Raw genomic sequence first — 56209 nt, forward strand, 5'->3', positions numbered from 1 at the left:
GGGCAGCATCTGCCGCGGAATCCCGAAGAACGACAACAACTCGTCGTCCCAGTCCAGGGTCTCCAGGTCCATCAGCATTGTCCGGCTGGCGTTGCTCACGTCGGTGACGTGCACACCGCCGCGCGGGCCGCCGGTCAGATTCCACACCACCCAGCTGTCGCTGGTGCCGAAGATCGCATCGCCGCGCTCAGCGGCCTCGCGCACACCGTCAACGTTCTCCAGAATCCATTGCACCTTGGCCGCGGAGAAGTAGGTCGCCGGCGGCAGGCCGGCCTTGCGCCTGATCACGTCGCCGCGACCGTCGCGGTCCAGCGCCGAGGCGATGCGGTCGGTACGGGTGTCCTGCCAAACGATCGCGTTGTAGTACGGCCTGCCGGTCTTTCTGTTCCAGACCAGTGCGGTCTCACGTTGATTGGTGATGCCGAGCGCAGCCAGGTCACTCGCCTGCAGCTTCGTGTTGTTGAGCACCGACATCAGGACCGCTGCGGTGCGCTCCCAGATCTCGACGGGGTTGTGCTCGACCCAGCCCGCCTTCGGCAGGATCTGCTCGTGTTCGAGCTGGTGTCTGCCCACCTCGGCACCGTCGTGATCGAAGATCATCGCCCGGGTACTCGTGGTGCCCTGGTCGATTGCAGCGACGAACTCAGTCAACGGTGCTCCTCTATCTATCGTTGTTCGCTCACCGAATCCGCAACGCGGGAGGCGAGCAGTCGCGCGGTGTCCTCGTCTGCGGCCTCGACCATCACCCGGACGACCTGTTCGGTTCCGGAGGGGCGCAACAGGATTCGGCCGGTATCGCCGAGCTCCGCCTCGGCCTCTGCCACCGCGGACTGAACACACGGCGCCTCGGCGACGGTGGCCTTGTCCGCCACCTCGACGTTGATGAGCACCTGCGGGAGCGTGTGCATCGGCGCCGCGAGCGCCGCCAGCGTCGAGCGGGTCTGAGCCATTCGCGCCATCAGGCGCAGTCCGGTGGCGATCCCGTCGCCGGTGGTGCCGAGGGAGGGCATCACGATGTGGCCCGACTGTTCCCCGCCGAGCGAGTACGCCCCGGCGCGCAGTTCCTCGAGCACGTACCTGTCGCCGACGGCGGTGGTCCGCACCTCGATGCCCTCTTCCCGCATGGCGATGTGCAGGCCCAGATTGCTCATCACCGTGGCGACCAGCGTGTTCGACGCCAACTCGTCGGCGTCGCGCATGGCCAGCGCGAGGATCACCATGATGGCGTCGCCATCGACGACCTTGCCCGCCGCGTCGACGGCGAGACAGCGGTCGGCGTCGCCGTCGTGGGCGAGGCCCAGATCCGCACCGTGGGTCAGCACCGCTTGCTGCAGCACGCCCATGTGCGTCGATCCGCAGCCGTCGTTGATGTTGAGCCCGTTGGGTTCTGCGTTGATCGCCACGACGGTGGCGCCGGCAGCGCGGTACGCCAGCGGGGCGGCGGTCGATGCCGCACCGTGCGCGCAATCCACCACGACGGTCATGCCGTCGAGCGGTACGGGGGCGGCCGTGGCCACGTGCCGGAGGTAGCGCTCGAGCGCGTCGCCGGCGTCGAGCACGCGGCCGATGCCCGCCCCGACCGGACGGTGGCCGGGTCCTGCGCTGAGGAGTTCTTCGATGCGGTCCTCGGCGGCGTCGTCGAGCTTGTGGCCGCCGGGGCCGAAGATCTTGATGCCGTTGTCCGGCATCGGGTTGTGCGACGCGGAAATCATCACGCCGAACTCCGCGCGGTAGACGCCCGTCAGATGGGCGACGGCAGGGGTCGGCAGCACACCGACGCGCAGCGCGTCGACGCCCTCACTGGTGATCCCTGCGATGACGGCCGCTTCGAGCATCTCGCCGCTGGCCCGTGGATCGCGGCCGACGACGGCCAATCGGCGTTGACCGCCGGAGGTTCCAAGTCGACGAGCCGCTGCCGACCCCAGGGCCAGTGCCAACTCCGCGGTTAGATCGGTGTTGGCGACACCACGGACGCCGTCGGTGCCAAACAGTCGACCCATGCCCCTCCTTGTGTGCCCCTCGCGCCGCCAGCGTGCGACGGGGCACGCTCGCGGCGTCGAGATGACGTTGTGAGGATCAGCGCTTGCTGTACTGAGGCGCCTTGCGGGCCTTCTTGAGGCCGTACTTCTTGCGCTCGATGGCACGCGGGTCACGCGTGAGGTAGCCGGCCTTCTTCAGCGGCGGCCGGTCCTCGGGCTGCACGATGATGAGCGCCCGGGCGATGGCCAGACGCAGGGCGCCGGCCTGTCCGGACGGGCCGCCACCGTCGAGGTGAGCGAAGATGTCGACGGTGTCGAGCCGGTCGACGAGCACCAACGGCGCCTTGATGAGCTGCTGGTGCACCTTGTTCGGGAAGTACTCCTCCAGGCTGCGGCCGTCGAGGGTGAACTTGCCGGTGCCCGACGTCAGGCGCACCCGCACGACGGCCTCCTTGCGGCGGCCGACGGTCTGGATGGGACGGTCCAGCAGGAGCGGCTCGCGGGCCGGGGCCTCGTCCGCCGCGGCGGTCTCGACGACCTCGACCGTCTCGGGGGCCTCGGCCGCCTCGGGGGCCTCGGGCGCCTCGGGGGCTTCGGGCGCCTCGGTCACGTCGTCGACCTCGGTCGGTTCGGTCACGTCAGTCGTCTCGGTCACTGAGCCACCTGCTTGATCTCGAACGGAACTGGCTGCTGGGCGACGTGCGGATGCTCGGGCCCCGCGTAAACCTTCAGCTTCTTCTGGACCTGCCGGCTCAGCTTGTTGTGGGGGAGCATGCCGACGATCGCGTTCTCCACGACCCGTTCCGGATGCTTCTCCATCATTTCGCCGATGGTGCGCTTGCGAAGGCCGCCCGGGTAACCCGAGTGGCGGTAGGCGAACTTGTTGGCCAGCTTGTCGCCACCGATGGCGACCTTGTCGGCGTTGATGATGATGACGAAGTCGCCACCATCGACATTCGGCGTGAACGTCGGCTTGTGCTTGCCGCGCAGCAGGGTTGCTGCTGCAACGGCGAGCCGGCCGAGGACCACGTCGGTGGCGTCGATGACGTGCCACGTGCGTGTGGTGTCACCCGCCTTCGGCGTGTACGTAGGCACAGCGCTACCTTCTCTTCTCTCGGGTTGTCCCGGTTGAACCGGGTTGTCGGTCCGGCGCTTGCAGCTGGGGTTCTCGGCGACCGACGTAGACCCGAGGACCCGCAGAGTCGACAGACTCACCGCGCACCAACCGAACAGCCTACCGGCCACCGTCATCGCAGGTCAAAACGCCATCTTTCGGCCCGCTGGAGACGGTCTACCGGGCTCCCCCGGGGCATGACTGTGCGGTCCCTTCGGGCTCTCCTCCCGTTCGGGACCGCACAGGGTCTGGTGGGGCCGCCGCCTAGAAACCCCAAGCGCCTGCCGCGCGCCGGTCGGTGTCCGCGACCTCGTCCGATCCGTCGCGCACCGCGTTGCCGAGGGAGATCAGAATCTCGTTCAGCGCGGCTGCGGACTGGTCCCATCTGGCCTGCTCGACGCGGTAGGCCTCCGCAGCGTCGCGGGTCCATACCGCCTGCAGGGGTGCTATCTGTGCGCGCAGGTCGTCCAACGCCGCATTGAACCGCGCGGACGTGTGGTGAATCTCCTGACGGACGGTGTACTCGATCTCGTTGAAGTCGTATGACAGAACCGGATCCATCGGTGCTCCATTCGCGTGGGTGGACGGTGAGTTATCGGGTGTGCTTACGGAACGTCGGTCGAAGCGATCCGGTGCGAATGCTGATCGGCCGCCTCGCGGAGCGTCCGCTCGTTGAAGCGGATGGTCTCCGCGATCCGTTGCAGCGACTGGTGCAGTGCGAGGGACTCGGTGTTCCACCGGTCGACGACACCGCGAAATCGGGCTGCCGCAACGCCTCCCCACACCGTGGGCGGAACGCTGCTCATCTGACCGATGAAGGTCCGCAGCATCGCCCTGGTCTCCTCGTTTCGGCTGTCGATCTTGCCCGCGACGGCCGACATCAACCCCAGGTCGGTGTTCAACGCTCTACTCGTCATCGCTTTCCCTCCGTTTGCGGTCGTATGAATGATTGGACGCGCCTTCGCCGTATTCGGTTCCCTTGTGCATGAATCACTTTCGCCCGACGGCGTGTGCCGAACGGATCGCCCTATCACACAGAACCACGGGACCGGGGTGATCGGCAGCGCCCTGACAACCGATCGCGATCCGAACGTCCCCATCGAGCAGCACCGTCCAGTCGACGCGCCGGTCCGTACGGATCTCCCGGTAGGTGACGGCGGCACGTTGCGCCCGCTCACCAACTGCGGTGAAGTCGACGAACACCCCGTCGGGCTGCTCGGCGAGGGCATTTCTCAGTGCCTCGGCGGCGGCTTCCAACGTCTGGGCGTCGGGCACCCAGGACTGCGTCACGTGGATCGCATCGAGCGTATTCACCGGCGAAACCACCTGCACGCGAGCCGATCCCGACCCAGCCGTGATCCTCTCGACGGTCCAGTGCGAAGGCACCTCGACGGCAACACGCCCTTCGACGAGCCAGGCCCCGTCGGGGAGCTCCGCCGCGCCGGCGTCGAGACCCAGGGCCGCCGCCGTCAATGCGCCCGCCGACAGGATCGCCACCGCCACCGCGGCTGCACGCGGAGTCAGGCGCCGCCGGATCGAGGGTGCATCGCAGCCGGCTTCGCCGTGCTGTCGACGGACGGCCCCGACGAGCGTCTGGTCGTCTGCCACCGTCACGTCGACGCCTCGGCGGCGCAGCGCCCGAACGAGTTCGGTACCGAACGGTGTGACACTGGGAGGGACGTCGATGGTCACGGCGGCCAGTCCTTCGACGCAGGCGACCACGGCGTCGAGGACACCCGAACCTGCATTCACCCGTGTGATGACGTGCCGTTGCGCATCCGCATGGACGACGACCAGTTCGGGCGACAGCTCCAACACCGTGGCGGCCGTGGCCAGCACCTCTGCCCGGCTGAGCACGACGACGTTCGCGGACCACTCTCCAGCCGACGCGCGGATGCGCTCGACGCGAGATCTCGGCCACCACGACGGGCATATCAGCGACAGCCGGGCGCACGAGCCGTGCACCGCCGACCCCAGCACGTCTCGCCACAGGTCGTCGACGGAAACCACCCGGTCATCGACCAGCGCAAGATCGTCGTCGATCGATTCCATTGCCAAGGCGGCCATTTCGCGATCGACGACGCCGGGTCCGCTGACCAGAGTGGGTCCGACCACGACGACGGCCTCGCTCACGATGGCTCCGTCCACGACACCTGGACCAGGTGATCGGCGTGCCCGCGCCGTATCAGCGTGCCGCGACCCGCAGGCAGCGACGACGGCCGCACCGAGCCCAGGAGGACCCCCTCGTCCGGGCCGGCGCTCATCATCAACCCCGCGCATCCCAGATCCCGCAGCCGCGCAAGGATCGGGTCGAACATCGCGCGGGCCGCACCGCCGGAGCGACGTGCGATGACGAGGTGCAGGCCGAGATCCCTCGAGTGCGGGAGCAAGTCCAGCAGTGGCAGAAGCGGATTGCCGGACGTGCCGGCCACCAGGTCGTAGTCGTCGACGACCACGTAGACGTCCGGCCCCGACCACCACGACCGGTCCCGCAACTGCCGCTGGGTGACGTGTTCGCCCGGCAGTCTGCCGTTCAGGAGGCTCACCGTGGCGGCCACGTAGGATTCGGCCGACGCAGCGGACATCGCATACCCGAGGAGGTGGTCGGATTCGACCACGCCGAGCAGTGTCCTGCGGAAGTCGACGACGAGGATTCGGGCCGCGTCGGACCCATGGTTGCGCACGATTTCCCGGCACAGGACACGCAGCGTGGCGGTCTTCCCGCATTCGGTGTCACCGAGGATCAGCAGATGAGGCGACGCCGTGAAATCGACGGCCGCGGGCCGCAGTGCGTCCTCGCCCAGGCCGATGGCGACACGATCGGGAGACTGCGCGGCTACCTCGTCGTGCGGAACTCGCGACGGGAGGAGTCGTACGGGCGGCGCCACCTGATCGGGGTAGCGCGCTGCGAGGGCAGTCGCATCGATGCCATCGGGGATGGCGATCACGAATTCGAGCCCCTCGCGGGTGATTCCGTGGCCAGGAGGGCGGGCGCCGAGCAGGCGGGCGCGCTTCCTGTCCATCTCCGAATCGGCCGGGTCGCCGAGACACAGTTCGATGCGGGTGCTCAGTTGATCCTTCACGGCCGGCCGGATGTCGGCCCACCGGGATGCGGTGAGGACGACGTGCACTCCGACTGAGAGTCCCTGTGCGGCGATCGCGGTGACGGCCTCCTCCATGCCCTCGAACTCTTGGCGCGCCACCGCCCAGCCGTCGATCACCAGGAACGTGTCACCGCCGACCCACGCATCGCCAGCGCGTCGTCGAGCCTCGCGGTCGCGCAGAACACCCTGCACGTGCGCGACGATCCTGCGGGCGAGATCGCGGTCCGATCTGCCTGCAATTGCCCCGACGTGGGGCAGCTGCCTCAGCGATGACGACGACCCGCCACCGAAGTCCATGCCGTAGATCTGCACCGTGTCGGGATCATGGGTCGCTGCCAACCCCACGACCAGGCTGAGGAGCGCGGTCGTCTTCCCCGACCGCGGGCCGCCGACGATGGCCACGTTCCCGCCGGCGGCCCGCAGATCGACCAGCAAGGTGTCGCGTCGCTGCGCAAAGGGGTTGTCCACCAACCCGATTGGCACGACGAACCGCGGTTGCGGGTGCCCGGCGTCGGTCAGCAGCGTGCCGAGCGAGGGCGACACGTCCAGCGGCGGGAGCCATATCTGGTGTGCCGGCTGACCCTGATCGGCCAAACCGTCGACGACGACGTCGAGCAGCGTTCGGGATCCACCGGCGCCGATGTTCCCGCCGGTCGAGGGCTCCTCAGTACGCGCCGTGAAGAGACACGGCACCGTGCTGTGGGGCGCTGCGCCGGCGGTGACCGGGCCCGACACGAACGCGGTCTGGAACCGGACGAGCTCACCGGACGCCGTCTTGAGAAGAGCTGCTCCCGGCATGCCGGGGAGCTCGTAGGCATCCGTGGTCCCGAGTACCGCGCGTGACTCACTCGCGGAGAACGTCTTCAAGCAGATGCGGTACGACAGATGGGTCTCCAGACCGCGTAGCCGTCCCTCGTCCAGACGCTGACTGGCCAGCAGCAGGTGGATACCGAGCGATCGTCCGACGCGGCCGATGGCCACGAACAGCTCGGCGAAGTCGGGATGCTGGCTGAGCATTTCGGAGAACTCGTCGACGATGATGAACAGGGCGGGCAGCGGCGCGAGATCGGCGCCTCCGGCACGCGCAGAGTCGTACTCACCGATGTTCGGGAAGTGCCCCGCAGCCCGGAGCACCCGTTGTCGGCGCGTCATCTCCCCGGCGAGTGCGTCCCGCATGCGCGCGACCAGGTGTGCCTCTTCCGCCAGGTTGGTCACCACCGCCGCGACGTGTTTGAGTCGCTCGAGGCCGAGAAACGTTGCCCCACCCTTGAAGTCGATGAGGACGAGGTTCAGTGCGTCGGGTCCGTGGGTGCTGACCAGACCGAGTGCCAGCGTCCGCAAGAACTCCGACTTGCCGGATCCGGTGGCGCCGACGCACAATCCGTGCGGCCCCATGCCACCCCGTGCCGCCTCCTTGAGATCCAGTTCGACCGGTTCACCGCCGTCGGCTGCGCCGATGGCCACGCGAAGCCGGTGCGGACCCAGCCTTGGCCGCCATGCCTTCCCGACATCGAGGTGTCCGGGGTTACCGACACCGACCAGTTCAGGCCAGTTGGAGGTGCCCACCGTCCCGCTGGACAGCGCCGGGAACGGCGCGAGCCTTCTGGCGCACGCCACCGCCTGCGCGGTCGGCAACGAGTCTGGACACTCGAAGGCTCCCACGGCATCGACGTCCAGACGCAGACAGTCACCGGTTGACTGGCCGATCGCTATCACCGTTGCGCCGTCACCCAGCAATTCGACACGTTGGGCGCCGGGGCCTCCCACGTCACCATCGACGACGACGATTCGATGCACCTGTGGGCGGGGCTCCCTGGAATACCCATGATGGGGAAGCCATTTCAGCCACTCCCAGTCTCGGTCGGCGCGACTGCCGACCGCGCTGACCGCGACGACATCCGGGCCGTGCAACACCGTCAGCTGGCACACCATCGCCCGCACCAGACCGCGCGCCGCGTCGAGGGCGCCCTCGACGGCGATGCGGGGATGCATCCGCAGGTCGACCGTGATCGGTAGGCCCGGCACCATCGATCGCTCCGCAACCAGGCGGTCGATCGCGTCCACGGCGACCGGATCCCGCGATTCGACCTCGCCGAGTTCGGGAACGACCAGGGCGGTGGCCAGCGGACGCGTACCGATCCCGACCCGCACCTGGCAGAAGTCCCCGTCACCGGGGCGGCGCTCCCACATTCGCGGTCCGCCTACCAGAGTCCACGATGACGCCGGATCGGGATGGCTCCAGTGAAGTGACGCATGTTGGGCGGCAGCGGTTCTTGCGAGTTCCTCGTCCAGGCCGTCGAGGTAGCGGAGGTAGGCGCGTCGGTCCCCGTCGAGCTCCCCACCGCGCCGCGCTCCCCTGGACTGGTAGGCCACGGAACCGAGCACCGACACCAGCATCATGACGGGAAGGAACAGGAACATCGGACTGCGCGACGACGCCGCTCCCGAGGTGAAGTACAGCACCGTCATACCACCCATCGCCAGGAGCATCACCACCGGCAGCAGCTTGCCGACGACGTTCGACGGTGGGTCCTTCGGCACGTCGGGTGGCCGCTTCACGACGATCGCGCCGTCGCCGTAGACCGGTGGTGGCAGACGCGGTGAGCGCAAGAGTTCCATCGGTCTAATGGACGCTGCAGGAACCGTTTCCGTTCCATGCCGCACAAAGAGAATTGGTGACCGAACCCTCCCTCGGATGGGGCTACGGTGATGGCGGTGGCACTAGCTCGGGGGTGATCCGGTGTCCGTTTCCAGGGTGTGCATTCAGGCCGACCGCGACGGTGATCCGGTGGCGGTCGACGTCGCGCTGCCGTCGGGTGCACCGGTCGCAGATCTCCTACCCGCAATCGTCGGGTTGGTCGACGACCGCGCCACACCCGGTGACGCGGCTCGCCGCTGGCGACTCGATCGCCTCGTCGGCGGAAGCTTGGAGGAGTCTTTGTCGTTGATCGACAACGGCGTTCGCGACGGCGAGCTACTCATCCTCAACGCCGACCACGCGCCGACGCTAGGACCGATGCGTCGGGCAGCGTGCCAGGTGGCAGTCGGGGCTCGGGCACCCGAGAGCCAAGGCGTCGACTTGCTTCCCGGTGTCGGGTGCGTGCTCGCCACGGTGCTGGCGGCGGCGGCACTGGCGTGGACCGCCGGTTCGGAGGCCGCGACGGTGAACGCGATCATCGCCGCCGTGGGTGCGGCCGCCGCAGCGGCGGTGACGATGGCCACCGGTTACGCGACTGCACCTAGCCTGGCGGTGGTGTCCCTGACCTGCGCGACCGGTTTCCTCGCCGTGCCGTCGGGCCCTGCGGCGCCGAACGTCTTCCTGGCCGCGACCGCCGCAGCCTGCGCATCGCTTTTCGTGCAGAGACTCTCCGGGCGGGCGTCACCGGCATTGACTGCGGCCGCGGCGTTCTCACTGTTGACGGCGATCGTGACGCTGGTGGCGATGCCGGTGGCCGCGGCCGGTGCGGCCCTCTCGACCACGGCACTCGCCCTGCTGGCGCTCGCGCCACGGTTGTCCGTGCTGATGGCAGGACTCGGCCCCGATCACTGGCATGACGACCTGACCGATCGAGCTGGGACAGGTCATGCCCTACTGAGCGGCCTCGTCATCGGCTCCGCTGCGGGCACAACTTTGGGCGTCGTGGTCGTCGCCGTCGCCGCCCACGCCGACGCGACCGCCACTGACGGCGCCGTCGCCTTCGCTGCCCTGATCGGCGCGGTGCTGCTCCTGCGGTCCAGGACCTATGTCGACCTGCCACGTCGAATCGCCATGATCGCAGGGGGATTGGTGAGCGTGATCACCTGTCTCCACCTAGCCACGAGCACGCACCGGGAGGGAGTCGGCGCGGTGGCCGGTGTTCTCCTGGTCGTCGGTCTGTACGCCGTTCGACGACCGAGGTGCGGCGCCACCGTGTCACGGATGCTCGACCGCCTCGAGTACGCCGCATTGGCGGCCGTCGTCCCCGCCGCCTGCTGGGTCGCAGGCGTGTACGCCGTCGTCGGCGGATTTTCGCTGCGATGAACGGCCTCCCGGTGCGAGGTGCACGGACCGTCGCGGTCGCGTGGGTCGTCGTCGCCACGTGGGCTGCCCCGACGGCCTCTGCCGTGACACCGCCGGCGGTCGACGACGCACTGCTGCCACCGGCGCGCCCGCCCGCTCCGCGGACGCCGACGGAGCAGACCGACGCCTGCCCTGTCGGAACCGCCGTCACCCACGCGTCGGTGACGCAACTGAACCTCGCGGATCTCGAATCGGTGTGGCGGCTGACGAAGGGAGCGGGCCAGACCGTCGCCGTCATCGACACGGGGGTCACCCGGCATCGGCTCCTGCCTCATCTGCTGCCCGGCGGTGACTACGTGTCGATGGGCGACGGTATGCAGGACTGCGACGGACACGGCACGATCGTCGCCGGAATCATCGGCGCGGCGCGCAGTGAATCGGCGGGCGCGACGTTCGGCGGCATGGCGCCCGACGCGAGCATCCTCGCGATCCGTCAGTCCAGCAACGTGTTTCGGCCCTCCGACGGTGCCGGCGGATCCGGAGTGGGAGACGTCGACACGCTCGCTGCCGCCGTCCGGACCGCCGCGGACGCCGGGGCGACGGTCATCAACATCTCCTCCGTCGCCTGCGTCCCGACCGACGAGGGACTCGACGACCGGTCTCTCGGCGCCGCCCTGGCCTATGCCGTCGACGTCAAGAACGTCGTCGTCGTCACTGCGGCAGGCAATGTCGGTGGTGCGGGGCAGTGCCCCCGACAGAACCCGCCACCCGATCCGGCCCATCCGGGTCAGCCGAGTTGGGACACCGTGGACGTCGTGGTGAGCCCGGCGTGGTACGACGACTACGTGCTGACGGTCGGCTCGGTCGACCGTGCGGGACGGGCGTCGGCCTTCACTCTGGCCGGCCCGTGGGTCGACGTGGCTGCGCCGGGCGAGGCGGTCGTGTCCCTCGGCCCGGACGGAGACGGATTGATCGACTCGGTGCCGGGAGCCTCTGAACCAGAGCCGATTTCGGGAACGAGTTACTCGGCGCCGGTGGTGACGGGCATCGCCGCGCTGGTGCGGTCGCTGTCGCCTGGTCTGACGGCGCGACAGGTGATGCGCAGGATCGAGGACACCGCACACCATCCGGCCGCCGGCTGGGATCCCTGGGTGGGTCACGGTGTCGTCGACACGCTGGCGGCGGTCAGCGCCGACGGAGTTCGACCTCAAGCGCCATCGTCACCCAGACCCGTCGTGCAGGGAGGTGCCGACGTTCCTGCCGACACCACGTCCCGTCGCGTCTCGCTGGTGGGTGCGGCGGTCTGCATCGCAGCGGCACTCGTCGCGACGACGTCGTCGGCCGGGTGGCTACGACGGCGCCGGGAGCCCATCGCGAAGGACTGACGCAGCCTCGACGCTGAGTTCGGGCCCACGGGGCAGGTGCGCGAGAATCGGCCACGGCGCAGCCTCGGGAGATTGCCCCAGTCCAACGAACTTCGCCGCGTCGTCGTCGTGGATGCCGAATGCCACGCCCGCATCGGTGACCAGAAACCTTGCTCCCGTCGTAGCGTCGTCCCCCACGATCCGGGAGGACCGGACGTAGGCACTGACGCCACCGGGCATGACCACGGCGTCGACGTTGGGTCCCTCGCCGTCGGCCTGCGCGAGGGCCGTGGCCTCCGCCGAATCTCGGTAGGGCGACTCCCCCACGACGACAACGGTGTTCGACGAGGCTCGGCTTGGTCCACCCGTTCGCCATCGCGCACAGACGGTCTGGCCGTCGGTGGCGCCGACGGGCGCACGTACGCGCTGTGGAAATGTGCCTACCGGCAGGGCGTCGGCGACCGGCAGCGTCGCGACCACGGCAGGTGCGAGGGCCGGATCAGGTCGTGCACGACGGTCGTAGGTGAACCTGATGAGATCGGCGGCCACCTCGCCGACCGACTGAAGGCCTTCGCGCAGAACGACGTAACGCTCGGTGACCTCGGCGCGCTGAATCTGGACGATCCTGCCGATGGCGACTCCCCCGAGTGCGGGCGGACCCGGCCCGCCGACTCCGGCGATGGGCGGCGGCGCGATGGCGGGCACCTCCGGCACGATGTCGAGCAGTGTTCGTGAAACGGCAACGGGCTCAATGCCTTCGAGCCGAAGGGCACGTGTCACGGCGATGTTCCGGAGGTCGACCGCGGCGCGCTGACCGTCGTACAGCAGGTAGGTCGTAGCGGCGCTCTCACCGCGCGCAGTCACCAGCACGGGACGATCCGAGTCCAAGCGATCGAGCTCCGAGTCACCGAGGGCGACAACCGTGCGCTCGCCGTCGCACACGGCCCACTCCTGGCCGCGCGCGGGTCGACCGATGGTCGCCGGGGCGCCGGGGATGCCCATCAGCGGTCCTCGCTTCGCCGCGGCGATCGATGCCTCGCCCGCAGGGACCGGGTTGGACGCGGACCGCGCGATGAGGCGTGCCGAGGCGAGGTTGAGGACGGGATGCAGGGTGTCGTCGACGCGCACGTAGAGCGCGCCCGTGTCGCGGGCGATCACGATCGGCGCGGAGTCGGGCACACCCTGCGGCCGCACCAGCCCGAGCACGGCGCCCGCCGCCACGGCGAGGATCGCCAGAACGCCACCCACGGCGAACGAAATCGACTGAGCGCGCAGCGGATCGTCGTGCATGGCGACGTCCCCGCGTACCAGTGCGTGCATCATGCGACGTACGAGAAAGTGTTGCGCACTGAGTTGCAGGCGCGTTGCCGATTGCCGAGCCATGATTCCCCCGGCCGCCAGCCTAACCGCATCGGAAGGCGCACCGTCGCACCGTTTTCCGCTACGACTCCTCGGCTGCCGACCGCCGCTCCCGGTACGCCGCCACGTGTTGTCGGTTTCCGCAGTTGCCCGTGTCGCAGAACATGCGTGACCGGTTGCGGGACAGGTCGACCAGCACGGCCTCGCAGTCCGGCGCCGCGCACGTCTTCAGCCGGCGAAGCTCACCGGCCCGAATGAGGTCGGCCAGCGACATCGCCATCTCCGCACCCATGCGCTGCCACAGCGGGTCGTGAATCGACGCGAGGTGCAGATGCCACTCCGGCATCTCGGCGTGGCGGGTCAACCACGGCGCAGCGCGGGTGTCACTCAGCAACGCGTTCACCTGACCGACCACGCGCTCCTCGTCGTCCGCGTTCGACCAGATCTTGCCGAGCCGTGCGCGTAGCTGCTGCACGGACTGGAGTTCGGCGTCGTCCCTGTCGCGGCGTCCCGTCCAGCCGAAGCCGTCCAGGTACTCGTCGAGGGACGCCATGTCACCGAGGTGCTCACCGTCGACACGGTTGGTGTTGGTCAGCACACATGCCGCACGAAGTGTGAGTTCTGTGTCATGACTGAAAATCATTTGACTCCTGACTCGGTCCGTCGGTAGCGTCACGACCAACATTGATTTTACTCATTACATGCCGGGAGGTGCCAGGTGACTGCGACGACGGACGTGCGGCCCGCCGCCGATCACTTTCGGCTCGGCATGCTGTTCGCCATCGGTTCGGCGTTCGCCTTCGGGATGTCCGGACCGCTCGCCAAGGCGCTCATGGAAGCCGGGTGGAGCCCCACCGCCGCCGTCACCGCGCGGCTGGCGGGTGGCGCCGTCGCGATGGCGATCTTCGCCACGATGATGAAGCCCAACTGGGTGCGCGAGGCGATGCAGCACTGGAAGACCGTGATCGCCTACGGCCTCGTTCCCATCGCCGGTGCCCAGCTCTGCTACTACAACGCCGTCTCGCATCTGTCCGTCGGCGTCGCGCTCCTTCTCGAGTACACCGCCCCCGTCCTCGTCGTCGGCTGGCTGTGGGCCACCACCCGCAGCAGGCCGAGCAAGCTGACGTTGGCAGGCGTGGCACTGGCCGTCGCCGGAATCATCTTGGTGCTGGACGTTTTCGCGGGCGCGCACGTCAACCTCACCGGCGTCGGCTGGGGCCTGGCCGCGGCCGTCTGCGCCGCGTGCTACTTCATGATGTCCGACGAGGTGAGTGCGGACGGCACCGAAGAAGGACGCCTGAACTCCCTCACCCTCGCCGCCGGTGGACTGGTCATCGGAGCCATCGCCGTCGGACTGCTGGGCGTCTCCGGACTGATGCCGCTGACCTTCACCGCGAACGACACCGTCGTCGCGGGTGTGACGACGTCCTGGCTGGTTCCGGTCATCGCGCTGGCATTGATTCCCACCGCGATCGCCTACACGCTCGGGATCATGGGCATCGCCCGGCTGCGCCCGCGGTTCGCTTCGCTGGTGGGCCTCGCCGAGGTGATGTTCGCCGTACTGGCCGCATGGGTTCTGCTCGGTGAGGCGCTCACCCCGACCCGGGCCCTCGGCGCGGCGGTGGTTCTCGCCGGGCTCGTGCTGGCACGCCAGGGCGATCGCACCGAGAAGGTCGCCGAGGCATCCTGGCCCGAGATGCCGGTCGACGGAGCGACCTCCGAGCAAACGGTTCGCCGCAGCTGACGCCGATATGTGAAGATGGGCTACGTGACCATGCTCAGGATGTCCGCTCGCCTGGCCGCGATCCTGTCGGCCGTCGTCTGTGCCGCCGCAACGCTGGTGGCAGCCCCTTCGGCGTCCGCGGCCCCATGCCCCGACGTCCAGGTGGTCTTCGCCCGCGGCACCAGCGAACCAGCGGGCATCGGTCGGGTCGGCCAAGCCTTGGTCGACGCCCTGACCCCGCAACTCGGCGGGCGCACCATTGCCGCATACGGGGTCAACTATCCGGCCACCTACGACTTCCTGGCGGCCGCCGACGGTGCCGCCGACGCCACCAACTTCATCAGTTCGTTGGCCACCCAGTGCCCAGGGACGCGAGTCGTGCTCGGCGGATACTCCCAGGGTGCCGCGGTCATCGACATGCTGGCGGGCATCCCACCGCTGGGCAACAAGATCGGCGAGATCGGGTCGGCCCCGCCACTGCCGCTTGACCTCGACAACAACGTCGCCGCGGTCGCCGTGTTCGGGAACCCTTCGACGAAGTTCTCGATCCCCATCACCAACTCGGTCTTCGGCGCTCGCGCCATCGACCTGTGCAAGGACGGCGACCCGATCTGCTCGGACGGCCGCAACCCGTTCGCGCACAGCGACTACGAGTCGTCCGACTTCGTCCCCCAGGCGGCGAATTTCATCGCGAGACTTGTTTAGCTCGTTTAGGCGTTACCATTTGGCGTGGCCTTCGATCTTGTTAGACGCACGACCCTCGCCGCTGCGGCGGCCTGCGTCGTCGTCATCGCTCCCGTCGTGTCGACCATCCCCACCGCGGGCCTCGGCGTGGCATCCGCCGACGACTGTCCCGACATCGAGGTCGTCTTCGCCCGCGGCACCAACGAGGCGCCGGGTCTCGGGCTGGTCGGCGGCGCATTCGTCGATTCGCTGCGCAGCAAGGTAGGCGGCCGCTCGGTCGGTGCCTACGCGGTCAACTATCCGGCCAGCTACGACTTCCTCGCGGCAGCCAACGGTGCCAACGATGCCAGCGGGCACATCCAGTACATGATGGGTGCCTGCCCCAACACCCGGTTGGTTCTGGGCGGCTACTCCCAAGGCGCGGCGGTGGTGGACGTCATCGCCGCCGTGCCCATCCCGGCCATCGGATTCACCAACCCCCTGCCCCCCAACACGCCTGACTTCGTCGCCGCCCTCGTCGCCTTCGGCAATCCCTCCGCCAAGCTGGGACTGCCCTTGACGACCAGCCCGGTCTGGGGCGCCCGATCCATCGACCTTTGCAATGGCGGTGACCCGGTCTGCCAGACCAACGGCGACTACGTCGCCGCGCACCGCTCCTACGCGGGCGGATCGACGGATGCCGCCGCGAACTTCGTGGCGGGTCTGCTGTAACCCAGCCGCTATTCGTCGTAGACGTGCGCGTCGAATCATTCGGCTAGCATCGATTCCGTGATCACTCAGCAGATTCGCAGGTTCGTCGTCGCCGCGGTCGTGTCCGCACTCACCGCGGGTGCGCTGCTGACGGTGCCCGTCGTCACGGCGGTGGGCGTGCCGACCGCGTCCGCGGCTTGCCCCGCCGTCGAGGTGATCTTCGCGCGTGGTCGCCTCGAACCCGCAGGCGCCGGCCAGATCGGCAACACCTTCGTCAGCGCACTGCGCCAAAAGACCGGCAAGAACGTCAACCTGTACGCGGTGCGCTACCCGGCGGACAACCAGATCGACGTCGGCGCCAACGACATGAGCGCGCGGGTGGCGAGCACGATGGCGAGCTGCCCCGACACCCGAATCGTGCTCGGAGGGTACTCACTTGGAGCCGCCGTCACCGACGTGGCGCTGGCCGTGCCGTTCGCCTTCTTCGGTTTCGACAACCCGCTGCCGCCGGGCGCCGACCAGCGCATCGCGGCAGTCGCTCTGTTCGGCAACGGCAGCGCGTGGGCCGGACCCATCGGGGCACTGAGTCCGATGTACCGCGAACGCACCATCGAGATGTGTCATGGGGCGGATCCGGTGTGCAACCCGGCCGACCCGAATACGTGGGAAGAGAACTGGTCCGATCACGCGGCGCGGAAATACATCGATGCCGGCATGGTGAACGAGGCCGCAGACTTCGCCGCGGGACGGGTCTAGCCGCGCTTCACCTCGTCGACCGAACGCATGTCGCGAGTCACCTTGATGCGGGCCTCGAGCTCGTCTTCCGGCGGGTAGTCGACGCCGACCAGGGTCAGACCGCGGGCCGGCGCCGTGGCGAAGTCACTCGAACGCCGGCTCGACGTCAACAGCTCGGCGCACCAACGAGGTTCGCGACGCCCCTCCCCCACGGCGAGTAGCGCGCCGACCAGCGACCGCACCATCGACCAGCAGAAGGCATCCGCGGCGACGTGGGCGGTGATCGAGTCACCATCACGCACCCAGTCCAGGCGCTGCAGGTCGCGGATCGTCGTCGCTCCCTCTCGCGGGCGGCAGAACGCCGCGAAGTCGTTGAGGCCCTGCAGCTCTCGCGAGGCCGCCCTCATCGCCTCCACATCGAGCGGCCGCGGCCACGGCGTGACGAACCTGGCCTCCTGCGGCTCCACCCCGAACGGCGCCGTCGACAGCCGGTATCGATAGTGCCGCCGCAATGCGGAGAACCGCGCATCGAATCCGGCTGGCGCCCTGGTGATGTCATGCACCCGCACATCCTCGGGAAGAAGTCTGGACAGTCGCCGCACCAGCGGGCGGAACTCCGGCTCGTCTCGAGGGGTGCGCGGGTAGGCCTGCGGAATCGCATCGGCCGGAACGTCCACGTGAGCCACCTGCCCGGTCGCGTGCACACCGGTGTCGGTGCGGCCCGCGGCCCTGGTGATCACCGGCGTCCGGAACACCGTCGACAGCGCGTCGTCGATGGTGCCCGCCACCGTCCGCTGATTGGACTGCGTCGCCCAGCCGGCGAAAGCGGTGCCGTCGTAGGCGATGTCGAGCCGAAGACGAACATGCCCGCCATCGGAGTCGATGGCGGGCATGTTCAACGTTTCGTCCACTAGGACTTGGCGTCTGCCTCGGGAGCCTCGTCCACGTCGGCGTCGACCTCGTCGGTGGCTTCGGGCGCGTCGGTGGTCTCATCGACCTCGTCGGTGGTCTCATCGACGGCGTCGACCTCGTCGGTCTCAGGACCGACGGCCGCCTCGGGCTCGACGACGGCCTGCGGGGCAGCAGCTGCCGCCACCGCTGCCGACTGCGACGACTTCACGCTCGCCGCACTGTCGCCGCCGGAGCGGCTCCGGCGGGCCCGATCGGCCTCCGAGGTGACGGTCTTCTCCCGAACCAGCTCGATGACGGCCATCGGGGCGTTGTCGCCCTTGCGTGCCTCCACCTTGATGATGCGGGTGTAGCCACCGGCGCGGTCCGAGAAGAACGGTCCGATCTCGGCGAACAGCGTGTGCACCACGTCCTTGTCCCGGATCTTCTTCATCACCTCACGCCGGTTGTGCAGCGTGCCCTTCTTGGCATGGGTGATGAGCTTCTCCGCGTAGGGCCGCAGCGCCCGCGCCTTGGGCTCGGTCGTCTTGATCCGGCCGTGCTCGAAGAGCGACGTGGCCAGGTTGGCCAGAAGCGCCTTCTGGTGCGAGGACGACCCGCCGAGGCGAGGGCCCTTGGTGGGCTTGGGCATTGCAGACTCCTAGGTAAAGACGAGACGTGTTAGAGCTGTTCGGTTTCGGCGTAGTCCTGGTCGGTGTCCAGTTCGTAGCTGGCATCGCTGTTCCAGGTGCCGGTCGCGACGTCGTAACCGGCGACCTCGGACGGGTCGAACGTGGCCGGGCTGTCCTTCAGCGAGAGACCCAGCTGGTGCAGCTTGATCTTCACCTCGTCGATGGACTTCTGGCCGAAGTTGCGGATGTCCAGCAGATCGGACTCGGTGCGCGAGACGAGCTCACCGACGGTGTGCACACCCTCGCGCTTGAGGCAGTTGTACGACCGGACGGTGAGTTCCAGATCGTCGATCGGCAGCGCGAACGAGGCGATGTGATCGGCCTCGGCCGGCGACGGACCGATCTCGATGCCCTCGGCCTCGACGTTGAGTTCCCGTGCCAGACCGAACAATTCGACCAGCGTCTTGCCAGCCGAGGCAAGCGCGTCACGCGGGGTGATCGAGTTCTTGGTCTCGACGTCGAGGATCAACTTGTCGAAGTCGGTGCGCTGCTCGACGCGGGTGGCCTCCACCTTGTAGGTGACCTTCAGCACCGGCGAGTAGATCGAGTCGACCGGGATGCGGCCGATCTCGGCGCCGGAGGCCTTGTTCTGCACGGCGGGAACGTAGCCACGGCCACGCTCCACGACGAGCTCGACCTCGAGCTTGCCCTTGTCGTTCAGGGTCGCGATGTGCATGTCGGGGTTCTGCACCGTCACGCCCGCGGGCGGAACGATGTCACCGGCGGTGACGGCACCCGGGCCCTGCTTGCGCAGGTACATGGTGACCGGCTCGTCCTCCTCGGACGACACGACCAGGCTCTTGAGGTTCAGGATGATGTCGGTGACGTCTTCCTTCACCCCGGGAACGGTGGTGAACTCGTGCAGCACGCCGTCGATGCGGATGCTGGTGACCGCCGCGCCCGGGATGGACGACAGCAGCGTGCGCCGAAGCGAGTTGCCAAGGGTGTAACCGAATCCGGGCTCCAAGGGCTCGATGACGAACTTGGACCGGTTCTCGGCAAGGCTCTCTTCGGACAGGGTTGGGCGCTGAGAGATCAGCATCTTCTTTTTCTATCTCCTTCTCGACATCCGCTATTTGATGCCGGTGGGTGGCTGCGACCGGTCGGCCGCAGCACGCATTTACTTCGAGTAGAACTCGACGATCAGCTGCTCGGTGAGCGGCACCTGGATCTGTGCACGCTCGGGCAGCTGGTGGACGAGGATGCGCTGGCGTTCGCCGGCGACCTGCAGCCAGCCCGGGATCGGGCGGTCGCCTGCCGTCTGCCGCGACAGCTCGAACGGCAGCGTGTTCAGCGACTTCTCGCGAATATCGATGATGTCGTACTGCGAGACGCGGTAGCTGGGGATGTCGACCTTCACGCCGTTCACGGTGAAGTGTCCGTGGCTGACCAGCTGACGGGCCATCCGACGCGTGCGGGCGAGCCCGGCGCGGTAGACGACGTTGTCGAGCCGGCTCTCCAGGATCTGCAGCAGGTTCTCGCCGGTCTTACCCGAATGGCGGTTGGCCTCTTCGTAGTAACGACGGAACTGCTTCTCCATGACGCCGTAGGTGAAGCGAGCCTTCTGCTTCTCCTGCAGCTGCGTGCGGTATTCGCTCTCCTTGATCCGCGCACGGCCGTGCTGGCCGGGCGGGTAGGGGCGCTTCTCGAAGGACTGATCCCCACCGACGAGGTCGACGCCGAGGCGGCGCGACTTGCGGGTGACGGGTCCGGTATAACGAGCCATGTCTCTCTATCTCCTCTAGACTCGGCGCCGCTTGGGCGGGCGGCAGCCGTTGTGCGGCTGCGGCGTGACGTCGGAAATGGCGCCGACCTCGAGGCCGGCGGCCTGCAGGGAACGGATCGCGGTCTCGCGGCCCGAACCGGGGCCCTTGACGAACACGTCGACCTTCTTCACACCGTGCTCCTGCGCCTTGCGGGCCGCATTCTCTGCAGCCAGCTGCGCGGCGAACGGGGTCGACTTGCGTGAACCCTTGAAGCCGACGTGACCCGACGACGCCCAAGCGATGACGTTGCCCTGCTGGTCGGTGATCGACACGATCGTGTTGTTGAACGTGCTCTTGATGTGGGCGGCGCCGTGCGGAACGTTCTTCTTTTCCTTGCGGCGCGTCTTCTGGCCCTTCTTGGGGCCGGCGGTGCCGCTCTTCTTGGTGGGTGCCATTTTCTTACCTGGCCTTCTTCTTGCCGGCGATGGTGCGCTTCGGGCCCTTGCGGGTGCGCGCGTTGGTCTTGGTTCGCTGGCCGCGCACCGGCAGGCCGCGACGGTGCCGCAGACCCTGGTAGCAGCCGATCTCGATCTTGCGACGGATGTCGGCCTGCACCTCGCGGCGCAGATCGCCCTCCACCTTCAGCGAGGCTTCGATGTATTCGCGCAACTGCGAGACCTGCTCATCGCTGAGGTCCTTGGTGCGCAGATCCCTGTCGATGCCGGTGGCCGACAGGATTTCCTGGGAGCGGGTACGGCCGATGCCGTAGATATAGGTCAGCGCGATCTCCATGCGCTTGTCGCGCGGGAGGTCTACGCCCATGAGACGTGCCATCAGGCAGTAATTTCCTTCTGCTGTTCGGAGGTCTGTTCCCAGTCCGTTCCCGCCAGCCCGAGGGCTCTTTAGACGGGGCCCGGCCTCCGTGCCGGGCGTGCTGAGCGGCCTATCCGCTCAGTGGTACTGGGAGGTCGTCATTCAGTTGTGGTGTTCGGTAGAGCTTGCGCGACTAGCCCTGACGCTGCTTGTGGCGTGGGTCAGAGCAGATCACCATGACCCGCCGATGGCGACGGATCACCCTGCACTTGTCGCAAATTGGCTTGACGCTCGGGTTCACCTTCACGGCGGTCGATCCTGTTCTGGTCTGGTTACTTGTAGCGGTAAACGATGCGGCCCCGGGAGAGGTCGTATGGAGACAACTCGACGACGACGCGGTCCTCGGGCAGGATGCGGATGTAGTGCTGCCGCATCTTGCCGCTGATGTGCGCGAGCACCTTGTGTCCGTTCTCCAGCTCAATGCGAAACATCGCATTGGGCAGGGGCTCGACCACGCGGCCCTCGACCTCGATGGCACCCTCTTTTTTACCCATGTCCTCCGTAATTCCCTATCTGGCGCCGCAAGCACCGCCTCCGACTACAACACGTGAGCCAGATTGGTAAATTCCAGGACAGGGCACGCAAGAGTCGGCGCGGAAGCCGCACCGTCGGTCAATGGTACCCGCTCCCGCGCCCTCCCCAAAATCGCCGAATCCCCGGCTCGGCGTTCGCTTAGAGCCTTGCCCTTGGTCCGATATGCGCTGGACGACCAGCGCATAATTGGTCGTGATGACTGGACCTGCTTCCCAGCCCCGCAAACCCGCAATTCTGACCGTGGACGACGATCCCGCCGTGTCCCGGGCAGTCGCCCGTGATCTGCGCCGCCACTACGGCGAACGGTATCGCATCGTCCGCGCCGAGAGCGGCCCCGACGCCCTGGCCGCCCTCAAGGAACTCAAGCTGCGTGGCGACACCGTCGCGGTGCTCGTCGCCGACTACCGGATGCCGCAGATGAGCGGCATCGAGTTCCTCGAGAAGGCGATGGACCTGTTTCCGCTGGCGCGGCGGGTGCTCTTGACGGCCTACGCCGACACCCACGCGGCGATCGACGCCATCAACGTCGTCGACCTCGACCACTACCTACTGAAGCCGTGGGACCCACCCGAGGAGAAGCTCTACCCCGTCATCGACGGGTTGCTCGAGGAGTGGCGAGCCGTCGGCGACCGGGCGATGCCGTACACGAAGGTCATCGGCCATCGGTGGAACCAGAGGTCGTGGGAGGTGCGTCAGTTCCTGGCGCGCAATCAGTTCCCCTTCCGCGCCTTCATGGCGGACGAACCCATGGGCAAGCAGCTTCTCGAAGCCGCCGGGCTCGACGGCCTGCAGCTGCCGGTGGTGATCTCCGAGAAGGGTGACGCGCTGGTCGAACCGACCGACGGTCAGCTGGCCGAGTTGCTCGGGCTGTCCACCGAACCCTCGCTGCAGATGTACGACCTCGCCGTCATCGGCGGCGGACCCGCGGGCCTCGCCTCGGCGGTGTATGGCGCGTCCGAGGGGCTCGAGACGGTACTCATCGAACGCACCACCACGGGCGGCCAGGCCGGCCGGAGCTCGCGGATCGAGAATTACCTGGGATTTCCCATCGGTGTCTCGGGTGCCGAGCTGACCAACTCCGCCCGCAGGCAGGCGGAGCGGTTCGGTGCCGAGGTGATCACCACCCGCGACGTCGTCAAGCTGCACGTCGGTGAGGCCGCGCCCACCATCGAGTTCGAGGATGGCAGCACCATCGGCGCGCGGTCGGTGATCCTCGCGACCGGCGTCGAGTACCAGGAACTGAAGGTCGTCGGGTGCTGGAATGACCCCGAGGATCCCGATGGCTGTAACTACGTCGGCCGCGGCGTCTACTACGGCGCGTCTGTGTCGGACGCCGAGGAATGTCGCGACGAGGACGTCTACATCGTCGGCGGCGCCAACTCGGCGGGCCAGGCCGCGATGTTCATGTCCAAGACCGCCAGGTCGGTGACGCTGCTGGTGCGCGGCCCCTCCTTGGAGGCGTCGATGTCGCACTACCTGATCGAGCAGATCGAGAAGAACGACAAGATTCACGTCCGGACCTGCACCGAGGTGGTCGACACGGTGGGGGAAGACGACCACCTCTCGGGACTGGTGCTAGTCGACAGGCAGTCGGGTGAGCAGTCGACGGTGACCTGCGGGCGGATGTGCTGCTACATCGGCGCCACCCCGCGGACCGCCTGGCTCGACGGGGTCCTTGCCCTCGATGACCGCGGGTTCGTGCTGGCCGGGCCGGATCTCAAGGACGTGTGCGGCTGGAGCCGGGACCGTCCACCGCATCATCTGGAAACAAGCGTGCCCGGTGTGTTCGTTGCAGGTGACGTGCGCTCGGAATCCGCGAAGCGGGTGGCGGCTGCCGTCGGCGAAGGGTCGATGGCGGTAATGCTGGTGCACCGCTACCTGGCCGAGGCCTAGAAAGGACGACCCCGATGGGCGAAACATGTCTGCCCGACGAACTCCGGACGCTGTTCCTCTTCGAGAAACTGACGGACCGACAGCTGGAGTCCCTGTGCACGCACGGGCATCTTGCCCGCTTCGAGCCGGGGCCCATCTGCGTCGAGGGTGAGGCGGCGACGTGCTTCTACGTCCTCATCGAGGGCGAGTTGGTGATGTCGAAGCGTTCCGGCGGTGCGGACATCGAGACCAACCGGACGTCTCAGCGAGGGGTCTACTGCGGTGCGTGGAGCGCCTACGTCGACGGCGTACCCCAGGTCTACGAATCGTCGGTTCGCGTCTCGAAGCCGTCGAAGTTCTTCGTGCTCGACGCAGCGGCATTCGGAAACTTCGTCAAGACCGAGCTGCCGATGGCCGTGCATCTGCTCGAAGGCCTCAAGGTGGGTGGGCTACGGCAACGGCAGATCATCGACCAGCGGGAGAAGCTGCTGGCTCTCGGCCAGCTGTCGGCCGGTCTGACCCACCAACTCAACAACCCCGCGGCAGCTGCGGCGCGCGCGGTCTCCGATCTGCGCGAGAAGATCGCGGGGATGCGCCACAAGCTCGCCATGCTCGCCGACGGCAAGTTCAGCCCCGAGGGGTTGCGGGTTCTGGTCACCATCCAGGAGGAGGTGGCCGAGCAGGTCGCCAAGTCGAAGGCGCAGGAGCTCACCGCGCTGGAGGCGTCCGACCGCGAGGACGCGATTGGCGACTGGCTGGAGGACCACGGCATCGCCGGGGCGTGGGACTACGCGCCGACCTTCGTCGAGGCCGGCTTGGATACCGACTGGCTGGAACGGATCTCCGCATCGGTGGACGAGGTCGACGCGACGGCATCGCTGCAGGGTGCGATCGGCTGGCTGAGGTACACCATCGACACCGAGCTGATGATGAATCAGATCGCAGAGGCCAGCAGCCGCATCTCGGCACTGCTGGCGGGTGCCAAGCAGTACTCGCAGATGGACCGCGCGCCCTATCAGAGCGCGAACGTGCACGAACTCCTGCGCAGCACCATCATGATGTTCGGCGAGAAGCTGGGCAAGGACAAGCCGGTCAAGCTGATCAAGGAGCTTGACAAGTCGTTACCCGAAATCCAGTGCTACCCAGGCGATCTCAATCAGGTGTGGACCAACGTCGTCGACAACGCGATTCAGGCGATGGGCGGTCAGGGCACGTTGACCATCCGGACCTGCGCGGTCGGCGAGGACGCCATCAAGGTGGAGATCTGCGATGACGGCCCCGGTATCCCCGCCGACATCGTCGACCGCATCTTTACGCCGTTCTTCACCACGAAGGCCTTCGGCGAGGGCACCGGTCTCGGTCTCGACCTGGCGTGGCGCATCGTCGCGCAGAAGCATCACGGCAACATCCGCGTCGAGTCGAAGCCGGGCGACACCCGCTTCGTCATCGTCCTGCCGTTGGTCGCGCCGAAGCCCGAGGAAGCACCCGCCGACGCCGCGGAGTAGCGACGGAAGTCACGCGGCTCACACTGGTTGACCCGACCATGACGAAACCCAATCTCGGCAATTTCGGCGTGTTCGGTCGCGGGGCCACCCCGGCCCAGGCCAAGGACATCGAGGCGCTGGGTTACGGCGCCATCTGGGTCGGCGGATCTCCCCCGGCCCAGCTCGAATGGGTCGAGCCCCTGCTCGACGCGACGAGCACTCTTCAGGTGGCCACGGGCATCGTCAACATCTGGACTGCGGCGGCCGGCGCGGTGGCCGAGTCGTTCCACCGCATCGACGAGGCTTACCCGAAGAGGTTCCTGCTCGGTATCGGCGTCGGGCACCCCGAGGCCCACGCCGAGTACGAGAAGCCCTACGACGCGCTCACCGAGTACCTGGACAAGCTCGACGAGTACGGCGTCCCCAAGGATCGTCGCGTCGTCGCCGCACTCGGGCCACACGTGCTCGAATTGTCGGCTCGCCGTAGCGCGGGCGCCCACCCGTACCTGACCACGCCCGAGCACACCAGGCAGGCGCGCGAACTCGTCGGACCCGATGCATTCCTCGCTCCCGAGCACAAGGCGATCCTCACGACCGACCCCGAACCAGCTCGCGCCGTAGGCCGCAAGGCGCTGGAGATCTACCTGAGCCTGGCAAACTACACGAACAACTGGAAGCGGCTCGGATTCACCGACGAGGACATCGCCAAGCCTGGCTCGGACGAGCTGGTGGACGCCTTCGTCGCCTACGGCACCGTGGACGCCATCGCCGCCCGACTCTCCGAACACCTCGCCGCGGGCGCCGACCATGTTCCGGTTCAGGTGTTGACGGGTACTGACAAGCTGGTGCCCGCGCTCGCCGAACTGGCCGGGCCGCTCGGCCTACAGTGACCCGACCTCGACCCGAAGGGATCGCGCATGACTGACGTATCCGAGCTCAAGCCCAAGCTGGGGCGCTTCGGCGTCTGGACCCCGGGGCCAGTGACACCCGAGCAGGCCGTCGAGATCGAGAAGCTGGGTTACGGCGCCGTGTGGGTGGGCGGATCACCCGCCGCGGAGCTCGCGTTCGTCGAACCCCTGCTCGAGGCGACGACGACGCTCCAGGTGGCGACCGGCATCGTCAACGTGTGGTCGGCCCCGGCGGCCGAGGTCGCCAAGTCCTATCACCGCATCGAGAAGGCCTACCCCGGTCGGTTCCTGCTCGGCATCGGCATCGGGCATCCCGAACACTCCGACGAGTACCGCAAGCCGTACGACGTCCTGGTGGAGTACCTGGACGCCCTCGATGCGGCCAGCGTTCCGACCAGCCGTCGCGTCCTCGCGGCGCTGGGTCCGAAGATGCTCGAGCTCTCGGCGAAGCGCAGCGCCGGAGCGCACCCCTATCTCACGACGCCCGAGCACACCGCTCAAGCCCACGACCTGATCGGCAACGCGGTGTTCCTGGCGCCGGAGCACAAGGTGGTGCTGGCCAGAGATGCGGCGCAGGCTCGCGAGATCGGCCGCCAGACCGTCGAGTTCTACCTCGGCCTGAGCAACTACGTGAACAACTGGAAGCGACTGGGATTCACCGACGTCGACGTCGAGAAGCCGGGCAGCGACAAGCTCATCGACGCCGTGGTGGCCCATGGGACGCCGGACGACATCGCCAAGCGCTTGCAGGAGCACGTCGACGCGGGAGCCGACCACGTCTGCATCCAGGTGCTCGGCGGCCAGGACGCACTGATTCCGACGCTGGCCGAACTCGCGGGTCCATTGGGGCTCTCGGCCGACGGCTAGATCGGCCAACCGCTAGAGTTTGTCATCATGCGTTTGCTGGTCACAGGGGGAGCCGGCTTCATTGGCGCAAACTTCGTTCACGCCGCGGTGCACGAGCATCCCGAGGTTCGGGTGACGGTGCTCGACGCGCTGACCTATGCGGGCAGCCGCGAGTCGTTGGCGCCGGTCGCCGACGACGTGCGTCTGGTACACGGGGACATCAGCGACGTCGCACTGGTGGAGAAACTGGTCGCCGAGTCCGACGCCGTCGCGCACTTCGCCGCCGAAACACACGTCGACAATTCACTGGCCGACCCGGAGGCGTTCCTGCGCACCAACGTCGTCGGTACGTTCACCGTGCTAGAAGCGGTGCGCAGGAACGGCATTCGACTGCACCACGTGTCGACCGACGAGGTCTACGGCGACCTGCCGCTCGACGATCCCGCGCGCTTCACCGAATCGACGCCGTACAACCCGTCGAGCCCGTACTCGGCGACCAAGGCCGCGTCGGACATGCTGGTGCGCTCGTGGGTGCGGTCCTATGGCGTGCGCGCGACGATCTCGAACTGCTCCAACAACTACGGGCCGTACCAGCACGTGGAGAAGTTCATTCCGCGCCAGATCACCAACGTGCTGACGGGCCGACGCCCCAAGCTGTACGGCGCGGGAGCCAATGTCCGCGACTGGATTCACGTCATCGACCACAACCGTGCCGTGTGGCGCATCCTCTCCGACGGGGAGTTGGGGCGGACGTATCTGATCGGGGCAGACGGAGAGCGCGACAATCTGACGGTCATGCGCACCCTGTTGCGGTTGATGGACCGCGATCCGAACGACTTCGATCACGTGACCGACCGGGCGGGCCACGACCTGCGGTACGCGATCGACCCGTCGGCGCTTCGCGACGAACTGGGGTGGATGCCTCAACACGGCGACTTCGAGTCCGGCCTCGCCGCGACCATCGAGTGGTACCGCGACAACGAATCCTGGTGGCGCCCGCTGAAAGACGCGTCCGAGGCGATGTACGAGGAGCGCAACCAGTGACCTTTCGCGAGCTCTCGGTCACCGGCGCATGGGAGATCACCCCGACCGTTCGCCCTGACCCCCGCGGATTGTTCTTCGAATGGTTCACCGACGGCGAGTTCGCCGCGATGACCGGGCACCACCTCGACCTTCGGCAGGCCAACGTGTCGGTGTCGTCGGCGGGCGTCATGCGCGGGTTGCACTTCGCCCAGCTGCCGCCGAGCCAGGCCAAGTACGTGACGTGCCTACGCGGTGCAGTCTTCGACGTGGTGGTCGACGTCCGGGTGGGCTCGCCAACGTACGGTCAATGGGACTCGGTGCTGCTCGACGACCGCGACCACCGGACGATCTACCTGTCCGAGGGTCTCGCTCACGGTTTCCTTGCGCTGCAAGATGATTCGACGGTCGCCTACCTGTGTTCGGCGGGCTACTCCCCTACCCGCGAGCACACCATCTGCCCTACCGACCCCACCATCGGAATCGACTGGCCTCTGGTCGACGGCGCCGAGCCGAACCTGTCCGAGCGCGACGCCGCAGGACCGACTCTTGACGACGTGCGGGCCGCCGGGCTGCTGCCGACGTGGGACGAGGCGCAGGCGTTCGTCGAAGGATTGCGCAACTCGCACTGACCCGAGGGGCGAGAGGCCACCCTGCGATGTGAAACGTCATATCGCCGGCGATATCACGTTTCACAAGGTGACTAAATAGCACGCGTCTTCAGAACCGCGAGCGTGCGCGGAGTCGGATTACTTGGCGGCGTGTCGGCCGCAAACACGCACGCTCGCGCACGGATGGGGCCTTGCGCACGCGGCCGCGGAGTTACTAGGATGTCCTAGTAATCGCGATTACTGCCGAAGGACGGGCGCCATGACCACACAGATTCCGCACTTCATCGATGGCCAGCGGGTAGCCGGCCAGTCCGGCCGCACCGCCGACGTTCTGAACCCCAGTACGGGCGACGTCCAGGCCCAGGTCCCGATGGCCTCCACGGACGAGGTCGACGCCGCCGTGGCGATCGCCGTGGAAGCCCAGAAGGAGTGGGCGGCCTGGAACCCGCAGCGCCGGGCCCGCGTGATGATGAAGTTCGTCGAGCTGGTCAACGAGAACGCCGACGAGCTCGCCGAACTGCTGTCGCTGGAGCACGGCAAGACGGTCGCCGATTCGCTCGGCGACATCCAGCGCGGCGTCGAGGTCATCGAGTTCGCGATCGGCATCCCGCATCTGCTGAAGGGCGAGTACACCGAGGGCGCAGGCGGCGGCATCGACGTCTACTCGCTGCGCCAACCGCTCGGCGTCGTCGCCGGCATCACCCCGTTCAACTTCCCCGCGATGATCCCGCTGTGGAAGGCAGGCCCCGCGCTGGCGTGCGGCAACGCGTTCGTGCTCAAGCCAAGCGAGCGCGACCCGTCGGTCCCGGTCCGGCTCGCCGAGCTGTTCCTCGAGGCCGGCCTTCCCAAGGGTGTCTTCCAGGTCGTACACGGTGACAAGGAGGCCGTCGACGCCATCCTGAACCACCCCGACATCCAGGCCGTAGGATTCGTCGGCAGCTCCGACATCGCTCAGTACATCTACTCGACAGCGGCGGCCAACGGCAAGCGCGCCCAGTGTTTCGGCGGCGCCAAGAACCACATGATCGTGATGCCCGACGCCGATCTCGACCAAGCCGTCGACGCACTCATCGGCGCCGGCTACGGCAGCGCAGGTGAGCGCTGCATGGCGATCAGCGTCGCGGTCCCGGTCGGCGAGGAGACGGCGAATCGGTTGCGCGCCAGACTCGTCGAGCGGGTGAACAACCTACGGGTGGGCCACAGCCTCGACCCCAAGGCCGACTACGGCCCACTCGTGACCTCGGCCGCGTTGGCTCGGGTGAAGGAATACATCGGCCAGGGCGTCGAAGCCGGTGCCGAGGCGGTCGTCGACGGCCGCGAGCGCGCCAGCGACGACCTCACCTTCGGCGACGCCAGCCTGGAGGGCGGGTACTTCATCGGACCTACGCTCTTCGATCACGTCACCACCGAAATGTCGATCTACAAGGACGAGATCTTCGGCCCCGTGCTGTGCATCGTCAGGGCAGAGACTTACGAAGAAGCACTCGCGCTGCCCTCCGAGCACGAGTACGGCAACGGCGTGGCGATCTTCACGCGCGACGGCGACACCGCTCGCGACTTCGTGTCCCGAGTTCAGGTGGGCATGGTCGGGGTCAACGTTCCGATCCCGGTTCCCGTGGCGTATCACACCTTCGGCGGCTGGAAGCGGTCCGGCTTCGGCGACCTCAATCAGCACGGACCCTCGTCGATCATCTTCTACACCAAGGTCAAGACGGTCACGCAGCGGTGGCCGTCGGGCATCAAGGATGGCGCCGAGTTCGTCATCCCGACCATGAAGTAGAGCGGCATCGTGGACTACTTCGGCCTCGACGAGGACGAGCGCGTAATCGCCGAGACGGCGGCCGCGTTCGCCACCAAACGCCTTGCCCCGCATGCGCTCGAGTGGGACGAGACCAAGCACTTCCCGATCGACGCGATGCGCGAGGCGGCCGCGCTGGGCATGGCGGCGATCTACTGCTCGGAGGACGTCGGCGGCAGCGGGCTGCGACGCCTCGACGCCGTAAGAATCTTCGAGCAACTCTCGACGGCGGATCCGACGATCGCGGCGTTCATGTCGATCCACAACATGTGCACGTGGATGATCGACACCTACGGCACCCCCGAGCAACGCAAGAGCTTGGTTCCGCGGCTGGCGTCGATGGAGCTGGTGGCCAGTTACTGCCTGACCGAGCCGGGCGCGGGCTCCGATGCAAGTGCGTTGCGCACCAAGGCTGTTCGCTCGGTCGATTCCCAAGGCGAGCACTACGTCATCGACGGGGTCAAGCAGTTCATCTCCGGGGCGGGCGCGTCCGACTTGTACGTCGTGATGGCGCGCACGGGGGGCGACGGCCCCCGTGGCATCTCGGCGTTGGTGGTCAACAAGGACACGCCCGGCGTCAGCTTCGGCGCCGACGAGTACAAGATGGGCTGGAACGCACAGCCCACCGCGCAGGTGGTGTTCGAGGGCGCCCGGGTGCCCGTCGACGCGATGCTGGGCGGCGCCGACGGTGAGGGCACCGGCTTCGCCATCGCGATGAACGGACTCAACGGCGGCCGGATCAACATCGCCGCCTGCTCACTCGGCGGTGCGCAGGCCGCCTACGACAAGGCGGTGTCGTACCTCGCCGACCGCGAGGCGTTCGGCATCACCCTGCTCGACGAACCGACCATCCGGTTCACGCTCGCCGACATGGCCACGAAGCTAGAGACGTCTCGAAACCTGTTGTGGCGGGCCGCCTCCGCGCTCGAGGCGAACCATCCCGACAAGGTCGAGTTGTGCGCGATGGCCAAGCGCTACGTCACCGACGCCTGTTTCGACGTGGCCGATCAGGCCCTGCAGTTGCACGGCGGCTACGGCTATCTGCGCGAGTACGGGATTGAGAAGATCGTCCGCGATCTGCGGGTGCACCGCATTCTCGAGGGAACCAACGAGATCATGCGCGTGGTGATCGGGCGAGCAGAAGCCGCCCGGGCGCGCGCGTCTTAGTTCAGGAGGAGCCACCGATGGCGACGATCGCGTTCTTGGGACTCGGCAACATGGGCGGTCCGATGGCCGCCAACCTCGTGACGGCAGGGCACGCGGTGCGCGGCTTCGATCCGGTGCCGGCTGCCAAGGCGACCGCGGAAGGCAACGGCGTCAACGTCTTCGACGCCGGCGTCGAGGCGGTCGACGGCGCCGACGTCGTCATCACCATGCTGCCCAACGGTGAGCTGGTACGGAGCTGCTACGACGAGGTGCTGCCCGCCGCGAACGACGGTGCGCTCTTCATCGACAGTTCCACGATCTCCGTCGACGATGCCCGCAGTGTCAATGCGCAGGCCGCCGAGCGTGGCTTCGCGCAACTCGACGCACCGGTGTCGGGGGGCGTCAAGGGCGCCGTCGCGGGCACGCTCGCGTTCATGGTCGGCGGTGAGGACGAGGCGGTCGAGCGCGGCCGTACCGTTCTGGAGCCGATGGCGGGCAAGATCATTCACTGCGGAGCGTCCGGTTCCGGCCAGGCGGCCAAGGTGTGCAACAACATGGTGCTCGCCGTGCAGCAGATTGCCATCGGCGAGGCGTTCGTCCTCGCCGAGAGACTCGGCCTCTCGGCACAGTCGTTGTTCGACGTGATCACCGGAGCAACGGGCAACTGCTGGGCCGTACACACGAATTGCCCAGTGCCAGGACCAGTTCCGACGTCGCCGGCCAACAACGACTTCAAGCCGGGCTTCGCGACGGCGCTGATGAACAAGGACCTTGGGCTGGCGATGGCGGCCGTGAACTCGACGGGCTCGACGGCGCCGCTGGCCACTCACGCCGCGGAGATCTACGCGAAGTTCGCCGCCGACAACGCCGCCAAGGACTTCAGCGCCGTCATCGAGCTGCTACGCGGCAGCTGAACGGTTTCCACTCGCCCACAGTCGACCCTGCAGCCGTCGACAGTCCGCGATGCGCAGGCCGTCGTAGTCTGCGCGGGCCCCGACTACATCGGGGTCGACGAGCACGCCGGCCAGCCCCACGGTCATCGCGGTTCGCAATCCTGCCTGCGACCCCGTGAAGGCCAGTGAGTCGTGCGCGGGGGCGCCCAGTTCGGCCAGCGCCAGGCGGTAGGCGTCGCCGCTCGGCATGGGCTTGCCGACGTCGTCGGCGGTGACGATCGTCTGCACCAGTCCATCGCCGACCAGTTGGCGCACGAGGGGTTCGACCCACTGGCGGCGACCGGCGCTCACGACGCCGACCGAGACGCCGGCAGTGAACCCATCGGTGATCAGTTCGACCAGACCGGCCCGCGGATCCAGATCGGCGTCCAGCATCACCTCGTCGACCATCATCGACTTGGTCAGGCAGATCTCGTCGACGAGCACCTTGAACGGGACGTCGCACTCGGTGCAGACTCCCCGCGCCCTTAGCTCGGCTGCGACGCGCTGCCGCTCGTCTGGCAACGCCAGCAGCTTGCGGTACCGCGACACGGACCAATTCAGCTTCAACCCGTGCGCGGCGAAGGCCGCGTTGAACGCGAGCCGATGGCCACCGCATTCGACGTCGGCGAGGGCATCGAGATCGAACACCACCGCGCGCAGCGGATGAGGGCCGACCTCGCTGGGGCGGGGCGAGTCCCACCAGAACCGACCTGCCCGCCGCGCTCTGTGCGGTATCGACGACATGCTTCAGAGTGGCTGACGTCACACCCACGGCGCCTCCCCCATCCGGGGGATTGAACAGGCCAACTTGGCGACCAGCTCGAATGCCGGTCCTATGCTCGTGCCATGTCCGCCGCCGCCCATCGCCCGGTCCGGCTCGTGCTGGTGGACGACCACGAGATGGTCATCGAAGGACTCAAGGCGATGCTGACGACCTTCGGCGACCAGGTCGAGGTCGTCGGCCAGGCCGTGGGGGCCGAGCGGGCGCTGAGCGTGGTCGCCGACCTCGACCCCGACATCGTCCTGTGCGACGTGCGCATGCAGGGCTCCAGCGGGCTGGACCTGTGCGCCGCACTTCGCGACCGCGATCCCCACCGGAAGGTGGTCATGCTGTCGGTGTACGACGACGAGCAGTACCTGTTCCAGGCGCTGCGCGTGGGCGCGGCCGGGTACCTGCTGAAGAGCATCAGCAGCGACGAGCTGGTGCGCCAGCTGGAGTTCGCCCATGCCGGCGAGACCGCGATCGACCCCGGAATGGCGGCGCGGGCCGTCAACACCGCCGCCCGGCTGCAACGCGACGAGTTCTGGCCCGGCGCCCGACAAGGCTTGACCCAGCGTGAGAGCGAGATCCTGTCCTACGTCGTCAGCGGGCTGTCCAATCGTGGCATCGCCACCAAGCTGGTGATCGGCGACGAGACGGTGAAGACGCACCTTCGGTCGATCTACCGCAAGCTCGGCGTCGGCGACCGCACCGGCGCCGTGGCCACGGCCCTGCGGGAGGGGATCTACCAGTGACTCCTCAGAAATCAAGTGACGTCCGTGACCTCGTCGACGCCGACCGCGAGCTCGCACTCCTGCGCGAGCTGATCCAGGCGGCGTCCAGCGGGCCAGGTGTCGAGCCGCTGGCCGAGGCCGCCGCACGCATGATCACCGCGGCCACGGGAACGGACGTCTGCTTCGTGCACGTCCTCGACGACGCCGAACGCTCGCTCACGCTGACGGGCGCGACCCCGCCGTTCGACGCGGAGGTCGGCAAGATCCGGCTGCCGTTGGGACGGGGCGTGTCGGGCTGGGTGGCCAGCCACCGAGAGCCCGTGGTGATCGTCGAGGACAAGGAGTCCGACCCGCGGTACCTGCCGTTCGAATCGCTGCGCGGCTCGGACTTCACGTCGATGGTGTCGGTGCCGATGGAAACCGACCCCGGGGGCCTGGTCGGCGTGCTGAACGTGCACACCGTCGCCCGTCGCGAGTTCACCGGCCGCGACGTCGAACTGCTGCTGGTGATCGGTCGCCTGATCGCGGGAGCCATGCACCAGGCCAGGCTCCACCGGCAGCTGGTGGCCCGCGAGCGTGCCCACGAGAACTTCGTCGAGCAGGTCATCGAAGCGCAGGAGATCGAGCGCCGTCGGCTCGCCGGCGACATCCACGACGGCATCTCGCAACGACTGGTGACGTTGTCCTACCGCCTGGATGCGGCCGCCAGGGCGGTGGGCGAGGATGCCGCCGCGGTCGCCGAGCAGTTGGGCATGGCTCGCGAGTTGGTGGACCTCACCCTGCAGGAGGCCCGCGCGGCGATCGGCGGATTACGCCCGCCGGTCCTCGACGACCTGGGTCTCGCGGGTGGGCTGGCCAGCCTGGCCAGGTCCATTCCGCAGGTGGACATCGACGTCGATCTGGCCGACGCGCGGCTTCCCGACCACATCGAGATCGCCTTGTACCGCATTGCCCAGGAGTGTCTGCAGAACGTGGTCAAGCACGCCCGCGCCACCAACGCGAGCCTGACGTTCTCCGTGGGCGACGACTCGGCGCGGCTCGAGATCGTCGACAACGGCGTTGGTTTCGACACGTTCGAGCACCCGCTCGGCGCCGACGAGATGGGTGGCTACGGGCTGTTGTCGATGGCCGAACGCGCGGAGATCGTCGGCGGCAGGCTCAACATCCGATCGCGGCCGGGTTCCGGCACGGCGGTCACCGCGACTATCCCGTTGCCCTCACCGCCCTAGAAGTCGCCGGCCTGGCGGCGCAGCGTCTCGATCGCCGCCGCCAGTGCCGCACACTCGGGGGCCGAGATGCCGATGTCCGCGAATACCTCGTCGTTGAGCGTCATCGTCGCGTCCTCCACGGTCGAGCGGCCGAGATCGGTCAACCGCACCAAGGTGGTGCGACCGTCGGTGGGGTGCGGGATCCGTTCGACGAGCCCGTCGCCCTCCAGTCTGCGGATCGCGTGGGTGACGCTGGTGACGTGGACCTGCAACCGGTCCGAGGCCTTGGTGATGGGCAGCGCGCCACTGCTGCTGAACGCCAGGAGTCGCAGCAGTTCGTAGCGCGAGAAGCTCAGGCCGTAGGGGCGCAGCGCCGTCTCGACGCGAGCGAGAAGGATCTGATGGGCCCGCATCACCGACGTGACGGCGACCATGCCGTCGGCCACCCCGCCCCAGCCGGCGCGCTCCCAGTTGTGGCGCGCCAGCGCGATTGGGTCGCGCTTAGCGGGCTGCGAGGACACGGCCCCTTCATACCGCACGCGACGCCGACATCGAGGCAACTCCGCCCGGGCGTCTTCTCCGCGGCTCGCTCACGCCACGGCGACTGCGGACAACACCGCCCTCGACGACGCCCGGTCCCCGACGGAGATGCGCACCCCGCCATCGGCGTAGTCACGTACTCGCAGGTCCGTTCCGCCGAAGACCTCGCGCCATGGCCGGCGCTGCGCGGGCAGGTACACGAAGTTGGCGTGCCCGTCGGTGCTGTAAACGCCCATCGTCCGTAGCCTGGCCCGCAGGTAGCGCCCCTCCGCGCCGATCATCCGGATTCTCTGTCGCAGTTCGGCTTCCGCATCGTAGGAGGCAGCCACCGCGACGAGGCTGCTGACGGCCATCCCGAACGGTAGTTGCATGGTCCACAACTGGCGTGCCAGGTCGGGCGCGCAGAATCCATAGCCAATCCGTAGCCCGGCCAGCCCGTACGCCTTCGAGAACGTTCTGAGCACCACGACATTGGGGAATCGCGCGATGAGCGACGGAGCATCGATGTGCAACTCCGGGGCCAGGAATTCGACGTAGGCCTCGTCGAGCAGCACCACGGTGTCCGCAGGCACCCGGCCCAGGAATCTCTCGACGTCGGCGGGAGACTCGACGGTGCCGGTCGGATTGTGCGGACGGCAGAGGACGACCACTCGCGCCCGGCTGGCGGCGTCGGCCATGGCGTCCAGATCGTGGTGCCCGTGCCGGTCGAGTGGCACGGTGACCGACCACAGCCGGGCCATCTGCGCGAAGATCGGATACCCGTCGAACGTCGGCGAGGTCATCACCATGGCATCACCGGGGCTGGTGACGGCGTGCAGGACCTGCAGCGCCACCCCGGTGGCGCCTGCGCCGATCACCACCTGCCCGTCGCGCACGCCGATCCGCCCGGCGACGAGGCTCCGCAGACGTTCGGGGAGAAACTCCGGATACCGATTGGCGACGTCGATCGACGCGACGAGTGCAGAGCGTACCGACGGTAGCGGCGGGTAGGGATTCTCGTTGAGCGACAAGGCCAGTGGATTGACGGCATTCGGCAGCGCACTCACGGCATCGGACAGGGCGCAGGAGGATGCCGTCATGCCGTCCGACCGCCCCACTGTACGGCCGCAGCGCCGGCGAAGTCGCCGGCATGGGCGAACGCCGCCATCAGCACGACGTCGCCGTGGTCGACGCGCCCGCCGCTGATGGCACGGTCCAGGTTCACCGGGATGCCCGCCGCGAACAGATTGCCACACTCGTCGAACGTGTCCACGTGCCTGTCCTCGGAAAGCTCGAGCGCCTCACGCCAGTTCCGCAGGAACACGCGGTTCGGCTGGTTGGTGACGAGCAGATCGATCTCCCTGGGCGGCAAACCGATTCGATCACACACCGCGTAGGCCACCTCGGGCACCTGGCGATTGCCCCTGGCCAGCACCTTGGTGATCTTTGACTCGGTGAAGCCGATGCAACCCTCGCCTGGGCCCGCCTGCCACCACTTGCGTGGTGGGTCGATGGCGATCGTCATGTCGCCGGCGAACTCACCGTAGGTGCGGCATTCGACGTCGAGGATTGGGGACTCGTCGGATGCGATGACCAGCCCGACCGCGGCACCGTCGCCCGGAACCGACGACTGGGCCTTGCGCCGCACGGTCTCCTGATCGAAGATCTGCCCTGCCGCATTCTGGGCGACGGCGATGATCGCGGTGCGGCCCTCGCCCGAAGACAGCAGCGTGCGGGCCAGCTTGAGCCCGAGCACGAAGGCCGCGCACCCGCCGTTGTGTAGGTCGATCACCCAATTCGGTTTCATCCCAAGGCGGTACGCCATTCCACCCCCGCCACCGTAGAACGGCATGTCGGGCATCTGGGTGTGGGTGATCAGCACGTCGACCGACGCAAGTACGTCGTTCCCGTGCCGGTCGAGCAGCCCCGCCGCGGCCCGTTCGACCATGTCGATCGCGGTCTCGTCGGGAGCGACGTGATGCCGGAAGCGCGGCGCCCGGAACATCAGGTTGTATCGCAGGCCGTCTGAGTCGGCGAATTGCGCATAGTAGTCGGCGCCCACGGGTTCGCCGGGCAGGTAGGTCGACACGTCGATCAGGCTTGCGCTCACGGCAGTGTTCATCTCATCCAGGCCGGACGCACCGGCAAGCCGTTCCGGTGGCGGTACTCGGCGATCGCCTTGAGGTTCTTCAGCTCCAGAAGGTGACCGGCACCGAACATGTCCCAGAAGTCGCCGACCCACACGGGGCGCGTCGGTGGCGACGTCTCGGGATATGGGTTGTGTTCGTAGAACGGGTGATGGCAGTTGGTCCACAGCACCACCGACCCCGGCTTGTCCAGCACGACGAGGGCGTCGACTACGCGCATCAGATACACCATCCACAGATGACTGCCCTGGTCCCAGGCGCAGTGGTAGTCCACCGTCATCGCGTCACGGTTGGCGATCGTGCGCGTGTAGATCTCGGTTTCCGAACCCAGCCGGTCGTAGGCCCGCCACAGCCCCGGCTCCTCGGTCGTGGTGAAGCCCCGCAGACTGTAGGTCCACTCCTCGAGACTTCGCGTGTCGGAGAGGTATTCGAAGAGTTCACGGGGAGGGCAGTCGACGTAGTCGTTGACCGTGCAGTACTCGCCGAAGACCTGATCGTGCGGGTAGACCGACCGCATCATCTCCATGATGAGCGGCATCGCCTTCTCTCGTGGCGCCGTTTCGATGCGGATGACGCCGTCGATGGGCTTGGACGAGCCGGCGTGGGTCGCGATATCGTCAAGTGCGGGCAGCGACATCGTGCTTCCTCTCCTGGTGATGTGAATGGTGTTCTACTGCAGCGAGAAAGGGTGCGAATGGCGGGATCTCGTCAGCAGAGCACTCGATGCTCACCACCGCAGGTCCGTCGTGGCCCATGGCGTAATCGAGGACGTCGGGTAGCGCCGTCGGGTCGATGACGTCGACCGACGGCAGCCCGGGGAACATGGCCGCCAGCCCTGCGCCCAGCCGGCTCCTGGTGAACCGGTTGTAGCTGTACCGGTCGTCGTAGAACAGCTGCTCCCTGGTGACGCACATGGCGTGGGCGTTGTTGTTGAACAGCAGCAGTGTCAACGGCAGCCCGTGCTGGATGGCCGTGTGCAGTTCCATGCCGTGCATGAAGAACGAGCCGTCACCGGCGATTACGACCGTGCGCCGCCGTCTCGCGAAGCACACGCCGACGGCCGCCCCGAAGCTGTAGCCCATGCCACCCATGCCCAGCGCGACGAGAAACCGCCCCGACGGCCGCGAGGGCAGGTGGTGAATGGCGGCCGCTCCGCTGTTGCCCGCGTCGACGACGACGTCGGCGTCCTTGGGCAGGGCCGCGTCGACGGCGATCATGGCGTCGCGGTAGCGGATGCCCGGACCGCGATGCGCGGGCGGGCGTAGTACGTTGTCCGGCAGTCGATCCGGCATCGTCCCGACCCGTCCGGACAACTCCACGGCGAGCTGTGCCAGGGACACGCGCAGGTCCTCGGAGTGTACGTGTGTGGTGTCGACGTAAGGCACGGCCGACCCGATCGACGCCACCGGCACCCTGTCCAGCGCGGCGTCCAAACCAGCGCGCGCGGTGACGGTCAGCCGGGTCCCGACGAGCAGGCACACCGCGCTGGCCGCCACCGCACGTTCGACTCCGGAATGGCCCATCACCCCGGTGACGAGCCGCGCCCCCGCAGACACGTCCTTCGCGTCCGGCACGGTGGCCACCACGGCGTTCAAGGCACGCACCAGGTCCCGGAGTTCGGCCCTCGCGTCGTCGCGTGCCACCTGTTCCCCGGCGATGATGACCACCGGCCCCGGTTCGCGCTGCAGAAGATCGAGGATCGCCCGTGGATGGTCGAAGCGCCTGGCCGGGCCGACGACGACGGCCGCCCGGGCTTCGATCAGGCTCTGCTGCAAGTCCTTTGGCAACACCAGGACCGCGGGGCCACCCGACAGCGCGGCGGCGACGGCTTCGGGAAGGGCCATCACCACGTCGGCAGCCACGAGCACGCGGCGGCAGTACACCGACACCGCGGAAAAGATCTCCTCGGCATTCGGCGAACCGTTGACACCGCTGGTGTCCTGGAAGCTACCGCGGCCGTCCATCGCCGAGGGTGGCTGACCGACGAGCGCGAGCACGGGAACGCGACTAGCGAAGGACTCCCCCAGCCCAGCAACCAGATTCAGCGCTCCACCGCCCGACGTCGCGGCCACCACGCCAAGCCCCGAAGTGGCCCGGCTGTATCCGTCGGCCATGCTGGCCGCCCCGAACTCGTGCTTGGCCAGCACCGCCGTGACGGCCCCGAGGTGCGCTGCGTCGTAGAGATCCTCGATGTTGGCGCCGCCCACGCCGAACAAGTGGGTGACGCCCTGCGCCGCGAGATGTTCGACGACGTAGTCGACCACCCGATGTTTGCCGACCATTGCTCACCTGCTTCCGCTACCTACCTAGAGACACGGCGGGCGTGGCGGGCGGGTTCACCGCGAGTGAGAATTCACAGTTGACGTTCGAGCAGGACCTGTCCGGAATCGACGGAAACCAGTTCCAAGGAGGCGATTTCGTCCTTCGGCATTGTAGTATTGCCGCTGGGCAGCGCAGTGGCGCCGGACAGCCCGAGCCACGTCGCGACCTGGGTTCGACTGCCGTCGCGGCCGACGACCACCATGCCGAGGTTGCTCGCCGTAGCGTCTCGACCGCCCGACCACTGGCCGTACGTGCACGCCATGTCAATGCGCGTGCCCCACGCGAAACTGCTCAGAGACACCGTGGCACTGAACGGGGTTGGCGCGACCTTGCTCATCTCCAACTGGGCGACGGGTTGTGTCGTCGTACCGCTCTGAAGTCCCACGATCTCGGGCCGGATCGCGACGACCAATCCGACCGCCAGAAGCGCGGCGGCCATCCCAACTGCGGCAGACGTCAGCCACCGCGACCGCCGCCTACGCCACCGCACCTTGTCCAGAACGGACGTCAGCACCTCGGCCCGCAACGGCGGGGGTTCGGTCTGTTCGCGCTCCAAACCCCGCACGTCCTCGGCGCTGAGGAGGCCCAGCAGTGCCGGCATCCCAATCAGATCGGCGACGGCGGCACGGCAACTGTCACACGTCGCGAGGTGGGCTTCGAATTCCCGGCGTTCGGTGCTCGAGAGCGAGCCGAGCACGTATGCCGCGTCCCACGTCGCGTAACGGTCGCCGTCCGCAAGTTCGAAACCATGGTGTCCACCGGACTGCGTCATCGTGTCACCCCTATTTCCTGCAAGCTCAGGCGCAACGCCCGCACCGCGTAGTGCAGCCGGGACTTCACGGTGCCCTCGGCGATCTGCAGATCCGCCGCAGTCTGCGCGACGCTCCACCCCTGGTAGTAAGCGCGAAGGATGACTGCGCGGTGGTCGTCGGACAGTTGGCTCAATGCGGTGCTGAGGAGCAGCTTGTCCAATGCGGTGTCCACTTCGTCCGGACCTGCCCGTTCCGCGATCGCCTCGACGTCGGCGGTGCTGGACTCGTGGCGGAACCTTGCACTCCGCCGCTCGTCGATGATCATGTTACGGGCCACGGTGAACAGCCACCCCCGCGCCGACCGTTCGGCGTCATCGGTGACCTCTGGGTGGCGCCAGGCCCGAAGCAGCGTCTCCTGGACGACGTCCTCGGCGCGTGCATGGTCACCGGTGAGCCGCAGGGCGTAGCGCCACAATGCGGCGGCGTGCTCGTCGTAGAGCACGCGCATCATGGCGGCCTCCGGATCGTCCATGTGCAACCTCCGCCAGTTAACACGCAGCGGACGCCTGCAAGGTTCACATCGTCGAGATGCCGCTGGCGGCGAGAGCTACTCGCACGTTCTCGCCGCCAGCGCTATCTCAACGGCGAAAGCCCTACAGCGTCAGGATGCGGGGCCCGTCATCGGTCGCGGCGACGGTGTGTTCCCAATGCGCGGCGCGGGTGCCGTCGGCGGTGACGACGGTCCACTCGTCCTCGAGCACGATGGTCTTCGTGGTGCCCAGCGTCAGCATCGGTTCGATCGCGAGCACCGACCCGGGCACCAGGTGCGGTCCGCGGCCGGGCGATCCCTCGTTGGGCAGGAACGGATCCATGTGCATGCTTCTGCCGATGCCGTGTCCGCCGTAGCCCGCGACGATGCCGTACCTGCGGTCGTGTCGCACCTCGGCAGCGTGGGTCTCGACCTCGATGGCGTGGGACACATCGGTGAGCCTGTTGCCCGGCACCATGGCGGCGATGCCCGCCTCCATGGCGGATCGGGTGGCCTCGGACAGCGCCTCGTCGGCTCCGATGAGCGAGCCGACGCCGAAGGTGACCGCGGAGTCCCCGTGCCAGTCGTCGAGGATCGCGCCGCAGTCGATGGACACCAGATCGCCGGCGGCCAGCACCTCGTCCGCCGAGGGGATGCCGTGCACCACGCGGTCGTTGACCGACGAGCAGATGCTTGCGGGAAACCCGTGATACCCCAGGAACGAGGGAATCCCACCGCCGTCGCGGATGACCGCTTCTGCGACGGCGTCGAGATCGAGCGTCGACACCCCCGGTTGGGCCGCATGGCGCACGGCCCGCAGCGCCGCAGCCACCAGGGCCCCGGCCGCAGCCATGGCGTCCAGTTCACCCGCGCTGCGCTGGGTGACGACCTTGCGGCCGCGAAGGCCGGGCAGTCCGATCATGGGACTACTTGCCGAGAGCGCGCAACGCGCGGGCGAACACCTCGTCGAGGGAACCGACGGCGTCGACCGTCTTCAGCTCGTCGGAGTAGTACTCCAGGAGCGGAGCGGTCTCGTCGCGGTAGACCTTCATGCGGTTGAGGACGACGTCCTCGGTGTCGTCGGCGCGGCCGCGGCTCTTGAGGCGGTCGAGCAGCTCGTCCTCGGAGACCCGGAACTCCAGCACCGCGTCGAGCTTCAGGTCGCGTGCGGCGAGCATCTCGCGCAGCGCTTCGGCCTGTTCCACCGACCGCGGGAAGCCGTCGAGGATGAATCCCCCGGCGACGTCCTCGTCGTTGAGCCTGTCGTCGACCAGGGCATTGGTCAGCGTGGCGGGCACCAGGTCCCCGGCGTCGAGGTACTTCTTGGCCTCCAGGCCCAGCTTGGTTCCGTTGCTGATGTTGTGCCGAAACAGGTCGCCCGTGGAGATCTGCGGAATGCCCAGCTTCTCGGACAGCTTCTCCGCCTGCGTGCCCTTGCCCGCGCCCGGCGGCCCCAGCAGAACCATTCTCACTTGAGGAACCCTTCGTAGTTGCGCTGCATGAGCTGGCTCTCGATCTGCTTCACCGTGTCCAGACCGACGCCGACCATGATCAGTACCGCGGTGCCACCGAACGGCAGGTTCTGCACGCTGCCGGTGTTGCCGATCTCGAGGAAGAGGTTCGGCAGAACGGCGATCACACCCAGGTAGATCGAGCCTGGCAGGGTGATGCGACTCAGAACGTATCGCAGGTAGTCGGCAGTTGGCTTGCCGGGACGAATGCCGGGGATGAAGCCGCCGAACTTCTTCATCTCGTCAGCGCGCTCGTCGGGGTTGAACGTGATCGACACGTAGAAGTACGTGAAGAAGACGATCAGGCCGAAGTAGAACGCGATGTACACCGGGCTGGCCGGGTTGGTCAGGTAGTCCGCGACGAACTTGTCCCACCACCCGGTGCCCGCATTGGCGCTGCCGCTCGAGATCAACTGGGTGATCAGATGCGGTATGTAGATCAACGACGAGGCGAAGATGACGGGGATGACGCCGGCCTGGTTGACCTTTAGCGGCAGATAGGTCGACGTGCCGCCGTACATGCGCCGCCCGACCATCCGCTTGGCGTACTGCACCGGGATGCGGCGCTGGCCCTGCTCGACGAAGACCACGCCGACGATGATGATCAGCGCGGCGATGCAGACCATGGTGAAGACGGTCGGTCCGCGGCCGTCGAGGATCATCTTGCCCTCGGACGGGATGCGGGCGGCGATGCCGGCGAAGATCAGCAGCGACATGCCGTTGCCGATGCCGCGCTCGGTGACGAGCTCGCCCATCCACATCACCAGCGACGCGCCCGCGGTCAGCACCAGCACGATGACGACCAGGGTGAAGATCGAGGAGTTGGAGATGATGTCGAGGGTGCAGCCCTGCAGCAGCCCGCCGTTGGCGGCCAGCGCCACGATCGAGGTGCCCTGCAGCAGCGCCAGCGCCACCGCCAGGTAGCGCGTGTACTGCGTCATCTTGGCCTGGCCGGACTGGCCTTCCTTGCGCAGCTGCTCGAAGCGCGGGATCACCACGGTGAGTAGCTGCACGATGATGCTGGCAGTGATGTAGGGCATCACGCCCACCGCGAACACCGACAGCTGCAGCAGTGCGCCGCCGGAGAAGAGGTTGATCAGCGAGTAGATCTGCGCGGAGTCCCCGCCCTGGACCTGCTCGATGCACTTCTGCACGTTGGGGTAGTTGACGCCGGGGGACGGCAGCGTGGCACCGACCCGATAGAGGATGACGATGCCCAGCGTGAAGAGAATCTTCCGTCGGAGGTCGGCCGTCCGCAACGACGAAATGAAAGCCGAAAGCACTCTTCCTCCTGCGCAGCCGGGTTCGTGTCGCGGCGTGCCGATGGGGCTGGTCCGACCAGCGCGTTGTGGGTAAGTCCTGAGCGATCCGTCCGCCGGCGCACAGTCATGCCTGAAGCCAGCGCAATCGCGCGTTGGAACAGTCTATGAGGGTAACAGTTGCCGCCGGTCGGACCCTCACCCGATCGGCGCGATGGCGGCCCGATTGGCGCATCAGGAACAAAGCGTACAGTCGCGAACGGCTCGTTATATCAGCTAACTAACGTGTGGAGGTGCCGGATGACGCGGCAGGAGCGCACCCGGTTCTTCGACGACTTCTTCCTCGACGCCACCCGGGCCGGCGTGCAGCAGGCGGTCATCCTGGCCTCCGGTCTGGATTCACGGGCCTACCGCTTGCCATGGCCGCCAGGCACCGTGGTCTTCGAGATCGACCAGCCTCAGGTCATCGGACCGAAGACGGCGGCGATGACGGCGATCGGCGCGACCCCCACCGCCGAACGCCGCGCCGTCGCCGTCGACCTTCGCCACGATTGGCCGGGGGCCCTGCGGAAGGCGGGTTTCGACCCCGGCGCACCGACTGCGTGGAGTGCCGAGGGTCTGCTGGTCTATCTGCCGCCGGAGGCTCAGGACCGGCTGTTCGACGACATCACCGAGCTCAGCGTCGCGGGAAGTCGGATCGCGACCGAGTACCACCCCGACGGCGGGGCGTTCCTCGGCGACCGAGCCGCTGCGGTCACCGACCACTGGCGCGACCATGGTTTCGACGTCGATCTTCCCGACCTGTTCTACGGCGGCGAGCGCACGCCCGTCGTGGACTACTTGAGCGCGAAGGGCTGGCACACCTCAGCCCGCTCCCGCCCCGACGTGTTCGCCGCATACGGCCGCGACTTCCCCGACGCCGAAGCACTCGAGCCACTGCGCAATTCGCTATCCGTCATCGCCACCCTCGACGAAGGAGACACACCGTGACGCGCACCGACTTCAGACACGAGGGAGACAGCTGGGACCTGGCCTCCAGCGTGGGCCTGACCGCCACGGCGGTCGCCGCCTCCCGCGCGACGGCCTCCAAGGGTCCCGACGCCCTCCTCTACGACACGTGGGCGAAACCGCTGGTCCGCTCCGTCGGGATCGACACCTTCGTCAAGCTCGTCGACGGCGAGCTCGATGCGGCCGACGATCCCCTGTTGAACCGCCAGGCGATGAACGAACAGATCGCCGTGCGGACCCGCTATTTCGACGACTTCTTCACCGCGGCAACCGCTTCCGGCATCCGACAGGCCGTGATCCTGGCCTCCGGGCTCGACACCAGGGCCTACCGGTTGCCGTGGCCGGCCGGGACCGTCGTCTACGAGATCGACCAACCGGAGGTCATCGCATTCAAGACGCGCACGCTGGCCGACCTCGGGGCCCAGCGCACCGCGGAGCGCCGCACCGTCGCGATCGACCTGCGCGACGACTGGCCGGCGGCCCTCCGGGAGTCGGGTTTCGACCCCGATGCACCGACGGTGTGGAGCGCCGAGGGCCTGCTCGTCTACCTGCCGCCGGAGGCACAGGACCGGCTCTTCGACCACATCACCGACCTTTCGCCGCCGGGCAGCCAGGTGGCGACCGAACACACGGACATGCGCGGACTGCCTGCCGATTGGGCGGACAAGCTCACCGAACGGACGAAGGGGATGGGCTCCGGCATCAATCTGGCCGAGCTGTTCTACACGGGTGAGCGCCACGGCGCCGCCGACTATCTCGCGTCACACGGCTGGCAGAATGACGTTCGCACGACCGCAGACGCCTACGCCGCCAACGGTTTCGAATTGCCCGACGACGAGCTCGCGGCGTTCGGCGGCGATGCCGGATACCTGGCAGCAACACGGAAGTAGAGGAGGGATCACATGGCAAGAACCGAAGGCGACACCTGGGATTTGGGCTCGAGCGTGGGAGCGACGGCCACGATGGTGGCGGCGCAGCGCGCGCTGGGCCACCGCGAGAAACTCATCGACGACCCCTACGCCGAACCACTGGTGCGAGCCGTCGGCGTCGGCCTGTTCACCCGGATGCTCGACGGCGAACTCGACTTCGCCGACGTGGACCCGGCGTTCACGGCTCGCCGGTCCGCTGAGGGCATGGCGATCCGCACCCGATTCTTCGATCAGATGTTCCTCGACGGTGCGGCCGCCGGGGTGCGGCAGGCCGTGATCCTCGCCGCAGGTCTCGACGCGCGCGGCTATCGACTCCCGTGGCCGGACGGCACGGTCGTCTACGAGGTGGACCAGCCAGAGGTCATCGAGTTCAAGACGACGACACTGGACGGAATCGGTGCGGCACCGAAGGCGACGCATCGCACCGTTGCAATCGATCTGCGCGAAGATTGGCCGAAAGCGTTGAAGGACAACGGCTTCGATCCGACGCAGCCGACGGCGTGGAGCGCGGAGGGCCTGTTGATCTATCTGCCCTCCGAAGCCCAGGACAGGCTGTTCGATGCCATCACCGCCCTCTCGGCACCGGGCAGCCGGCTGGCCACCGAGCACGTTCCCGACCTGAACGCATTCACCGACGAGCGCTCGCAGCGCATGTCGGAGCGACTGAAGCAACTTGGATCCGACATCGAGATGGCCGACCTCGTGTACCAGGGCGAACGCAGCAACGTGGTCGACTACCTGGCTGCCCGAGGCTGGGAAGTGTCGGTGTTGCCGATGCGGGAAGCATACGCGGCCAACGGATTCGAGTTCCCCGATGACGAGATGTCGGCGATCTTCGCGGACCTGAGATACGTCAGTGCGGTGCTGAAGGGCTGAGCCGGCATCACGGCGCCAGGCTGGTGAGGAGCTGGACCCTGGACCGAATGCCGAGCTTGCGATAGGCGCTGCTCAGGCTGGTCTCCACCGTCTTCACCGCGATGAAGAGTTCAGCGGCGATCTCCCGATTGGACAACCCTGCCGCCGCTCGCTCTGCCACCCGTCGCTCGGCGGGTGTCAGGGCGGACGCCCCGGCGGGCGCGGCTCGCATGCGATCGAGATCGGCGCGCGCCCTGGCTGCCCACAGCGGCGTACCGAGCTCCTCGAATGCCGAGCGCGCCTCGGCGAGCGTCTCCGTTGCTGCCTGCTTCTGCTTCCTGCGTCGCAGAATCTGCCCGAGCACCAGTTGAGTACGAGCCTTCTCGAACGGCATCGGCAACCGGTCGTGCTCGGCCCGCATGCCGGAGGACCCGTTCGGCGGAGACTAGATCGCCGCCCGCCGCCAGCATCATCGCCCGGCATCTCGCGCCCACCGCCAACATCCACGGCCGGTTCAGCCTGGCGCCGTTGGCCTCCAACGCCGCGGTCATGGGCTCGGCCTCCCCCGCGCGCCCCAGGGTCACGAGCGACTCGACGGCTTCGGGAATGAACATCGCAGAGATGATCTCGGTACCCGTCGGTGCGCTCGGAAACTTCGCGATCAATGCGTCGAGAACTCGGAGCGCCTCCGCGTGGCGCCCCAGCGATGCCTCCAAGAAAGCCAGCATCATCGTCGTGACCTCGGCGGTCCGGCGGGCACCGCACCGTGCCGCCAAGACCACTGCGCGCGTGGACGTCTGACGGGCCACCGGCTCATCACCCGTGTACGCAGCGACGCCGGTCTGCACGGTCAAAGCGCCCAGAATCGAGTTGACGCCGCCACCTCCGGTGCATCCGAGCGTCATGGTGGGCCGTGGAAGCGCGCGACCCAGACGGTCCGAGAGCAACGCGTGCAGCACGCCAGGCGACAACGGGCCCAGCCCTACCGATGCCACCCCGTCCAGCCGCGACATCCGCAGCCACGACGAGGCGTCCGAGCCGCGGCCCTCGGTGCGTTCGGTGCAGAGCACCGCCACCCGTCCCTTGAACCGACGAGCGGCGAAGGCGATCACCGTCCGGCTCGAGGAGTCAAGCCACTGCACGTCGTCGATGGCCAACAACACCGGTTGTTCGACCGCCAACGCCTCCACGATCGCGGTGAACGCCGCCGCGGCCGTCCTCTGGTCGGTCATCGGACCGTCGCCCGCCGCGCTCAGCAACACCCGATCGATCGCGATCCGCTGGAACGTCGGCAAGGCGTCCAGTACAGCCGAGTCTCCACCGTCCAACAAGCCGTCGACGAGGTCCGCGACCGCGGCGTAGGCAAGCACCGACTCCGCCTCGGCCGCGCGGGCCGACGAGACCCGAAACCCTTCGCGGCGCGCATGATCCACTACGTCCAACCACACCGTCGTCTTGCCGATCCCGGCTTCACCCGTGATCGCCAGACCCGCGGGCCCGTCGACTGCGCGTCTCAGAACGTCGGCAACTGCTCGCAACTCAGCACTGCGCCCTACCGTCGCGCTCCCCACGACCTCATCACGACAGCAAACTCAACGGGAGGCCAGGTTCAGAAGCGATGATCTCCTAGCCACAGCGCATTGACCCCGGTCAACGATCGCTCGGCCTGCGTGAGCAGTGCCGCCGCAGATCGACCGACGAGCGCGCCGAAGGCATCCGGCAACGACGCCGCAGCGGGCTGCGAGGAAGGCTTGGGGCGCAGGACGTCCAGCAGAGAAGACCCGGGCAGTCCGACGAGTTTGACCTCGGCGTCGGCATCGAACCCGGCAAGCACCTTGGCGCGATCGATCGCGGTGCGCAGGCCTCCGAGTTCGTCGACGAGGCCGCGATCCTTGGCATCGGCCCCGGTCCAGACCCGCCCACGGGCCACGGCGTCGACGGCGTCGGGCGTCATGCCGCGGCCATCGGCGACCCGTTGCACGAAGTCGGTGTAAAAGAGGTCGGCCTCGGCCTCGACGTGTGCGTGCTGCTCGTCGGTGAACGGGGCGTTGACCGACCACGCGTCGGCGTTCCGATTGGTGCGCACCGAATCCGAGCCGATACCGAGACGCACCTTGAGGTCGCGCGCCACCAGCTTGCCGGTCACGACGCCGATCGATCCGGTGAGCGTGCCCGCGTTGGCGACGATCGCGTCCGCAGCCATCGAGACGTAGTAGCCGCCGGAGGCTGCGACTGCGCCCATCGACGCGACGATCGGCTTGCCCGCCTCGCGGAGCCGAACCACTTCGCGCCAGATGGTCTCCGATCCGGTGACCGACCCGCCGGGACTGTCGACCCGCAGGACGATGGCCGAGACGTCGTCGTCGGCTCCCGCCTCGCGCAGTGCAGCGGCAATCGTGTCGCCGCCCGCGCTGGAGGTTCCCAGCGGTGACAGTTGACGCCCGCCGCGTCCGCTGACGATGGGCCCGGCCAGTGTCACGACGGCAATGGTCGGCTTGGACTTGCGGCCGGGCAGTGATGGGGCGGGACCGAAGGTGGCGGTGCGGGCGTAGCGCGACAGGTACAAGCGCGGCGGGGCGTCGGCGTCGTCGGGTGAAACATCCGTTGCGCCCGTCAGTTCGGCGATGCGGGCATACGCCTCGTCGCGGAATCCGATGCGGTCGACGAGGCGACCGGTCACCGCGTCGTCGCGCAGCAACGGTGCCTTGTCGGCGAGCGCGTCGATGTCGGCCGGCTCGAGGTGGCGTGATTCCGCGACGGCGGCCAGCACCTGCTCGTGCAGGCTTTCGATGAGCCGCCCGTCGGCCTCGCGATGCGCGTCGGTGTAGTTCTCCTGCGTGAAGAGGTTCGCCGCCGACTTGTATTCACCGCGTGCGACGAACTGGGCCTGGACGCCTGCCTTCTCCAGCGCATCGCGCAGGAAGAGCGCATTGGTCGCGAAACCGACCAGTCCGACCGTGCCCGACGGCTGCATCCACACTTCACGGAACGCCGACGCCAGGTAGTACGACATCGTGCCGGGATAGGTTTCAGCCCACGCCAGTGAGGGTTTGGCGTCGCTGAACTCGACGATCGCCTCGCGAAGTTCCTGCACCGGACCCGCCGAGGCAGCGGGTACCTGCACGCGGGCGATCAGGCCGGCGACGCGCTCGTCCTTGGCCGCGCGACGGATGGCGGCGACCGCCTCCCGCAGCAACAGTGGCTTGCCGTTGCCGGTGAGCATCGCCAACGGATCGAAACCACTGGTCTCCTGAGGCACCGACTGCAGGTCGAGCTCCAGCACGCAACCGCTGGGCACGCCGTGGTGCCGCGCCGTGTCGACCTTGCGCACGATCGCGCGCAGCTCGTCGGTACCCGGGACATCGGTGAGGAAGCTGAACATACTTCCGAGACTACCTACGTCGCGCCCCGACCCCGGGCGCGAGCAGTCCGCAAGCGGCTCCAGCAAGAGGCCCCGCCACGCCGAGCGTGCGGGGCCCCTTGCTGGAGCCGCTTGCGGACTGTTCGCGGGTTACAGCTCGGTCACCGAACCGCCGGCGGCGCTGATCTTCTCGCGCGCGCTGCCACTGAACTTGTGGGCGGTCAGGTCGACCTTGACGGTCAGCTTGCCCTCGCCGAGAACCTTCACCAGGGTGTTCTTGCGAACCGCGCCCGCGGCGACCAACTCGTCGACACCGACCGTGCCGCCCTTGGGGAAGAGCCGGTTGATGTCGCCGACGTTGACGACCTCGTACTCGGTGCGGAACCGGTTCTTGAAGCCCTTGAGCTTCGGCAGCCGCATGTGGATCGGCATCTGCCCACCCTCGAACGTCACGGGAACGTTCTTGCGGGCCTTGGTGCCCTTGGTACCGCGGCCTGCGGTCTTGCCCTTCGAACCGTCACCGCGACCGACACGGGTCTTCGCGGTCTTCGACCCGGGCGCCGGGCGAAGGTCGTGCAGTTTGATGGTCATCTTCTTCAGGCCTCCTCAACCGTTACGAGGTGGTTGACCACGGCGAGCAGGCCGCGCGTCTGCGGGCTGTCCTCACGGACGACCGACTGGCGGATCTTCCGCAGTCCGAGCGTCCGCAGGCTCTCGCGCTGATTCCAGCGCACGCCGACGGTGCCGCGCACCTGGGTGATCTTGAGCTGCGTTGATTCGTTCTTGGCCATGATTTAAGCCGATCCTTCACGCGCTGCCGCGGCGGCCAGCGCTTCGCTCTCACGTCGCGCCTTGAGCATGCTCGACGGTGCGACGTCCTCGATCGAAAGTCCGCGACGAGCGGCCACTTCCTCCGGACGCTGGATCATCTTCAGCGCGGCAACCGTGGCGTGAACCACGTTGATCGCGTTGTCGCTGCCCAGCGACTTGGCCAGGATGTCGTGCACGCCAGCGCATTCCAGCACCGCGCGGCACGCGCCACCGGCGATGACGCCGGTACCCGCGCTGGCGGGACGCAGCATGACCACACCCGCTGCTGCCTCACCCTGGACGGGGTGGACGATGGTGCCGCCGATCAGCGGCACGCGGAAGAAGCTCTTGCGGGCTTCCTCGACGCCCTTGGCGATCGCGGCGGGAACTTCCTTGGCCTTGCCGTAGCCGACGCCGACCATGCCGTTGCCGTCGCCGACGATGACCAGCGCGGTGAAGCTGAAGCGCCGACCGCCCTTGACCACCTTGGACACGCGGTTGATGGCAACGACGCGTTCGAGGAAGTTGCTCTTCTCTCCGCCGTCGCGGCCACCACGGCCACCGCGGTCGTCGCGACGACCACGACCGTCGCGGTCACCACCGCCGCCGCCACCGCGTGGGGGCCGGCTGCCGGTGGAGCCGGCCGCTCCGGTTCCTGCTGCTGGCTGATCAGCCATCATGCAGTCCTTCCGTTTTGAGTCTTCATCAGAATTTCAGTCCGCTCTCGCGGGCGGCATCGGCCAGGGCGGCGATGCGGCCACCGTAGGTGTAGCCGCCGCGGTCGAACACCACGGTGTCGACGCCGGCGGCCTTGGCACGCTCCGCGATCAGCTGTCCGACCCGAACGCTATGGGCCTTCTTGTCGCCGTCGACCGCGCGCACGTCGGCTTCGATGGAGGACGCCGCCGCCAGCGTGGTGCCGGTCTGGTCGTCCACCAACTGCACGTGGATGTGGCGCGAGGAGCGGTTTACCATCAGGCGCGGGCGCTCCGGGGTGCCCGCGACCTTCTTGCGCAGCCGGGAGTGGCGACGCAGCCGGGAAATCCGACGGGTCTCGGAGACGCTCTGCCCCACCGGCTTCCGCTTGACGGTCGCCACATCTGTCTTCGTGTTGGCCATGGTCTACTTACCTGTCTTTCCGACCTTGCGGCGGATCTGCTCGCCTTCGTAGCGAACGCCCTTGCCCTTGTACGGGTCCGGGCGACGCAGGCGGCGGATGTTCGCCGAGATCTGGCCGACTTGCTGCTTGTCGATGCCGGTGATCGAGAACTTGGTGGGCGTCTCCACCGCGAAGGCGATGCCCTCGGGCGCTTCGATGACCACGGGGTGGCTGTACCCGAGCGCGAACTCGAGGGTCTGGCCCTTGAGCACCACGCGGTAGCCGACGCCGAAGATCTCCATCTTCGTGGTGTAACCCTCGGTGACACCGGTGACCAGGTTGGCCACCAACGTCCGTGACAGACCGTGCAGCGAACGGCTGCGACGCTCGTCGTCGGGTCGATTGACCACGATGGCGCCGTCGTCATCACGGTCGACCGTGATCGGCTCGGCGACGTCCAGGGCCAGGGTGCCCTTGGGCCCCTTGACGGACACGTTCTGTCCGTCGATCGTCACGTCGACCCCGGATGGGACCGGGACCGGCTGCTTTCCAATGCGCGACATGTCTATATCTCCAAAGTCCCGGCTACCACACGTACGCGAGGACTTCGCCGCCCACGCCTTGTCGTGCTGCTTGACGGTCGGTGAGCAGACCCGAGGACGTGGAGATGATCGCCACGCCCAGGCCACCGAGAACGCGGGGCAAGTTGGTTGACTTCGCGTACACGCGCAGACCGGGCTTGGAGACCCGCTTCAAGCCCGCAATGCTGCGTTCGCGACTGGGTCCGTACTTGAGTTGCACCACGAGCGCCTTGCCGACCCGAGCATCCTCGGTGCGGAAGTCGGTGATGTAGCCCTGCTCCTTGAGGATCTCGGCGATGTGCACCTTGATCTTCGAGTGAGGCAGGGTCACCTCGTCGTGGTACGCCGAATTGGCGTTGCGCAGACGTGTCAAGAAGTCTGCGATCGGGTCCGTCATGGTCATGACAGCCAGCTCACCTTCCTCGCGGCGGTTCCCGTTCTCTGGGCCTGCCGCGCGCTTTCTCTAAGTTGGTTGATTAGGTTGGGCTGTTACCAGCTGGACTTCTGGACACCGGGCAGTTCGCCGGCATGTGCCATCTCCCGCAGACAGATTCGGCACAGGCCGAACTTGCGGTACACGGCATGCGGACGTCCACACTTGTTGCAACGCGTGTAGCCGCGAACCTTGAACTTCGGCTTCTTGTTGGCCTTGTTGACCAGCGCCTTCTTTGCCATCTGCTCAGTTCTCCTTGAACGGGAAGCCCAGCGCACGCAGGAGCGCCCGGCCTTCGTCGTCGTTGGTCGCCGACGTGACGACGGTGATGTCCATGCCGCGGGGGCGGTCGATGCTGTCCACGTCGATCTCGTGGAACACCGACTGCTCGGTCAGCCCGAAGGTGTAGTTGCCGCTGCCGTCGAACTGCTTGGGCGACAAGCCGCGGAAGTCGCGGATACGCGGGAGGCTGATCGAGACCAGCCGGTCGAGGAACTCCCACATGCGGTCGCCGCGCAGTGTCACGCGGGCGCCGATCGGCATGCCCTCGCGAAGCTTGAACTGGGCGATCGACTTGCGCGCCTTGCGGATCTCGGGCTTCTGGCCGGTGATCAGCTGGAGGTCGTTGACGGCGCCGTTGATCAGCTTGGCGTCGCGGGCGGCGTCGCCGACACCCATGTTGACGATGACCTTGACCACGCCGGGAATCTGCATGACGTTGTCGTAGCTGAACTGTTCGTTCAGCGCGCCCTTGATCTCGTCGCGGTAGCGCTGCTTGAGGCGGGGGAGAGTCTTCTCCGTGGTTTCTGCAGTCGTCATCTCTAGATGTCCTTGCCGTTCTTCTTCGACACGCGGACCTTCTTGCCGGTCTCTTCGTCGAAGCGGTAGCCGATGCGGGTCGGGTTGCCGTCCGAGTCGACGACCATCACGTTGGAGACGTGGATGGGCGCCTCCTGCGTGACGATGCCGCCCGAGGATGCACCACGCTCGTTACGCGAGATGGCGGTGTGCTTCTTGATGCGGTTGACGCCCTCGACGAGGACCTTCTCGCGGGTCGGGTAGGCCTGGAGGACCTTGCCCTTGGCACCCTTGTCCTTGCCCGAGATGACGAGGACGGTGTCACCCTTGTGCACCTTCATTTACAGCACCTCCGGGGCCAGCGAGACGATCTTCATGAAGCGCTTCTCGCGAAGCTCACGACCGACGGGCCCGAAGATGCGGGTGCCGCGCGGGTCGTTGTCGGGCTTGATGATGACGGCGGCGTTCTCGTCGAACTTGATGTAGCTGCCGTCGGCGCGACGGCGCTCCTTCACGGTGCGCACGATGACGGCCTTGACGACCTCGCCCTTCTTGACGTTGCCACCGGGGATGGCGTCCTTGACGGTCGCCACGATGACATCGCCGATGCCGGCGTAACGCCTACCCGAGCCGCCGAGCACGCGGATGCACAAGATCTCCTTGGCGCCCGTGTTGTCGGCGATCTTGAGCCGCGATTCCTGCTGAATCACTAGATCTCCTCGATTTGTTTGCACGGCAAGCAGTACCAAGCTGTTCGACGTACGCGGTCTTCGTCACCGAAGGGCACGCAGGGCTTCCGCTGTGAAACTCAGCGGCCACCGAGGTCTGCCCGAGGCAACCCCTACATACTAGGTGAGCACGGGCAATGCACCAAATCACCGCAGGACGTCTGCCTGCTCGGCGCGTTTCTCAGGGGATGGTAACGGTGAAGTCCGCCGTCAACACCGACGTCGCGGCTTCGAAGGCCGGCGACCCCTGCGGCGTCGCGACGTGGATGACCACCAGGTAGTCCTTCGTATTGGTCCAGACGTGGGCGATGCGGTCCTCGTAGGTCTGCTTGCCTTCCGCGCCGCCCGACAGGACGCCCATCAGCCTCTGCCCGCTGAATCCGCAGTTCTCGGCGGGCAGCACGCTGACGCTGCTGATCGGTGCTCGTGCCGTGACGTCGTCGGCGTACTTCTCGAAGGCCGCCGCCGGGTCGAGGGCGGTCTCGGTGATGTCGACGGTGCCAGACATGCCGTCCGGTCCGGTGAGTGACAGCCCCGCAGGGGCGGGGGCGGCGGTCCACCCGTCGGGCAGCGAGACGACGATCCTGGGTGCGGAGGCGTCACCGATCTGCGCCGTGGCCGGCGTGCCAGGCGCCGAGGCTGGAAGGCACACCAGGGCGTTCGGTGGGATCTTCGCACGCAGGGTCGGCGTCACGCCCATCGTCGGGAACTCGGGGGGCGGCACGCTCGTCGCGGTGGAGGTCGACGTGGAGGTGGCCGGGGAGGCCGTCGCGGAGACGTCGTCGGTCGGGCTGGCGATCGGACGACCGACACTCGTCTCGGCGCAACCGCTGATCAGACCGACGGCGATGGCCGCCGTCACCAGCCCGGAGAGTCTCATCGCCACAGTATGGGCTGCTGACGCGGGCCACCACGGGGCTTCTGCTCAGGCGTCTGTGACGCAGCGAAACCCGATGTGCGTGGTGGCGCTGTCCTGCGACTGTGACGATCGCGCACTCGGACGGTAGCGATGGCAGTACTGGGGCGCGCAAAGGTGCGATCCGCCCTTCAGCGTCTGGTTCACGCTCGGGTCCGGTTCGCGGGACGGCGTACAGCAGCCCTTCGACGAGCCGGCATCGGTGTGGTGGTGCAGGGAGTACCGCGTCGACGTCCATTCCCACACGTTGCCGATCATGTCGCGCAGTCCGAACGCGTTCGGCGGGAACGCCCCGACCGGCGACGTGCCCACCCATCCCCTCGCACCTTCGTTGCGATACGGGAAGCGGCCCTGCCACGTGTTCGCCATCAGATCGCCGTGTGGTGTCGCCTCTTCACCCCACGCGTACGTCGTCGACGCACCGCCCTGCGCCGCATACTCCCACTCGGCTTCGGTCGGCAAGCGGCGGCCAGCCCATTGCGCGTACGCCGCGGCATCGACGTAGGAAACCTGGACGACGGGATGGTCGAGACGGTCGTCGATGGTGCTCCCTGGACCGAACGGCTGTCGCCACGAGGCATCCGGCGCCCAGTCCCACCATTGCCGCCAGTCCCGCAAGTCGACGGGTCCCCGCGTCGGCCGGAAGATCAGCGCGCCGGGCACGAGGTCGGCCGCCGCGACTCCCGGGTAGAGCGCCGGGTCCAGGGGCCGCTCGGCGACCGTGACGTACCCGGTGTCCTCGACGAAGCGGGAGTATTGCGCGTTCGTCACGGGATGGCGTTCGACGGCGAAGGCGGACACGGTTGCCGTGTGGACGGGGGACTCCTCCGGATAGAAGGCCGTCGACCCCATCCGGAAGGTTCCGCCCGGCAGCCCGACCAGCTC

At 67.5% G+C, this 56209-nt stretch carries 63 protein-coding genes and 1 pseudogene (2 of these 64 only partly in view); 20 read left to right on the forward strand and 44 right to left on the reverse strand.

Annotated elements, in window-relative coordinates; all coding sequences use genetic code 11:
* The 8 genes from glpK to eccCa all read right to left on the reverse strand — a co-directional run.
* Nucleotides 1-669: the 5' end (the start) of a glycerol kinase GlpK gene (gene glpK / locus VET27_RS03040; protein ID WP_526515143.1), read on the reverse strand. It extends 867 nt beyond the left edge of the window; 669 of the gene's 1536 nt are visible here — the first part of the coding sequence; its start codon is at nt 667-669; its stop codon lies beyond the left edge, outside the window.
* The gene (glmM, locus tag VET27_RS03045) at nt 666-2000 is read right to left on the reverse strand and encodes a phosphoglucosamine mutase (protein ID WP_526515008.1); all 1335 of its coding nucleotides are present in this window, start codon (nt 1998-2000) and stop codon (nt 666-668) included. The genes glpK and glmM overlap by 4 nt, the downstream gene beginning before the upstream one ends.
* A 76-nt stretch (nt 2001-2076) precedes the next feature.
* The gene (gene rpsI / locus VET27_RS03050) at nt 2077-2589 is read right to left on the reverse strand and encodes a 30S ribosomal protein S9 (RefSeq protein WP_526515145.1); all 513 of its coding nucleotides are present in this window, start codon (nt 2587-2589) and stop codon (nt 2077-2079) included.
* Nucleotides 2590-2630: 41 nt separating this feature from the next.
* Nucleotides 2631-3074: a 50S ribosomal protein L13 gene (rplM, locus tag VET27_RS03055; RefSeq protein WP_526515010.1), complete on the reverse strand. Its 444-nt coding sequence runs from the start codon at nt 3072-3074 to the stop codon at nt 2631-2633.
* Nucleotides 3075-3357: 283 nt separating this feature from the next.
* A complete protein-coding gene (locus tag VET27_RS03060; RefSeq protein WP_526515012.1) occupies nt 3358-3654 on the reverse strand; it encodes a WXG100 family type VII secretion target in 297 nt (98 codons plus the stop codon).
* 44 nt (nt 3655-3698) lie between these two features.
* Nucleotides 3699-4010: a WXG100 family type VII secretion target gene (locus VET27_RS03065; RefSeq protein ID WP_526515014.1), complete on the reverse strand. Its 312-nt coding sequence runs from the start codon at nt 4008-4010 to the stop codon at nt 3699-3701.
* A gap of 73 nt (nt 4011-4083) precedes the next feature.
* Nucleotides 4084-5226 (reverse strand): type VII secretion-associated protein, encoded by a 1143-nt coding sequence (locus VET27_RS03070; RefSeq protein WP_526515016.1) that lies wholly within the window; start codon nt 5224-5226, stop codon nt 4084-4086.
* Nucleotides 5223-8816, reverse strand: a complete 3594-nt coding sequence (gene eccCa, locus VET27_RS03075; RefSeq protein ID WP_526515018.1) for a type VII secretion protein EccCa — start codon at nt 8814-8816, stop codon at nt 5223-5225. The genes VET27_RS03070 and eccCa overlap by 4 nt, the downstream gene beginning before the upstream one ends.
* A gap of 121 nt (nt 8817-8937) precedes the next feature.
* On the opposite strand from eccCa, the gene eccD reads away from it, so the two are divergent.
* Both eccD and mycP read left to right on the forward strand, forming a co-directional pair.
* Nucleotides 8938-10218 (forward strand): type VII secretion integral membrane protein EccD, encoded by a 1281-nt coding sequence (gene eccD, locus VET27_RS03080; RefSeq protein WP_526515020.1) that lies wholly within the window; start codon nt 8938-8940, stop codon nt 10216-10218.
* Nucleotides 10215-11582 carry a type VII secretion-associated serine protease mycosin gene (mycP, locus tag VET27_RS03085; RefSeq protein ID WP_526515022.1) on the forward strand — a complete coding sequence of 456 codons (1368 nt, stop codon included), beginning with the start codon at nt 10215-10217 and terminating at the stop codon, nt 11580-11582. The genes eccD and mycP overlap by 4 nt, the downstream gene beginning before the upstream one ends.
* On the opposite strand, the gene eccB is transcribed toward mycP, so the two are convergent.
* Complete coding sequence (gene eccB / locus VET27_RS03090) at nt 11547-12944, reverse strand: type VII secretion protein EccB (protein ID WP_526515024.1); 1398 nt, start codon at nt 12942-12944, stop codon at nt 11547-11549. The genes mycP and eccB overlap by 36 nt on opposite strands.
* 58 nt (nt 12945-13002) lie before the next feature.
* On the reverse strand, nt 13003-13563 hold the full coding sequence (locus VET27_RS03095) for a CGNR zinc finger domain-containing protein (RefSeq protein ID WP_526515026.1): 561 nt from the start codon (nt 13561-13563) through the stop codon (nt 13003-13005).
* Between the two features lie 126 nt (nt 13564-13689).
* Here VET27_RS03095 and VET27_RS03100 point away from each other — a divergent pair, with 126 nt between their 5' ends.
* Genes VET27_RS03100 through VET27_RS03115 form a run of 4 tightly spaced genes read left to right on the forward strand, consistent with a single transcriptional unit; the run spans nt 13690 to nt 16773 of the window.
* On the forward strand, nt 13690-14664 hold the full coding sequence (locus VET27_RS03100) for an EamA family transporter (RefSeq protein ID WP_526515147.1): 975 nt from the start codon (nt 13690-13692) through the stop codon (nt 14662-14664).
* Between the two features lie 39 nt (nt 14665-14703).
* Complete coding sequence (locus VET27_RS03105) at nt 14704-15348, forward strand: cutinase family protein (protein WP_526515028.1); 645 nt, start codon at nt 14704-14706, stop codon at nt 15346-15348.
* A gap of 24 nt (nt 15349-15372) precedes the next feature.
* On the forward strand, nt 15373-16038 hold the full coding sequence (locus VET27_RS03110) for a cutinase family protein (protein ID WP_526515030.1): 666 nt from the start codon (nt 15373-15375) through the stop codon (nt 16036-16038).
* A 48-nt stretch (nt 16039-16086) separates the two neighbouring features.
* Nucleotides 16087-16773: a cutinase family protein gene (locus VET27_RS03115; protein ID WP_526515149.1), complete on the forward strand. Its 687-nt coding sequence runs from the start codon at nt 16087-16089 to the stop codon at nt 16771-16773.
* On the opposite strand, the gene truA is transcribed toward VET27_RS03115, so the two are convergent.
* The 8 genes from truA to infA all read right to left on the reverse strand — a co-directional run bounded on the left by truA (nt 16770) and on the right by infA (nt 21405).
* Nucleotides 16770-17645 carry a tRNA pseudouridine(38-40) synthase TruA gene (truA, locus tag VET27_RS03120; protein ID WP_526515151.1) on the reverse strand — a complete coding sequence of 292 codons (876 nt, stop codon included), beginning with the start codon at nt 17643-17645 and terminating at the stop codon, nt 16770-16772. The genes VET27_RS03115 and truA overlap by 4 nt on opposite strands.
* A gap of 17 nt (nt 17646-17662) precedes the next feature.
* Nucleotides 17663-18292: a 50S ribosomal protein L17 gene (gene rplQ / locus VET27_RS03125; RefSeq protein WP_526515032.1), complete on the reverse strand. Its 630-nt coding sequence runs from the start codon at nt 18290-18292 to the stop codon at nt 17663-17665.
* A gap of 29 nt (nt 18293-18321) precedes the next feature.
* Nucleotides 18322-19374 carry a DNA-directed RNA polymerase subunit alpha gene (locus tag VET27_RS03130; protein WP_526515034.1) on the reverse strand — a complete coding sequence of 351 codons (1053 nt, stop codon included), beginning with the start codon at nt 19372-19374 and terminating at the stop codon, nt 18322-18324.
* Nucleotides 19375-19452: 78 nt separating this feature from the next.
* A complete protein-coding gene (rpsD, locus tag VET27_RS03135) occupies nt 19453-20058 on the reverse strand; it encodes a 30S ribosomal protein S4 (protein ID WP_526515036.1) in 606 nt (201 codons plus the stop codon).
* Nucleotides 20059-20073: 15 nt separating this feature from the next.
* Nucleotides 20074-20493, reverse strand: a complete 420-nt coding sequence (gene rpsK / locus VET27_RS03140; RefSeq protein WP_526515038.1) for a 30S ribosomal protein S11 — start codon at nt 20491-20493, stop codon at nt 20074-20076.
* 4 nt (nt 20494-20497) lie between these two features.
* Nucleotides 20498-20872, reverse strand: coding sequence for a 30S ribosomal protein S13 (gene rpsM, locus VET27_RS03145; protein ID WP_526411675.1), 375 nt, complete (start codon nt 20870-20872; stop codon nt 20498-20500).
* A gap of 172 nt (nt 20873-21044) precedes the next feature.
* Entirely contained in the window at nt 21045-21158 is a 114-nt protein-coding gene (rpmJ, locus tag VET27_RS03150) for a 50S ribosomal protein L36 (RefSeq protein WP_079925868.1), read from the reverse strand.
* A gap of 25 nt (nt 21159-21183) precedes the next feature.
* Entirely contained in the window at nt 21184-21405 is a 222-nt protein-coding gene (gene infA / locus VET27_RS03155; protein WP_284228622.1) for a translation initiation factor IF-1, read from the reverse strand.
* Nucleotides 21406-21640: 235 nt separating this feature from the next.
* On the opposite strand from infA, the gene VET27_RS03160 reads away from it, so the two are divergent.
* From VET27_RS03160 to mmsB, 9 genes are all read left to right on the forward strand, one after another.
* The gene (locus VET27_RS03160) at nt 21641-23338 is read left to right on the forward strand and encodes an FAD-dependent oxidoreductase (protein ID WP_526515041.1); all 1698 of its coding nucleotides are present in this window, start codon (nt 21641-21643) and stop codon (nt 23336-23338) included.
* A gap of 14 nt (nt 23339-23352) precedes the next feature.
* A complete protein-coding gene (locus VET27_RS03165; protein ID WP_526515043.1) occupies nt 23353-24822 on the forward strand; it encodes an ATP-binding protein in 1470 nt (489 codons plus the stop codon).
* A gap of 38 nt (nt 24823-24860) precedes the next feature.
* The gene (locus VET27_RS03170; RefSeq protein WP_526515045.1) at nt 24861-25691 is read left to right on the forward strand and encodes an LLM class F420-dependent oxidoreductase; all 831 of its coding nucleotides are present in this window, start codon (nt 24861-24863) and stop codon (nt 25689-25691) included.
* Nucleotides 25692-25718: 27 nt separating this feature from the next.
* Nucleotides 25719-26576 (forward strand): LLM class F420-dependent oxidoreductase, encoded by an 858-nt coding sequence (locus VET27_RS03175; protein WP_526515047.1) that lies wholly within the window; start codon nt 25719-25721, stop codon nt 26574-26576.
* Between the two features lie 27 nt (nt 26577-26603).
* Nucleotides 26604-27599 (forward strand): dTDP-glucose 4,6-dehydratase, encoded by a 996-nt coding sequence (gene rfbB, locus VET27_RS03180; RefSeq protein WP_526515049.1) that lies wholly within the window; start codon nt 26604-26606, stop codon nt 27597-27599.
* The gene (rfbC, locus tag VET27_RS03185; protein ID WP_526515051.1) at nt 27596-28207 is read left to right on the forward strand and encodes a dTDP-4-dehydrorhamnose 3,5-epimerase; all 612 of its coding nucleotides are present in this window, start codon (nt 27596-27598) and stop codon (nt 28205-28207) included. Before rfbB ends, rfbC begins: the two co-directional genes overlap by 4 nt.
* 238 nt (nt 28208-28445) lie before the next feature.
* On the forward strand, nt 28446-29966 hold the full coding sequence (locus tag VET27_RS03190) for a CoA-acylating methylmalonate-semialdehyde dehydrogenase (protein ID WP_526515053.1): 1521 nt from the start codon (nt 28446-28448) through the stop codon (nt 29964-29966).
* Nucleotides 29967-29975: 9 nt separating this feature from the next.
* Nucleotides 29976-31151, forward strand: coding sequence for an acyl-CoA dehydrogenase family protein (locus VET27_RS03195; protein ID WP_526515055.1), 1176 nt, complete (start codon nt 29976-29978; stop codon nt 31149-31151).
* 17 nt (nt 31152-31168) lie between these two features.
* Nucleotides 31169-32044 (forward strand): 3-hydroxyisobutyrate dehydrogenase, encoded by an 876-nt coding sequence (gene mmsB, locus VET27_RS03200; protein ID WP_526515057.1) that lies wholly within the window; start codon nt 31169-31171, stop codon nt 32042-32044.
* Here mmsB and VET27_RS03205 read toward each other — a convergent pair.
* On the reverse strand, nt 32030-32809 hold the full coding sequence (locus VET27_RS03205) for an HAD family hydrolase (protein ID WP_526515059.1): 780 nt from the start codon (nt 32807-32809) through the stop codon (nt 32030-32032). The two genes, mmsB and VET27_RS03205, sit on opposite strands and share 15 nt — an antisense overlap.
* A 102-nt stretch (nt 32810-32911) precedes the next feature.
* On the opposite strand from VET27_RS03205, the gene VET27_RS03210 reads away from it, so the two are divergent.
* Together VET27_RS03210 and VET27_RS03215 are read left to right on the forward strand one after the other, a co-directional pair.
* On the forward strand, nt 32912-33580 hold the full coding sequence (locus VET27_RS03210; RefSeq protein WP_526515061.1) for a response regulator transcription factor: 669 nt from the start codon (nt 32912-32914) through the stop codon (nt 33578-33580).
* Nucleotides 33577-34788: a GAF domain-containing sensor histidine kinase gene (locus VET27_RS03215; protein ID WP_526515063.1), complete on the forward strand. Its 1212-nt coding sequence runs from the start codon at nt 33577-33579 to the stop codon at nt 34786-34788. The genes VET27_RS03210 and VET27_RS03215 overlap by 4 nt, the downstream gene beginning before the upstream one ends.
* On the opposite strand, the gene VET27_RS03220 is transcribed toward VET27_RS03215, so the two are convergent.
* From VET27_RS03220 to secY, 10 genes are all read right to left on the reverse strand, one after another.
* Nucleotides 34785-35288 (reverse strand): MarR family transcriptional regulator, encoded by a 504-nt coding sequence (locus tag VET27_RS03220; protein ID WP_526515065.1) that lies wholly within the window; start codon nt 35286-35288, stop codon nt 34785-34787. The genes VET27_RS03215 and VET27_RS03220 overlap by 4 nt on opposite strands.
* Before the next feature lie 69 nt (nt 35289-35357).
* Nucleotides 35358-36386 carry a pyridoxal phosphate-dependent aminotransferase gene (locus VET27_RS03225; RefSeq protein WP_526515067.1) on the reverse strand — a complete coding sequence of 343 codons (1029 nt, stop codon included), beginning with the start codon at nt 36384-36386 and terminating at the stop codon, nt 35358-35360.
* Nucleotides 36383-37396 (reverse strand): 3-oxoacyl-ACP synthase III family protein, encoded by a 1014-nt coding sequence (locus tag VET27_RS03230; protein WP_526515069.1) that lies wholly within the window; start codon nt 37394-37396, stop codon nt 36383-36385. Before VET27_RS03230 ends, VET27_RS03225 begins: the two co-directional genes overlap by 4 nt.
* An 8-nt stretch (nt 37397-37404) precedes the next feature.
* On the reverse strand, nt 37405-38070 hold the full coding sequence (locus VET27_RS03235) for a DUF8713 domain-containing protein (protein WP_526515071.1): 666 nt from the start codon (nt 38068-38070) through the stop codon (nt 37405-37407).
* Nucleotides 38051-39715, reverse strand: coding sequence for a thiamine pyrophosphate-binding protein (locus VET27_RS03240; RefSeq protein ID WP_526515073.1), 1665 nt, complete (start codon nt 39713-39715; stop codon nt 38051-38053). The genes VET27_RS03235 and VET27_RS03240 overlap by 20 nt, the downstream gene beginning before the upstream one ends.
* Before the next feature lie 71 nt (nt 39716-39786).
* Nucleotides 39787-40527, reverse strand: a complete 741-nt coding sequence (locus VET27_RS03245) for an anti-sigma factor family protein (protein WP_526515075.1) — start codon at nt 40525-40527, stop codon at nt 39787-39789.
* Complete coding sequence (locus VET27_RS03250; protein WP_526515077.1) at nt 40524-41039, reverse strand: RNA polymerase sigma factor; 516 nt, start codon at nt 41037-41039, stop codon at nt 40524-40526. The genes VET27_RS03245 and VET27_RS03250 overlap by 4 nt, the downstream gene beginning before the upstream one ends.
* Before the next feature lie 121 nt (nt 41040-41160).
* Complete coding sequence (map, locus tag VET27_RS03255; protein WP_526515079.1) at nt 41161-41958, reverse strand: type I methionyl aminopeptidase; 798 nt, start codon at nt 41956-41958, stop codon at nt 41161-41163.
* A 4-nt stretch (nt 41959-41962) separates the two neighbouring features.
* Complete coding sequence (locus tag VET27_RS03260; protein WP_526515081.1) at nt 41963-42508, reverse strand: adenylate kinase; 546 nt, start codon at nt 42506-42508, stop codon at nt 41963-41965.
* Nucleotides 42505-43830 (reverse strand): preprotein translocase subunit SecY, encoded by a 1326-nt coding sequence (secY, locus tag VET27_RS03265; RefSeq protein WP_526515083.1) that lies wholly within the window; start codon nt 43828-43830, stop codon nt 42505-42507. Before secY ends, VET27_RS03260 begins: the two co-directional genes overlap by 4 nt.
* 291 nt (nt 43831-44121) lie before the next feature.
* On the opposite strand from secY, the pseudogene VET27_RS03270 reads away from it, so the two are divergent.
* The 3 genes and pseudogenes from VET27_RS03270 to VET27_RS03280 form a co-directional block, all read left to right on the forward strand.
* Nucleotides 44122-44796: pseudogene (locus tag VET27_RS03270) on the forward strand (SAM-dependent methyltransferase); the annotation flags it as partial.
* Entirely contained in the window at nt 44793-45704 is a 912-nt protein-coding gene (locus VET27_RS03275; protein ID WP_526515085.1) for a class I SAM-dependent methyltransferase, read from the forward strand. The pseudogene VET27_RS03270 and the gene VET27_RS03275, both read left to right, overlap by 4 nt.
* A 12-nt stretch (nt 45705-45716) precedes the next feature.
* Nucleotides 45717-46619, forward strand: a complete 903-nt coding sequence (locus VET27_RS03280) for a class I SAM-dependent methyltransferase (RefSeq protein WP_526515087.1) — start codon at nt 45717-45719, stop codon at nt 46617-46619.
* A gap of 7 nt (nt 46620-46626) precedes the next feature.
* Here VET27_RS03280 and VET27_RS03285 read toward each other — a convergent pair whose 3' ends face one another.
* The 15 genes from VET27_RS03285 to VET27_RS03355 all read right to left on the reverse strand — a co-directional run.
* A complete protein-coding gene (locus tag VET27_RS03285; protein ID WP_526515089.1) occupies nt 46627-46755 on the reverse strand; it encodes a response regulator transcription factor in 129 nt (42 codons plus the stop codon).
* On the reverse strand, nt 46730-48136 hold the full coding sequence (locus tag VET27_RS03290) for an AAA family ATPase (protein WP_526515091.1): 1407 nt from the start codon (nt 48134-48136) through the stop codon (nt 46730-46732). The genes VET27_RS03285 and VET27_RS03290 overlap by 26 nt, the downstream gene beginning before the upstream one ends.
* Before the next feature lie 71 nt (nt 48137-48207).
* The gene (gene sppA, locus VET27_RS03295; RefSeq protein ID WP_526515093.1) at nt 48208-49980 is read right to left on the reverse strand and encodes a signal peptide peptidase SppA; all 1773 of its coding nucleotides are present in this window, start codon (nt 49978-49980) and stop codon (nt 48208-48210) included.
* 129 nt (nt 49981-50109) lie between these two features.
* Entirely contained in the window at nt 50110-50550 is a 441-nt protein-coding gene (rplO, locus tag VET27_RS03300) for a 50S ribosomal protein L15 (protein ID WP_526515095.1), read from the reverse strand.
* Between the two features lie 5 nt (nt 50551-50555).
* Nucleotides 50556-50750, reverse strand: a complete 195-nt coding sequence (rpmD, locus tag VET27_RS03305) for a 50S ribosomal protein L30 (protein ID WP_526515097.1) — start codon at nt 50748-50750, stop codon at nt 50556-50558.
* 3 nt (nt 50751-50753) lie between these two features.
* Nucleotides 50754-51446 (reverse strand): 30S ribosomal protein S5, encoded by a 693-nt coding sequence (gene rpsE, locus VET27_RS03310; protein WP_526515099.1) that lies wholly within the window; start codon nt 51444-51446, stop codon nt 50754-50756.
* 28 nt (nt 51447-51474) lie between these two features.
* Entirely contained in the window at nt 51475-51843 is a 369-nt protein-coding gene (rplR, locus tag VET27_RS03315) for a 50S ribosomal protein L18 (RefSeq protein ID WP_526515153.1), read from the reverse strand.
* 48 nt (nt 51844-51891) lie between these two features.
* Nucleotides 51892-52431, reverse strand: coding sequence for a 50S ribosomal protein L6 (gene rplF / locus VET27_RS03320; protein WP_526515101.1), 540 nt, complete (start codon nt 52429-52431; stop codon nt 51892-51894).
* A 22-nt stretch (nt 52432-52453) separates the two neighbouring features.
* The gene (rpsH, locus tag VET27_RS03325; RefSeq protein ID WP_140690905.1) at nt 52454-52852 is read right to left on the reverse strand and encodes a 30S ribosomal protein S8; all 399 of its coding nucleotides are present in this window, start codon (nt 52850-52852) and stop codon (nt 52454-52456) included.
* Nucleotides 52853-52938: 86 nt separating this feature from the next.
* Nucleotides 52939-53124 carry a type Z 30S ribosomal protein S14 gene (locus tag VET27_RS03330; protein WP_079925896.1) on the reverse strand — a complete coding sequence of 62 codons (186 nt, stop codon included), beginning with the start codon at nt 53122-53124 and terminating at the stop codon, nt 52939-52941.
* Between the two features lie 4 nt (nt 53125-53128).
* Complete coding sequence (gene rplE / locus VET27_RS03335) at nt 53129-53701, reverse strand: 50S ribosomal protein L5 (protein WP_526515104.1); 573 nt, start codon at nt 53699-53701, stop codon at nt 53129-53131.
* Between the two features lie 2 nt (nt 53702-53703).
* Complete coding sequence (rplX, locus tag VET27_RS03340) at nt 53704-54021, reverse strand: 50S ribosomal protein L24 (protein WP_526515106.1); 318 nt, start codon at nt 54019-54021, stop codon at nt 53704-53706.
* Nucleotides 54022-54390, reverse strand: coding sequence for a 50S ribosomal protein L14 (gene rplN / locus VET27_RS03345; RefSeq protein WP_056557578.1), 369 nt, complete (start codon nt 54388-54390; stop codon nt 54022-54024). It abuts the gene before it with no gap.
* A gap of 199 nt (nt 54391-54589) precedes the next feature.
* Nucleotides 54590-55288, reverse strand: coding sequence for a hypothetical protein (locus tag VET27_RS03350; protein ID WP_526515108.1), 699 nt, complete (start codon nt 55286-55288; stop codon nt 54590-54592).
* Nucleotides 55289-55333: 45 nt separating this feature from the next.
* A protein-coding gene (locus VET27_RS03355) for a formylglycine-generating enzyme family protein (RefSeq protein WP_526515110.1) crosses the window boundary here: on the reverse strand, nt 55334-56209 show its 3' portion. It continues 9 nt past the right edge of the window; the window shows 876 of its 885 coding nt (coding positions 10-885); its start codon lies beyond the right edge, outside the window; it ends in the stop codon at nt 55334-55336.

Origin of the sequence: Mycobacterium sp. (assembly GCF_035633495.1) — a bacterium.
In the GTDB taxonomy this organism is placed as follows: Bacteria; Actinomycetota; Actinomycetes; order Mycobacteriales; family Mycobacteriaceae; genus Mycobacterium.

Bases quoted from the DNA above. Each gene is read 5' to 3' on its own strand.
- glmM (WP_526515008.1), bottom strand. From the start codon at position 2,000: ATGGGTCGACTGTTTGGCACCGACGGCGTCCGTGGTGTCGCCAACACC.
- VET27_RS03060 (WP_526515012.1), bottom strand. From the start codon at position 3,654: ATGGATCCGGTTCTGTCATACGACTTCAACGAGATCGAGTACACCGTC.
- VET27_RS03065 (WP_526515014.1), bottom strand. From the start codon at position 4,010: ATGACGAGTAGAGCGTTGAACACCGACCTGGGGTTGATGTCGGCCGTC.
- eccCa (WP_526515018.1), bottom strand. From the start codon at position 8,816: ATGGAACTCTTGCGCTCACCGCGTCTGCCACCACCGGTCTACGGCGAC.
- mycP (WP_526515022.1), top strand. From the start codon at position 10,215: ATGAACGGCCTCCCGGTGCGAGGTGCACGGACCGTCGCGGTCGCGTGG.
- eccB (WP_526515024.1), bottom strand. From the start codon at position 12,944: ATGGCTCGGCAATCGGCAACGCGCCTGCAACTCAGTGCGCAACACTTT.
- VET27_RS03095 (WP_526515026.1), bottom strand. From the start codon at position 13,563: ATGATTTTCAGTCATGACACAGAACTCACACTTCGTGCGGCATGTGTG.
- VET27_RS03100 (WP_526515147.1), top strand. From the start codon at position 13,690: ATGCTGTTCGCCATCGGTTCGGCGTTCGCCTTCGGGATGTCCGGACCG.
- VET27_RS03105 (WP_526515028.1), top strand. From the start codon at position 14,704: ATGTCCGCTCGCCTGGCCGCGATCCTGTCGGCCGTCGTCTGTGCCGCC.
- truA (WP_526515151.1), bottom strand. From the start codon at position 17,645: ATGCCCGCCATCGACTCCGATGGCGGGCATGTTCGTCTTCGGCTCGAC.
- rplQ (WP_526515032.1), bottom strand. From the start codon at position 18,292: ATGCCCAAGCCCACCAAGGGCCCTCGCCTCGGCGGGTCGTCCTCGCAC.
- VET27_RS03130 (WP_526515034.1), bottom strand. From the start codon at position 19,374: ATGCTGATCTCTCAGCGCCCAACCCTGTCCGAAGAGAGCCTTGCCGAG.
- rpsD (WP_526515036.1), bottom strand. From the start codon at position 20,058: ATGGCTCGTTATACCGGACCCGTCACCCGCAAGTCGCGCCGCCTCGGC.
- rpsK (WP_526515038.1), bottom strand. From the start codon at position 20,493: ATGGCACCCACCAAGAAGAGCGGCACCGCCGGCCCCAAGAAGGGCCAG.
- rpsM (WP_526411675.1), bottom strand. From the start codon at position 20,872: ATGGCACGTCTCATGGGCGTAGACCTCCCGCGCGACAAGCGCATGGAG.
- infA (WP_284228622.1), bottom strand. From the start codon at position 21,405: ATGGGTAAAAAAGAGGGTGCCATCGAGGTCGAGGGCCGCGTGGTCGAG.
- VET27_RS03160 (WP_526515041.1), top strand. From the start codon at position 21,641: ATGACTGGACCTGCTTCCCAGCCCCGCAAACCCGCAATTCTGACCGTG.
- VET27_RS03165 (WP_526515043.1), top strand. From the start codon at position 23,353: ATGGGCGAAACATGTCTGCCCGACGAACTCCGGACGCTGTTCCTCTTC.
- VET27_RS03170 (WP_526515045.1), top strand. From the start codon at position 24,861: ATGACGAAACCCAATCTCGGCAATTTCGGCGTGTTCGGTCGCGGGGCC.
- VET27_RS03175 (WP_526515047.1), top strand. From the start codon at position 25,719: ATGACTGACGTATCCGAGCTCAAGCCCAAGCTGGGGCGCTTCGGCGTC.
- rfbB (WP_526515049.1), top strand. From the start codon at position 26,604: ATGCGTTTGCTGGTCACAGGGGGAGCCGGCTTCATTGGCGCAAACTTC.
- VET27_RS03190 (WP_526515053.1), top strand. From the start codon at position 28,446: ATGACCACACAGATTCCGCACTTCATCGATGGCCAGCGGGTAGCCGGC.
- mmsB (WP_526515057.1), top strand. From the start codon at position 31,169: ATGGCGACGATCGCGTTCTTGGGACTCGGCAACATGGGCGGTCCGATG.
- VET27_RS03205 (WP_526515059.1), bottom strand. From the start codon at position 32,809: ATGTCGTCGATACCGCACAGAGCGCGGCGGGCAGGTCGGTTCTGGTGG.
- VET27_RS03210 (WP_526515061.1), top strand. From the start codon at position 32,912: ATGTCCGCCGCCGCCCATCGCCCGGTCCGGCTCGTGCTGGTGGACGAC.
- VET27_RS03225 (WP_526515067.1), bottom strand. From the start codon at position 36,386: ATGACGGCATCCTCCTGCGCCCTGTCCGATGCCGTGAGTGCGCTGCCG.
- VET27_RS03235 (WP_526515071.1), bottom strand. From the start codon at position 38,070: ATGTCGCTGCCCGCACTTGACGATATCGCGACCCACGCCGGCTCGTCC.
- VET27_RS03240 (WP_526515073.1), bottom strand. From the start codon at position 39,715: ATGGTCGGCAAACATCGGGTGGTCGACTACGTCGTCGAACATCTCGCG.
- VET27_RS03245 (WP_526515075.1), bottom strand. From the start codon at position 40,527: ATGACGCAGTCCGGTGGACACCATGGTTTCGAACTTGCGGACGGCGAC.
- VET27_RS03250 (WP_526515077.1), bottom strand. From the start codon at position 41,039: ATGGACGATCCGGAGGCCGCCATGATGCGCGTGCTCTACGACGAGCAC.
- map (WP_526515079.1), bottom strand. From the start codon at position 41,958: ATGATCGGACTGCCCGGCCTTCGCGGCCGCAAGGTCGTCACCCAGCGC.
- VET27_RS03280 (WP_526515087.1), top strand. From the start codon at position 45,717: ATGGCAAGAACCGAAGGCGACACCTGGGATTTGGGCTCGAGCGTGGGA.
- sppA (WP_526515093.1), bottom strand. From the start codon at position 49,980: ATGTTCAGCTTCCTCACCGATGTCCCGGGTACCGACGAGCTGCGCGCG.
- rplO (WP_526515095.1), bottom strand. From the start codon at position 50,550: ATGACCATCAAACTGCACGACCTTCGCCCGGCGCCCGGGTCGAAGACC.
- rpmD (WP_526515097.1), bottom strand. From the start codon at position 50,750: ATGGCCAAGAACGAATCAACGCAGCTCAAGATCACCCAGGTGCGCGGC.
- rpsE (WP_526515099.1), bottom strand. From the start codon at position 51,446: ATGGCTGATCAGCCAGCAGCAGGAACCGGAGCGGCCGGCTCCACCGGC.
- rplF (WP_526515101.1), bottom strand. From the start codon at position 52,431: ATGTCGCGCATTGGAAAGCAGCCGGTCCCGGTCCCATCCGGGGTCGAC.
- rpsH (WP_140690905.1), bottom strand. From the start codon at position 52,852: ATGACCATGACGGACCCGATCGCAGACTTCTTGACACGTCTGCGCAAC.
- VET27_RS03330 (WP_079925896.1), bottom strand. From the start codon at position 53,124: ATGGCAAAGAAGGCGCTGGTCAACAAGGCCAACAAGAAGCCGAAGTTC.
- rplE (WP_526515104.1), bottom strand. From the start codon at position 53,701: ATGACGACTGCAGAAACCACGGAGAAGACTCTCCCCCGCCTCAAGCAG.
- rplX (WP_526515106.1), bottom strand. From the start codon at position 54,021: ATGAAGGTGCACAAGGGTGACACCGTCCTCGTCATCTCGGGCAAGGAC.
- VET27_RS03350 (WP_526515108.1), bottom strand. From the start codon at position 55,288: ATGAGACTCTCCGGGCTGGTGACGGCGGCCATCGCCGTCGGTCTGATC.